Origin of the sequence: Streptomyces sp. TSRI0281, from assembly GCF_001905125.1 — a bacterium.
Taxonomy (GTDB): domain Bacteria; phylum Actinomycetota; class Actinomycetes; order Streptomycetales; family Streptomycetaceae; genus Streptomyces.
On the sequence record NZ_LWLE01000016.1, the window covers coordinates 56099 to 111734 of the forward strand.

General features: G+C 68.4%; 54 protein-coding genes and 7 pseudogenes (2 of these 61 cut by a window edge). 28 read left to right on the plus strand and 33 right to left on the minus strand.

All coding sequences use genetic code 11. The annotated features are described in order from the left end of the window. Positions 1-240: the beginning of a phosphatase PAP2 family protein gene (locus A6A29_RS22725; protein ID WP_073722398.1), read on the minus strand. 366 nt of this gene lie to the left of the window's left edge; only the first 240 of its 606 coding nucleotides appear in the window; its start codon is at positions 238-240; its stop codon lies off the left edge, out of view. Then, on the minus strand, positions 240-908 hold the full coding sequence (locus tag A6A29_RS22730) for a DedA family protein (RefSeq protein WP_073722399.1): 669 nt from the start codon (positions 906-908) through the stop codon (positions 240-242). Before A6A29_RS22730 ends, A6A29_RS22725 begins: the two co-directional genes overlap by 1 nt. 118 nt (positions 909-1026) lie before the next feature. Here A6A29_RS22730 and A6A29_RS22735 point away from each other — a divergent pair, with 118 nt between their 5' ends. Next, positions 1027-1401 (plus strand): BlaI/MecI/CopY family transcriptional regulator, encoded by a 375-nt coding sequence (locus A6A29_RS22735; RefSeq protein WP_073722400.1) that lies wholly within the window; start codon positions 1027-1029, stop codon positions 1399-1401. Then, positions 1398-2063, plus strand: coding sequence for a M48 family metalloprotease (locus tag A6A29_RS22740; protein ID WP_338012890.1), 666 nt, complete (start codon positions 1398-1400; stop codon positions 2061-2063). The genes A6A29_RS22735 and A6A29_RS22740 overlap by 4 nt, the downstream gene beginning before the upstream one ends. Positions 2064-2436: 373 nt before the next feature. Here A6A29_RS22740 and A6A29_RS46805 read toward each other — a convergent pair whose 3' ends face one another. The 3 genes from A6A29_RS46805 to A6A29_RS22755 form a co-directional block, all read right to left on the minus strand. Beyond that, positions 2437-3786, minus strand: coding sequence for a peptidoglycan-binding protein (locus A6A29_RS46805; protein ID WP_073722401.1), 1350 nt, complete (start codon positions 3784-3786; stop codon positions 2437-2439). Next, positions 3783-5444, minus strand: a complete 1662-nt coding sequence (locus tag A6A29_RS22750) for a hypothetical protein (protein WP_143197037.1) — start codon at positions 5442-5444, stop codon at positions 3783-3785. The genes A6A29_RS46805 and A6A29_RS22750 overlap by 4 nt, the downstream gene beginning before the upstream one ends. Before the next feature lie 87 nt (positions 5445-5531). Beyond that, positions 5532-6077, minus strand: a complete 546-nt coding sequence (locus A6A29_RS22755) for a hypothetical protein (RefSeq protein WP_143197038.1) — start codon at positions 6075-6077, stop codon at positions 5532-5534. A gap of 660 nt (positions 6078-6737) precedes the next feature. Between A6A29_RS22755 and A6A29_RS22760 the strand changes: the two genes are divergently transcribed. The 4 genes from A6A29_RS22760 (at position 6738) to A6A29_RS22775 (ending at position 10180) form a co-directional block, all read left to right on the plus strand. Beyond that, a complete protein-coding gene (locus A6A29_RS22760) occupies positions 6738-8147 on the plus strand; it encodes an MAC/perforin domain-containing protein (protein WP_158074445.1) in 1410 nt (469 codons plus the stop codon). A gap of 93 nt (positions 8148-8240) precedes the next feature. Further along, on the plus strand, positions 8241-8864 hold the full coding sequence (locus A6A29_RS22765) for a hypothetical protein (RefSeq protein WP_073722405.1): 624 nt from the start codon (positions 8241-8243) through the stop codon (positions 8862-8864). Between the two features lie 170 nt (positions 8865-9034). Beyond that, entirely contained in the window at positions 9035-9766 is a 732-nt protein-coding gene (locus tag A6A29_RS22770) for a hypothetical protein (protein WP_143197039.1), read from the plus strand. A 195-nt stretch (positions 9767-9961) separates the two neighbouring features. Continuing rightward, positions 9962-10180, plus strand: coding sequence for a hypothetical protein (locus A6A29_RS22775; RefSeq protein ID WP_241838617.1), 219 nt, complete (start codon positions 9962-9964; stop codon positions 10178-10180). A gap of 41 nt (positions 10181-10221) precedes the next feature. Here the strand turns inward: A6A29_RS22775 and A6A29_RS22780 are convergent. Next, positions 10222-10440: pseudogene (locus A6A29_RS22780) on the minus strand (class I SAM-dependent methyltransferase); the annotation flags it as partial. 85 nt (positions 10441-10525) lie between these two features. Continuing rightward, positions 10526-10768, minus strand: coding sequence for a hypothetical protein (locus A6A29_RS22785; protein WP_198953140.1), 243 nt, complete (start codon positions 10766-10768; stop codon positions 10526-10528). A 381-nt stretch (positions 10769-11149) separates the two neighbouring features. On the opposite strand from A6A29_RS22785, the gene A6A29_RS47585 reads away from it, so the two are divergent. The 4 genes and pseudogenes from A6A29_RS47585 to A6A29_RS22795 all read left to right on the plus strand — a co-directional run. Further along, positions 11150-11278 (plus strand): hypothetical protein, encoded by a 129-nt coding sequence (locus tag A6A29_RS47585; protein WP_274535821.1) that lies wholly within the window; start codon positions 11150-11152, stop codon positions 11276-11278. A gap of 137 nt (positions 11279-11415) precedes the next feature. Continuing rightward, the gene (locus A6A29_RS44895; protein ID WP_143197040.1) at positions 11416-12321 is read left to right on the plus strand and encodes a hypothetical protein; all 906 of its coding nucleotides are present in this window, start codon (positions 11416-11418) and stop codon (positions 12319-12321) included. Positions 12322-12529: 208 nt separating this feature from the next. Further along, positions 12530-12946: a hypothetical protein gene (locus A6A29_RS22790; RefSeq protein ID WP_073722471.1), complete on the plus strand. Its 417-nt coding sequence runs from the start codon at positions 12530-12532 to the stop codon at positions 12944-12946. A gap of 174 nt (positions 12947-13120) precedes the next feature. Continuing rightward, positions 13121-13573 (plus strand): annotated as a pseudogene (locus A6A29_RS22795) (ATP-dependent DNA ligase); the annotation flags it as partial. A gap of 1198 nt (positions 13574-14771) precedes the next feature. Here A6A29_RS22795 and A6A29_RS44185 read toward each other — a convergent pair. The 7 genes from A6A29_RS44185 to A6A29_RS22835 all read right to left on the minus strand — a co-directional run bounded on the left by A6A29_RS44185 (position 14772) and on the right by A6A29_RS22835 (position 21343). Beyond that, positions 14772-15101: a hypothetical protein gene (locus A6A29_RS44185; RefSeq protein ID WP_143197041.1), complete on the minus strand. Its 330-nt coding sequence runs from the start codon at positions 15099-15101 to the stop codon at positions 14772-14774. 229 nt (positions 15102-15330) lie between these two features. Continuing rightward, positions 15331-15642 carry a transposase domain-containing protein gene (locus tag A6A29_RS48145; RefSeq protein WP_073722409.1) on the minus strand — a complete coding sequence of 104 codons (312 nt, stop codon included), beginning with the start codon at positions 15640-15642 and terminating at the stop codon, positions 15331-15333. Between the two features lie 307 nt (positions 15643-15949). Beyond that, positions 15950-16495: a hypothetical protein gene (locus A6A29_RS22815; protein ID WP_143197042.1), complete on the minus strand. Its 546-nt coding sequence runs from the start codon at positions 16493-16495 to the stop codon at positions 15950-15952. A 999-nt stretch (positions 16496-17494) separates the two neighbouring features. Next, on the minus strand, positions 17495-17794 hold the full coding sequence (locus A6A29_RS45365; protein ID WP_158074446.1) for a hypothetical protein: 300 nt from the start codon (positions 17792-17794) through the stop codon (positions 17495-17497). A gap of 195 nt (positions 17795-17989) precedes the next feature. Next, positions 17990-18370, minus strand: coding sequence for a helicase associated domain-containing protein (locus tag A6A29_RS22825; protein ID WP_143197043.1), 381 nt, complete (start codon positions 18368-18370; stop codon positions 17990-17992). 449 nt (positions 18371-18819) lie between these two features. Next, positions 18820-19545 carry a DUF981 domain-containing protein gene (locus A6A29_RS22830; RefSeq protein WP_073722412.1) on the minus strand — a complete coding sequence of 242 codons (726 nt, stop codon included), beginning with the start codon at positions 19543-19545 and terminating at the stop codon, positions 18820-18822. A 511-nt stretch (positions 19546-20056) separates the two neighbouring features. Then, positions 20057-21343 carry a hypothetical protein gene (locus A6A29_RS22835; protein ID WP_073722413.1) on the minus strand — a complete coding sequence of 429 codons (1287 nt, stop codon included), beginning with the start codon at positions 21341-21343 and terminating at the stop codon, positions 20057-20059. Positions 21344-21521: 178 nt separating this feature from the next. Between A6A29_RS22835 and A6A29_RS45370 the strand changes: the two genes are divergently transcribed. Further along, the gene (locus tag A6A29_RS45370) at positions 21522-21674 is read left to right on the plus strand and encodes a hypothetical protein (RefSeq protein WP_158074447.1); all 153 of its coding nucleotides are present in this window, start codon (positions 21522-21524) and stop codon (positions 21672-21674) included. Between the two features lie 965 nt (positions 21675-22639). Here A6A29_RS45370 and A6A29_RS22845 read toward each other — a convergent pair. Beyond that, positions 22640-22846, minus strand: coding sequence for a hydrophobin family protein (locus A6A29_RS22845; RefSeq protein ID WP_073722415.1), 207 nt, complete (start codon positions 22844-22846; stop codon positions 22640-22642). 879 nt (positions 22847-23725) lie between these two features. Between A6A29_RS22845 and A6A29_RS22850 the strand changes: the two genes are divergently transcribed. Beyond that, entirely contained in the window at positions 23726-25111 is a 1386-nt protein-coding gene (locus A6A29_RS22850) for an NPCBM/NEW2 domain-containing protein (RefSeq protein WP_073722416.1), read from the plus strand. A gap of 495 nt (positions 25112-25606) precedes the next feature. Here A6A29_RS22850 and A6A29_RS45375 read toward each other — a convergent pair whose 3' ends face one another. From A6A29_RS45375 to A6A29_RS47590, 3 genes and pseudogenes are all read right to left on the minus strand, one after another. Further along, complete coding sequence (locus A6A29_RS45375) at positions 25607-25747, minus strand: hypothetical protein (protein ID WP_158074448.1); 141 nt, start codon at positions 25745-25747, stop codon at positions 25607-25609. Between the two features lie 201 nt (positions 25748-25948). After that, positions 25949-27177, minus strand: a pseudogene (locus tag A6A29_RS22855) (IS110 family transposase). 648 nt (positions 27178-27825) lie between these two features. After that, a complete protein-coding gene (locus A6A29_RS47590) occupies positions 27826-27954 on the minus strand; it encodes a hypothetical protein (RefSeq protein WP_274535822.1) in 129 nt (42 codons plus the stop codon). 365 nt (positions 27955-28319) lie between these two features. On the opposite strand from A6A29_RS47590, the gene A6A29_RS22860 reads away from it, so the two are divergent. After that, positions 28320-28718 (plus strand): ASCH domain-containing protein, encoded by a 399-nt coding sequence (locus tag A6A29_RS22860; protein ID WP_073722417.1) that lies wholly within the window; start codon positions 28320-28322, stop codon positions 28716-28718. Between the two features lie 150 nt (positions 28719-28868). After that, positions 28869-29045: pseudogene (locus tag A6A29_RS46810) on the plus strand (MerR family transcriptional regulator); the annotation flags it as partial. A gap of 1323 nt (positions 29046-30368) precedes the next feature. On the opposite strand, the gene A6A29_RS22870 reads toward A6A29_RS46810, so the two are convergent. Then, the gene (locus A6A29_RS22870; protein WP_143197044.1) at positions 30369-30755 is read right to left on the minus strand and encodes a hypothetical protein; all 387 of its coding nucleotides are present in this window, start codon (positions 30753-30755) and stop codon (positions 30369-30371) included. Between the two features lie 285 nt (positions 30756-31040). Between A6A29_RS22870 and A6A29_RS22875 the strand changes: the two genes are divergently transcribed. Then, a complete protein-coding gene (locus tag A6A29_RS22875) occupies positions 31041-31406 on the plus strand; it encodes a hypothetical protein (RefSeq protein ID WP_073722419.1) in 366 nt (121 codons plus the stop codon). Here A6A29_RS22875 and A6A29_RS43260 read toward each other — a convergent pair. Then, a complete protein-coding gene (locus A6A29_RS43260; RefSeq protein WP_158074449.1) occupies positions 31393-31761 on the minus strand; it encodes a transposase in 369 nt (122 codons plus the stop codon). The genes A6A29_RS22875 and A6A29_RS43260 overlap by 14 nt on opposite strands. Positions 31762-32535: 774 nt before the next feature. Between A6A29_RS43260 and A6A29_RS22890 the strand changes: the two genes are divergently transcribed. After that, positions 32536-32934, plus strand: coding sequence for a hypothetical protein (locus A6A29_RS22890; RefSeq protein WP_073722422.1), 399 nt, complete (start codon positions 32536-32538; stop codon positions 32932-32934). Between the two features lie 95 nt (positions 32935-33029). Here A6A29_RS22890 and A6A29_RS46815 read toward each other — a convergent pair. From A6A29_RS46815 to A6A29_RS22900, 3 genes and pseudogenes are all read right to left on the minus strand, one after another. After that, positions 33030-33476 (minus strand): annotated as a pseudogene (locus A6A29_RS46815) (recombinase family protein); the annotation flags it as partial. Between the two features lie 99 nt (positions 33477-33575). Next, positions 33576-33887: a zinc finger domain-containing protein gene (locus A6A29_RS48150; RefSeq protein WP_443333360.1), complete on the minus strand. Its 312-nt coding sequence runs from the start codon at positions 33885-33887 to the stop codon at positions 33576-33578. Continuing rightward, positions 33884-34915, minus strand: coding sequence for an SAM-dependent methyltransferase (locus A6A29_RS22900; RefSeq protein WP_073722423.1), 1032 nt, complete (start codon positions 34913-34915; stop codon positions 33884-33886). The genes A6A29_RS48150 and A6A29_RS22900 overlap by 4 nt, the downstream gene beginning before the upstream one ends. Before the next feature lie 337 nt (positions 34916-35252). On the opposite strand from A6A29_RS22900, the gene A6A29_RS22905 reads away from it, so the two are divergent. From A6A29_RS22905 to A6A29_RS22915, 3 genes are all read left to right on the plus strand, one after another. Next, the gene (locus tag A6A29_RS22905; RefSeq protein WP_073722424.1) at positions 35253-35567 is read left to right on the plus strand and encodes an acyl carrier protein; all 315 of its coding nucleotides are present in this window, start codon (positions 35253-35255) and stop codon (positions 35565-35567) included. Positions 35568-35634: 67 nt separating this feature from the next. Further along, positions 35635-36654: an acyl-ACP desaturase gene (locus A6A29_RS22910; protein WP_073722425.1), complete on the plus strand. Its 1020-nt coding sequence runs from the start codon at positions 35635-35637 to the stop codon at positions 36652-36654. Then, on the plus strand, positions 36651-37880 hold the full coding sequence (locus tag A6A29_RS22915; protein WP_073722426.1) for a beta-ketoacyl-[acyl-carrier-protein] synthase family protein: 1230 nt from the start codon (positions 36651-36653) through the stop codon (positions 37878-37880). Before A6A29_RS22910 ends, A6A29_RS22915 begins: the two co-directional genes overlap by 4 nt. A gap of 133 nt (positions 37881-38013) precedes the next feature. Here A6A29_RS22915 and A6A29_RS22920 read toward each other — a convergent pair whose 3' ends face one another. Next, the gene (locus A6A29_RS22920) at positions 38014-39837 is read right to left on the minus strand and encodes an acyl-CoA dehydrogenase family protein (RefSeq protein WP_241838615.1); all 1824 of its coding nucleotides are present in this window, start codon (positions 39835-39837) and stop codon (positions 38014-38016) included. A 192-nt stretch (positions 39838-40029) separates the two neighbouring features. Between A6A29_RS22920 and A6A29_RS22925 the strand changes: the two genes are divergently transcribed. Next, on the plus strand, positions 40030-41190 hold the full coding sequence (locus A6A29_RS22925) for a hypothetical protein (protein WP_143197045.1): 1161 nt from the start codon (positions 40030-40032) through the stop codon (positions 41188-41190). Between the two features lie 68 nt (positions 41191-41258). Here A6A29_RS22925 and A6A29_RS22930 read toward each other — a convergent pair whose 3' ends face one another. Beyond that, positions 41259-42263 (minus strand): terpene synthase family protein, encoded by a 1005-nt coding sequence (locus tag A6A29_RS22930; protein WP_073722428.1) that lies wholly within the window; start codon positions 42261-42263, stop codon positions 41259-41261. Positions 42264-43112: 849 nt separating this feature from the next. On the opposite strand from A6A29_RS22930, the gene A6A29_RS22935 reads away from it, so the two are divergent. The 3 genes from A6A29_RS22935 (at position 43113) to A6A29_RS22945 (ending at position 44682) form a co-directional block, all read left to right on the plus strand. Continuing rightward, on the plus strand, positions 43113-43313 hold the full coding sequence (locus tag A6A29_RS22935) for a hypothetical protein (RefSeq protein WP_073722429.1): 201 nt from the start codon (positions 43113-43115) through the stop codon (positions 43311-43313). Positions 43314-43512: 199 nt separating this feature from the next. Next, a complete protein-coding gene (locus tag A6A29_RS22940) occupies positions 43513-43854 on the plus strand; it encodes a hypothetical protein (RefSeq protein WP_073722431.1) in 342 nt (113 codons plus the stop codon). Between the two features lie 279 nt (positions 43855-44133). Then, positions 44134-44682, plus strand: a complete 549-nt coding sequence (locus tag A6A29_RS22945) for a GNAT family N-acetyltransferase (protein ID WP_073722433.1) — start codon at positions 44134-44136, stop codon at positions 44680-44682. Positions 44683-44836: 154 nt separating this feature from the next. Here the strand turns inward: A6A29_RS22945 and A6A29_RS48155 are convergent, their stop codons facing one another. The 4 genes from A6A29_RS48155 to A6A29_RS22965 form a co-directional block, all read right to left on the minus strand. Beyond that, on the minus strand, positions 44837-45280 hold the full coding sequence (locus A6A29_RS48155) for a TauD/TfdA family dioxygenase (protein WP_107468291.1): 444 nt from the start codon (positions 45278-45280) through the stop codon (positions 44837-44839). A gap of 339 nt (positions 45281-45619) precedes the next feature. After that, on the minus strand, positions 45620-45814 hold the full coding sequence (locus A6A29_RS22955; protein ID WP_073722437.1) for a serine hydrolase: 195 nt from the start codon (positions 45812-45814) through the stop codon (positions 45620-45622). Between the two features lie 204 nt (positions 45815-46018). Then, positions 46019-47122 carry a sensor histidine kinase gene (locus A6A29_RS22960; RefSeq protein ID WP_073722439.1) on the minus strand — a complete coding sequence of 368 codons (1104 nt, stop codon included), beginning with the start codon at positions 47120-47122 and terminating at the stop codon, positions 46019-46021. 65 nt (positions 47123-47187) lie between these two features. After that, positions 47188-47883, minus strand: coding sequence for a response regulator (locus tag A6A29_RS22965; protein ID WP_385730436.1), 696 nt, complete (start codon positions 47881-47883; stop codon positions 47188-47190). Positions 47884-48088: 205 nt separating this feature from the next. On the opposite strand from A6A29_RS22965, the gene A6A29_RS22970 reads away from it, so the two are divergent. The 4 genes and pseudogenes from A6A29_RS22970 (at position 48089) to A6A29_RS45380 (ending at position 51500) form a co-directional block, all read left to right on the plus strand. Then, positions 48089-49618: a S41 family peptidase gene (locus A6A29_RS22970; protein ID WP_073722441.1), complete on the plus strand. Its 1530-nt coding sequence runs from the start codon at positions 48089-48091 to the stop codon at positions 49616-49618. Between the two features lie 105 nt (positions 49619-49723). After that, a pseudogene (locus tag A6A29_RS22975) lies at positions 49724-49990 on the plus strand (IS6 family transposase); the annotation flags it as partial. Between the two features lie 185 nt (positions 49991-50175). Continuing rightward, on the plus strand, positions 50176-50814 hold the full coding sequence (locus A6A29_RS22980) for a hypothetical protein (RefSeq protein ID WP_073722443.1): 639 nt from the start codon (positions 50176-50178) through the stop codon (positions 50812-50814). Between the two features lie 515 nt (positions 50815-51329). After that, on the plus strand, positions 51330-51500 hold the full coding sequence (locus A6A29_RS45380; RefSeq protein WP_158074451.1) for a hypothetical protein: 171 nt from the start codon (positions 51330-51332) through the stop codon (positions 51498-51500). Positions 51501-51709: 209 nt separating this feature from the next. Here the strand turns inward: A6A29_RS45380 and A6A29_RS22990 are convergent, their stop codons facing one another. Beyond that, positions 51710-52429 (minus strand): hypothetical protein, encoded by a 720-nt coding sequence (locus A6A29_RS22990; protein WP_073722447.1) that lies wholly within the window; start codon positions 52427-52429, stop codon positions 51710-51712. 298 nt (positions 52430-52727) lie between these two features. Here A6A29_RS22990 and A6A29_RS22995 point away from each other — a divergent pair. Beyond that, a pseudogene (locus A6A29_RS22995) lies at positions 52728-53552 on the plus strand (ATP-dependent DNA ligase). A 398-nt stretch (positions 53553-53950) separates the two neighbouring features. Here the strand turns inward: A6A29_RS22995 and A6A29_RS23000 are convergent. From A6A29_RS23000 to A6A29_RS23005, 3 genes are all read right to left on the minus strand, one after another. Next, positions 53951-54352 (minus strand): ML domain-containing protein, encoded by a 402-nt coding sequence (locus tag A6A29_RS23000; protein ID WP_338012891.1) that lies wholly within the window; start codon positions 54350-54352, stop codon positions 53951-53953. A 1005-nt stretch (positions 54353-55357) separates the two neighbouring features. Further along, positions 55358-55492, minus strand: a complete 135-nt coding sequence (locus A6A29_RS47595; RefSeq protein ID WP_274535823.1) for a hypothetical protein — start codon at positions 55490-55492, stop codon at positions 55358-55360. Continuing rightward, on the minus strand, positions 55489-55636 hold the 3' end of the coding sequence (locus A6A29_RS23005) for a pentapeptide repeat-containing protein (RefSeq protein ID WP_073722451.1). It continues 389 nt past the right edge of the window; only the last 148 of its 537 coding nucleotides appear in the window; its start codon lies beyond the right edge, outside the window; the stop codon is at positions 55489-55491. Before A6A29_RS23005 ends, A6A29_RS47595 begins: the two co-directional genes overlap by 4 nt.

A 55636-nucleotide genomic window follows, 5' to 3' on the forward strand; every position in this document is an offset into this window, starting at 1 on the left:
GTCGACGCCGAAGGCGAGGACGGTGACCAGGGGGACGGCGAGGGCGGTGACGGCCGCCGGGGTGCCCGCGCGGCGGGCCTGCCACCACGCGACGAGCATGAGCAGCGCGAAGATGCCCAGCCCGTAGGCCGACCAGCCGGTGATCAGGCTGTCGACCCAGGCGGGGGACCGGTGGGCAAGGTCGACGATGTCGAGGTAGACGGGGCCGTCGATGGCCGTGCCGTCGTACGGGGGAGTCATCAAGCGGATCCGTTCTGGTGCTTGCCGTGCCGCCGGGAGCGGAGCAGTTCGATCGCCAAAGGCAGCAGGGACACCGCGACGATCAGGGCGACGATCGGCAGCAGGTACCGGTCGACATTGGGGATGGAGGAGCCGAGCGCGTAGCCGGCCAGCACCAGACCGACCGTCCAGACCAGGCCGCCGGCCACCTGCCACAGGGTGAAAACCCGTGCCGGAATGTTCAGCGCCCCGGCCAGCGGGTTCAGGACCGTGCGCACCACCGGGACGAAGCGGGCCAACACGATCGCCTTGGCATGCCCGTACCGCTCCAGCAGCTCCTCGGCGCGCCCGGCACCTTCGCGCAGGCGCTTGGACCTGCTCCGGGACAGGACCGCTCCGCCGGCCCGGCGCCCGATCAGGTATCCGACCTGGGCGCCTGCCAGCGCGCCGGCCGCCGAAGCCGCAAGGACCCAGGGAAGGGACAGGGCCGCAGTCTTGTCAGCGGTGCCCGCGCACAGCAGGCCCGCGGTGAAGAGGAGGGAGTCGCCGGGCAGGAAGAAGCCGATCAGCAGCCCCGTCTCGGCGAACATCGCCACCGCGATACCCAGGACACCGAACGTCGCCAGCAGTGACTGGGCATCGAGCAGGTTGACCGCGAGTGGAGCTGCGGCGAGGACGGATACGGCCATGATGGGGGTGGCCTCTCACTGGATGCGGGGAGGGGGCAGCCGGATGCAACGACCTGTCGACTACAATCATGTAGACGGTCTACTGAACTGTAGACGATCGGGAGCTGAGGGGAACGTAATGGCCGAGGGCGGTGCCGAGCGCAGAGGAGCGGGAGAGCTGGAGGCGGGCGTACTCGCGGTGCTGTGGGCCGCGGACGGCCCCCGGACCGCCGGGCAGGTGCAGCGCGGTCTGACGGTGGAGCTGGCCCGCACGACGGTGACGACGATCCTGTCCCGCCTCTTCGAGAAGGGGACGGTCGGCCGGGAACGCTCCGGCCGCGGATTCGCGTACTTCCCCGTCCAGGATGCCCACGGCCTGACCGCCCGGCGCATGCACCACGAACTCGACAAGGACACCGACCGCCAGACCGTGCTGGCCCGGTTCGTCTCCGACCTGGAACCCGAGGACGAACGCATACTGCGCGACCTCCTGGAGGACGGTGGCGGGCGGTGATCGGCGCGCTGCTCGTGCCGCTGCTGATGCCGTTCGCAGCGCCGGCGCTCACGCGCTGGGCCGGTCCGCGCCTTCGGCCGACGGCCGCACTGTGGACGCTGACCGCGACCGCGTGCGCGCTGGCGGGCGGCTGGCTCGCCGCGCTCGGCGGCCTGCTCCTCGCCGGCGCGCTCAGCGTGTCGGCCCTGGCCCCCCTCGGCCACCTGATCCACCCCCTGGACATCGCGCCAGCCGTGGTCACGTATCCAGCGGCCGCACTCGCCGTCGGCGCGCTCGCCCTGTGCGCCTGCGCCGTGACCCGGTCGGCACTGCGTCAGTTCCGCCAGTACCGCACCGCGCACGCGCAGCTGCGAAACGCGTCCACCGCGGGAGACCTCAACGTCCTGGACCGGCCCGACGCCGATGCCTACGCGCTGCCCGGGAACCCGGGGCGCATCGTGGTGACCTCCGGCATGCTGCGCGCCTTGGACGGACCCGAGCGCGAGGTTCTGTTCGCCCACGAACGGGCCCACCTCGCCGACCGCCACCACTACTTTCTCGCCGCAGCCGATCTCGCCAGCCGCTGCCATCCCGCCACGAACGCACTGCGCGACGCCATCGGCCTTGCGTCGAACGCGTCGCCGACGAAGCCGCCGCTACCGAGGTCGGCGACCGCACCCTGACGGCCCGCGCCATCGGCCGCGCAGCCCTCGCCGGAACTACCGGCAGGGCCGGCCGCCCCTCCTTCACCGCGGGAGCCTCGGGCGGCCCCGTACCTCAGCGCGTAAAAGCCCTGCTCCGGCCAGCGGCCACCCGTCACTGGCCGGCCGTCACGGCGGCTTGCCTGCTGCTCGTCTGCTCGGCCGCGACGGTCACGGGAGCCGCCACCGGGCTCATGGGCCTGCATCACCACGTGGAGATCGCCCAGGGCGAGGCTCTGAACGACTGACCGGGCGTCGGTCTCGTTTCGGTTGGGTACGGCGAGGCCGGAGGGCGATCAGCCCCGCTGGTGTCCCCCGGGAACCACCGGTGGCGAAAGAGCTGTGCCGTGCCCGCTCACAGAACCTGCGGAACCTGCAGACGGTCCCAACTCTCCTGGCCCGGCTGACCGTCGGCGCCGTCACCCGAGAAGCCCAGGTTCAGCTGCCACGCACGATACGACGCGACGTCTCCGTCACCCCATACATCCTTGTCGAAGACGTCGGTGTACTGATCACAGCCCACGGCGACCAGACGGTCGTGCATCGCCGCGATGACCGGGCTCCGGCGCCCCGGGAAGAAGAACTGGTCGCCCGGGAACGGCTGGAAGTGGGCCGGAGTCGGAGCGGGTACGGCTGGATCACCGACCGGTGGGATCGTGGGCAGGACGTTGGCGAGGACGCCGATGGCCTGCATGCCGGACCAGCCGAGTGTGCCGGAGGTGTCCGCGACGAGGACCGGTCCGAGATTCTCCGTGTCGGCCGGCGGTCGGACCGGGCTGTCGACGGCGACGTTCCGCACGAGCAGCAAGGCGTAAGGGAGCGCGCATGCCGTTCCCTCTGGAGGCGACGACAGGAGGCCACCGGCGGTACGGCCGGGAATGAACCAGTTGGGATCCGACAGCAGGATGTCGTCCCACCACGGTTTTCCGGACGCCAGACGCGTGAGCGACACCAGGGTGTATTCGTACTCGACGTTCACCTGGGGGGCGGCCTGCTGTGGGCCGATCACCGCCAGGGGGTCACCCTGCTTGACGCTGGAGCCTTCCGAGGCGGTGATCTCGAGGAGAGTGCCGGATGCGGGGCACGGGATCTCGGTGTCGCCCTCCGCCGAGGACACCTCCAACAGGGGCTCGTCGGCCTCGGCGGATTCGCCGACCGCTCGGAGCCAATGAGTGACGGTGACCTCCTGATCGCCGTCCCCGAGACCCGGCAAACGCAGGACCGTGTTGTCCGGGTCCAGCGCGTCGGGCCTCGGCCGCGTCGGAGCGCTGCTGGCGGTCTGCCAGGACGGCGCGGTGGGCAGTGGCCAGTTCGACGGCTCGGAGCCGAGCGGCTCATCCAGGGCGACCTGCTCCAGTAGCGCTCTGCCCGCCAGGATTCTCTTGGTGAGTTGCTTTCCGGCGAGACTGTCCGCGTCCAGCACCTGTGCGCTGGTCACGATGGTGGAATAGAGCGCGGTCGCGCTCCTACCACCCGGTGGGACCGTCTTCACGGTCTGTCCGGGGCGTAGGACGAGTGGGGTGTCGAAGGTTGCCAGCCACTGCCCGAGTCTCAGCTGGTTCACCGTGCCGTGCTGCACGATCTGGTCGTCCACGGGGAGGCCGGGGAAGAACGCCGCTGCCTTGTCGGGCGTGAGGACACCGAACGCCTCGGTGAGGTCGGCCATCAGTGCTTCTCCGGCCTCCTTGAATCCACGGCCGGTCATGCCGGGGGCGACGCGGGAATGATCCTCGCGATCCAACCGAGGATCTGTGTTCCGTGGATGCTCAGCGTTCCACCGCTGGCGCTGGACTGGAAGCTCCAGCTGGAACTGCCGTCGTCATTGCTGAACTGGCTGCCGTCGGTGCTCGAGTCCTGGTGGTTGTAGGTGACGCCGAGTCCGAACGCCCCTGCGGAGCCGCCGAAGTGGGTCCCGGACGACTCGGCATGACTACTGGCGCTGGCAGCGAAATTGGTCGCGAAGCTCGAGAAGTGCCCCCAGTCGTCGCAGGTGATCGAGATGTTCCGCGCGACGAGCATCTGCACAGGCAGGCCCGGCATCCAATTCTTGTTGTTGTCGGTCGTGTTCGTTCCGTCGCTGAGGAAGTTCGTGGGCCGGTCCTTGATGTGCCAGCCGCTGGCGATCCGGAAGATCTCGTCGTAGAGCCACGGCCGGTCGATCGATGCGAGGAAGAATTCACCCGAGATACTGGCGCTGCTCGACCGGTCCCAGTCGGTGGAGCCGCCGGAGGATCCTGTGCTGAACCCTTGGGCGGAATTCTCGCTCGAGTACCCGAAGTCGGCCGTGCCGCTGAACGGTCCGTACACGATGCCGACACCGCCGGTATCCGACTGACTGGACGAGTGGTAGTAGGAACTCGAGAAGTCGTTGAACTGGCTGCTCGAACCGGAGTCGTAGGTGGAGTCCGACACCGAGATCTGCATCACGCCGAAGTCTTCGTCGTTCGACAGACACCAGGACGGCGGGTCGATGCTGGTGTAGGCGAACTGGCCGACCTGGGCGGAGGTTTCACCGAACAGCTCCCAACGCTTGTGGACCGCTTCGACCGCGGATGTGACGATGTCCCGGCCCTGCGCGTCAAGGAACGCCTCCGCGTCCGCGTACGACATGTCGCCCGCGGACAGGTCCACCGCGTTACGGTCCGTTTCGGCGTCCTGGATCTGCTGGTCGAACACCTTGCCCTGGCTGAGCGGCCATGCCGCGGCCGCAGCGGGGTCTCCCATCGCCGTGACGAACGCCGCGGCCTTGGCGCCGATCAGATTGATGACGTTGCCACGTGCCTGCCGGTAGTCACGGAATCCCTGCGTCGGCACCCCGGGCCGGACGTAGAGAATACCCATGGCCTTCTTGATCGCATCGAGCTGGCTCTGAGGCAGCGGCGGGGGCGGATCGGCGAACGTTGCGGGAGCGATCAGGCTCCACGCGTCGGCGATCGTGCCCAGGCCGTAGCTGGCGATCGGGGTACCGAGCAGCAGATTCTGGTTGGCCAGATGGGCGGTGTTGACCGCGGAGTTGACCGCCTGCGCGGCGTGCGGGTCAGGTGGCGGCAGCGGTTGCGGCTTGCTCGACGGCTTGGCGTCGGGGGCCGCGGCGGCAGGTTCCGGGGGCTTTGTCACCTCAGGCACCTTGATTTCGCCGCCGGAGGCCATCAATGAGTAGACGTCGCCGCCTTCGGGAGTCCAGGGATTCTCGTACCTCTTCGGGTCGACGGGCAGTCCGGGTGACTGGTGCAGGAACACCATGTCCTTGTTCGCCTCAAGAGAGGAGCTGATGGCGGCGCCCATCTGGTCGAGCGCCGACAGAAGCGCCTTCTGGACCGCTCCCAGGCCTTCGATCGTTGACATGTGATCCATTCCCTTCATCGCGAAAAAGAGTCATCAGGATTCGGGCTCTACGCCTTCCACAGGGTCGTTGACGACCGGATTGTGTCTCCGGCGGAAGCCTGCGGCTCAGGCATCCACAAGGAAGTCGCGGTAGCAGGCGTAGACGCTCGCGTCGTCGGTGCGAGCGTTCAGGATCAGGTTCCACAGGCCGACGTGCACCTCGCCCGCGGCGGCTTGGTGCACTACGCCGTTGAGGAAGTCGATGTGGCGGCGGATGACTTCGTCGAAGGTCAACGCCGCGTTGCGGAAGTTGTCGTCATCCAACTCCTCCGCGAAGCCCGAGCCTTCGAGCTCCGGGCGCACGTGTCCTGCCACCATGGCCACGAAATCGTCGAACGAGACACCCTCGGGAAGCCCACCCGCTGTCTGTTGAACGTTGAAAAAATCATGACTGATGTAGTCATCGCGGTTTGATTCGTCGAGTACATGGTTGAAGATCTGACGGCTACGCTCCGCCGCACCACCGTCACCGTCTACGCCGTCGAGCACACTGAGTGCGCGTTGCGCTCTGTCTTGCCATGACATGATTCCACCTCGGGATGATTGCTCGTCAGCTTCATTCGAACCCGGATTGATCTCAGGATCGAAATGCGAGAATGAACGCTTTGCCATCCTCGAAAGGTGAGAGTGAGACCCATTGCGGGGTAGCCGTAGGCCTGTCCATGCAAGAGGGTCCTCGTCGCGCGCATCGCGCGCTTCCGTATCTCCGGAAAGCGTGATTGTTCTTGCTTCCGGCGGCCCGATCGACTTCCGACGGCCCCATCGCTTCAGCGATGACCCGTCCCGTCCATGAGTGGCATCCGGGCTACGCGTTCATTATCGGGTGCGAAGGGACCGTGTGCCACCGGAGGGAGGCAGCCACCGCGTCCTGAATCGTCGTCACCAACCGGATCTCCCCGGGGCGGGCGTCGGCTAAGGGTGCGGTTGCCGTCGCGGACGCGTCCAGGTGCTCGCGGGTGTTAGCCGGCGGCTGTCCCGCTGACGCGACGGCTGTGCCGCTGACGCACGGGACGCTCCACGACGGGTCAACGGTTATCCGGTGCCACAGGGAACAGCGCTTGAGGTGCAGCACGCGCCATCACGGCACACAATGGAAAACGGGGTGGGTGAAATACCGGGCGTTTGATGGAGTGTTGCCCACCGCTCGGTTGCTACCGCTCGGTTACTCACCGGTCGCCATCACCTGACAGGCCCCGCGGAGAATTCTTCCTCGAAGAATCCTGGCACAGCGCCACTGAGCGCGGACGGGGGGAATACGGAGAGGGAGGAATCGTGGTTCTCAAGCAAGAAGAGGTCCCGATGCGCAACGGGTTCGACATCGGTATCGGGGTCTCGATGGCCAGCGGCAGCCCGATGGCCCTGGGCGCGGTGGGCGAAGTCACTCCGCCGCAGCTCGGAACGGGTGAGACCGGCTCGTTCGTCTTCCGGCGCATCGAGACGACGGACGAACTCGAAACAGAGCTCGGAGTAGGAGCGGATGTCTCGGCCGGCATCGGCCTGTTCAGCGGATCCGCGTCGCTCGACTTTTCCAAGCGGTGCAAGGTTCAGGCGAGTTCCCTCACCGTACTGGTGTCGAACGTGCAGAAGTTTGCGTTTCAACAGATGGACTCACCGAGCCTGTCAGAACCAGCGGCGAAGCTGGTGAGCAACGGAAAGCCGCTTGCAGAGCAGTTCGGCGAATACTTCGTGCGCGGCATCAGCACGGGTGGGCGTTTCTTCGGTGTCGTGCGGATCGACACGAAGAGCGTGCAATCGAAGACGACGCTCAATACCTCATTGGAGGGGTCCTACGGGTTGCAGATGTCGGCCGAGGTCAAGGTCAGTGTCTCGGAAGCGATGAAGAACGCCGAGGCACAGGCCGAGGCATTCGTTCTCCACGATGGTGGCCGGATCACCACCGAACCACGGAGTGGAAATCCGGTCGACATGGTGAACGAGCTGTACCAGGCGATGGACGAGTGGGAGGCGAGCGTGCGCGGGGAACCGATCGCGTACACGGTGACGCTCGCGCCCTATGCCATCGCCCTGGGACCGACTCCACCGAACGCAGCCGATATCGAGAAGCAGCGACGGGTACTCATCCGCTGTGCGAAGCTGCGATCGCGGGCCATCGACATGCTCAACCTCGTGGAGTACGCACTCGACTTCCGGCATGTCGGCGAGTTCGAGTTCGCGCCGGACGGGCCCGATCTGCCGGCCCTGCAATCCGCACTGGCAAGTGATCTCGATGTCATCGAGGAAGCCGCGTCCTTCGCCATCGAGAACCTGAAGGAGGCACGGGACCCCGAGATCTTCATGCGGGACATCCAGGGGAAGCCGGACTTCCGGCTCACCACCTTTCCGGCGAACATGCCCAGACAAAAGGCCGTCACCACATCGCCGCCACCACCGAACGCGATGCCCAACCTTGTGGGTCAGCCATCGGATCCGGTTATCAGCCTCCTCTCGTGTATCAACCTGGAGGGTGTTGACCACTGCCTGGCATTCGTCGGTTCCAGATTGGAAGCGCTGACCATCAACCCCAGAGCTTTGGGAGATTTCTTCTTCCTGGTTCTCCGCAGTGGCGTCCAGCTCGATGTCCGGGGTGATGCCAGTCGATCGGGTTCCACCGTCACAGCGCAATTTCCGCCTCCTGGAGTTCCGGTGGAACCTCAGGCGGTCATGACGATCGAGCTGTCCTAGAGCGTGTCCCGTGGAGGCTCGCCATCGAGCCGAGCGCGGAACCGGACGACGCCCAACGGGGCGCCGGAAGAATCGAGGAGGAGGGCCGAGACGATGTCTGCAGAGTTCGACAAGATCGCGATATGGATGGAATTCTTCATCCCCACGCCGACCATCGAGGCATTGGGCGAATGCTTTCACGGCGACGGCCGGGACTTCAGTCCGGACCCCAATGAGCAGCGGTTCCGCGCACGGTCCGACATCGTCGTGACTGGGTTCCTCGCGGAGCAGCCGGGGGAGACGGACTTTCACCAGTGCGGCGAATCCCAGAAACTGGACTGCGCGACGGGCGAGGTACTGGCCACAGAGACGGCCAGCACCGATGCGATGTCGTTCCACCACTTCAGTGTCGGAAACACCTTTCCCGACCCCGAGGGCGGAGTGATCGACAACCCGAACGAGTTCTGTGTCAATTTCCTCTACGACGGAGCTGCCATCAACCCCCTGGCACCGCCCGGATCCCCCGCCGCAGACCTGACCGCCTTCTTCACGATTGATCCGGTCGGTCGTACGGTGTCCGTCCGGGGAGCGACCAACGCCTACCCCGACTACGAGGCTTACGCCAGTGTCGATGACGGCGAGCCCGTGGTCCTGTTTCAGCAGAAGCACTCGCTCGGCCCCGTCGAAGGCCTGCCCGGTCCTGCCGATCAGCCCTTCAGCGCGACCGTTTCCGTATAGGCGGCGGCCGAAGCATCGAAAGCGTCGCTACAGGCGCCTGTGCAGGCGTCCGTACAGCTGTCCGTACGGGCGTCCGCGGAGGCGGGGTTCCCGCTTGGAGGTGGATCCCTGTGTTGGTCCCCAGGATCGTCACCGCGCAGCTCCTGGAACGGTTCATCTTCAACTTCAGGATGCGCCCCGACAAGTTGAACGAACGGCTCCCCGCCACCTGGCTGCAGCCGCAGGTGTTCAACGGCTGGTCGGTGGCATCCTTCTGCGTTCTGGTCCTCGACGAGGTGACCCTGTGGCCGATTCCTGCGGTGGTCAATGTCCGCACCGTCTCCTGCGCATACCGCTGCGGAGCCGTCGATCTTTCCTCTTCGCAACCGGTCCCGACGGTTTATATCACGGACAGGAACACGGACCGTCCGCTGATCGCGACTGTTGCGCCCTTCGTCCTGAAGGACACGATTCCCCTCGTGAAGGCTGACGTGGCCCACTCCGAGGGCGTGACCGAGGTCAGCGTCAGTCACACCGACGGCCAGCGCCTGTTCTCGGCGCTCGTGCGTGCGGCGCCGAATCCGGGCGAGCTGGAGTCCGAAGTCTTCGATTCTCTCGAAGCCTTCGTCGCCTTCATCAAGGGAGGAGTGTCCAGTTGGACACCCTCGGTTCAGCAGGGAATGCTCGCCCGGGTTGATCTCGCCAAGGAGGACGTCGGATACGAGGCCCGTACGGCCGAAGTCGACTTCAGCGCACTCGAAAGCCTCTGGCGTGATGCCGAATTGACCCTCGACAGCGTGGTCCGGGCCTCCGGGGGCCGCTACCGCTGGACCTATCGAGGGCTGGCCAAGGCCGACCGTGAGGTGCGTTCGGACGCGCCCCCGGACCCGGGATACGCCACGGCCGATCTGTTTCCTTCCTGAACGGCCGGCTCACGGGGAGGTCACCGGCGAGGGCCGCGACCGTACCGAGACGGTCCGAGGCAACCTCCTGGTCCCACGTGGCCCACGCACTCGCTCCGTGACAAGCCGGCTCATGGGATGTGAGTCAAGGGGGTGTGGCTACCCCCCTTGACCGGGGGTAGCTGTACGGATCTTGAGCCGGGAGGGAAAAGACTCATGCTGCGCAAGCGCCCGGCCGCCGCAGTCCTGCTCGCCGCAACGCTCACGGGGGCGTTCGCCCCGGTGGCGGTTGCGCACCAACCCGACCCGGTACAACGGCAGGTGGATCGGCTCGTCGACCGGGGCGGGGTGCCGGGAGCCCTCGCGTACGACGGCAGGGCGACACGTACCGCCGGTGTCTCGGACGATTCCGCCTTGCTGTCCATCCACCGGTAGACCAGGCGGCAGGTGATGACCGCGTACGCCGGTTTCGGCAGCGCCGTGAGGTCGCTGGTGGTGATGTCTGCGCACCGCCACGCCGGACCGGGGGCGAGGCCTTCGTCGTGGGCGATGGCGAGTGCGACGGCGCTGGGGGAGATGTCGATGCCGGTGGTGCGGTATCCGAGCTCATGGTGAAGGCGGCGGGCCAGGGTGCCGTCGCCGCAGCCGATGTCGAGGGCCGGGCGTCCGCGGCCGGGGCCGAGGTATGCGTCCATCAGCCGGCTCTCGGGGCCGTCGAGCTGCCGGTAGCGACGACCTCCTAGAGCGGTTCCCAGTACGCGGCGGTCGCGGTCGTCGTCATCAGGCTCCTTCACGGGCGGGCGGCACGGCGGTGCGCGCGGGCGGGACGGGAATGTCCCGCAGCGCGCGGACAGGGGAGGCGAGCAGGAGGATCACGGGGACGATCTGGAGGACCGCTCCGACGGCGAGGGTGCCGCGTACGCCGAGGAAGAGGACCAGGGCGCCGGCGGCCGCGGCGGCGAGGGTGTAGGGAGCGCGACTCCATGAGCACTGGCTCCTTCGGAAGGTGATCATGAGCAGCATGGCCCGCCAGGCTCTGAGCGGTAGTCACTTCGGGTAGCGGGCTCCGCTTCTTGGGCAGCAAGCAGGTGTTTTCCACGTTCTCTTCTGGACGCTGGAGGGAAGGGGGTGAGCTTCAACGGTCTCTACGGTCGTCAGGTCGCTTGCGTTTCCTGCCCCGCTGTACAAGAAAAGAGCGGAGGACAGGTGACAGGTGATCTGTATCAGTGGCTCAACTGGCAAGCAGACCAATACTCGCCAACTGCATTCCTTGGGCAGTTCGCTGAGTCGGGCGCACTGGAATGGGCGCCCGGCCACCTTCGGTAGCGGGCGGCCCCATTGCGCATGCCGCGCAGGGCTGGTTACAGTCATCATCGGGCTCAACTTGAGCGATTGAGGGAGGTTATGCCCGAGATGAATAGTTCCGAGGAGCAGGAGACGGACCTCGTCTACATCGATGAGGCCGACCTGGCAGCGGTGCACGGCGGTGGTGTCGGTCACCACCAGACCCACGGGCACGCTACTGCGGACTGAAGGCTGTGGCGCGCGGGTAGTCCCTCGCGCGCCACTCTTTTCTGTTCGCTCCTTGTCCTTTGCTGTCACGCTGCTTGAGGCTTGTATTCGGATGTTTCCAAGCGTTTGAGAATGCGCCTACACAAGAAGACGAGGTTATGGCAGCTTCGCGCCCCGAAGGCAAGGCGAGCGAGTTTCACCTCGACGATGCGCGGTGGGGCGAGACGCCCGCCGTGGAGAAGCGGATCGACAGCTTTGGGCGAAATGACCTGACGCAGTACGGCTTCGAGTGGGAACGTGACGCTGTTCGTGTCCGCGTGCAAAGCGATTTGATGCCGCTGGATGAGCGTCTGCGTGTATCGAGTGGAGTGCGGCCGGCGAATGACCCGCGCTACCGGTCTCATGCCTCTGTGCCGATGTGGCCCTGGCGCACACTGGACGCTGCCGAACTGGAGACGCTGTGCGCGCCGCCCGGACAATGGGATATGCGCCGAATGGTTGGCGTCTGCCGTTTCCCTCCTTCGGTGCGCCGCGAACTCGTCCGTGTGGCACTCGCTTACGCGAATGCCTTCAACGCGGACGACGAACAGGGTGTTGACGTAGTCAATCGGGATGCAGCCGACCTTCTCGGAGAATATCTTCTGACGCGGGAAGGTTTCGGCCTAATTGGTTTGGCGGCTCGCGACCCAGGGCTTTTGACAGTTACTCCAAGGATAGAAACGGGTCTCCTCACAGGACTGCACGTTGACGGCTGGGACACTTTCAGGCCGGTTGGGCTGGCTACCAACCGTGTAGGGGTGAATCTAGGGAAAGGGTCGCGATCGCTTCTCTACGTGCCGTTCGCCGCCGATGCGTTGGGGCTGGCAGACCACGAAACGTTGGATCGGCGTATTCCCGGCTTCTTCACCGCATATCCGCAGTGCCCTGTCCTGCGGGTCCGCATTGACCCGGGAGAGGCGTACATCGCCCCCACTGAACTGGCTCTCCATGATGGAAATACCGAGGGAAACCAGGCGATCGATGTCTGCCTACACGCGCGAGGGCAGTTCGGAATCACTGAGTAGCTGCGGGTTTAGACATGGTGAAGGACGAGGACGGAGCGAAGAGCGGATGCTCCCCCGCTGCGGGCAGTGCGGTGCCCCCGACGCCGCATGCCGCGGCCGGGGCCGGATCCAGTGCACCACCTGCCAGGCCACAGGATCCCGCTCCTGCCCCGGCTGCGACGGCGACGGCACCGTGCAGCACCGGCGCTGCACGGGCACAGGCAGGACCGTGACCTGGACAGAAGGCGTCATCACCAGAACGCCCAGCACCGGCGAGGTCAAACTCCCCGCATACGGCGTGCCCTACCTCGCACGCCAACAGGTACGCGAACGCGGCACCTGGACCCCGACGGACCTCACCGACAACGACCCCCTGCGCGACCACCTCACCAAAGCGTTCGGACCGAGCCTGAAGACGCTGCTCCTCCCGTACGACCAGGAAATCGCACGTCACGCAGCAGCCCGATACATTCGGCTCGCACGAGTCGTCGTGGCAGAACACCCACAAAGGGTCTACTTCGTCTTTCCCGCCTCCGGGGGTCCGCACGTGCTGGTGCTTCCCTCGCAGAAGCGAACCTGGCAGATCACCGCGATCGTGCTCGGTGCACTCGTACTTCTCGCTCTGATCGCACGCCTCGTTCCCTGACCGAGGCACTGCAGGCCAGCGGGTGGTACGAGTCGCTGGGGATCGAGGGGATCGTCGCGAAGTGGGACGCCCCCTATCCCGCCGGCAGGCGTGGCTGGGTGAAGGTGAGGCACGCGGACACGGTCGAGGCCGTCGTCGCGTGGGTTCCCGCCTCCTCACCTCCAAGAATCCGGGAACCCGCGCGCTTCGGCGTGGGACATCATGGAGCACCCGGACCGCGGCCCCGTGACAGCGCTGCCGTACACCGAGAGGCGCGCCCTCCTTCTGGATGTCCTCGCTGCGGGCGGGCCGCCGATCCAGGCCGTGCCCGCGACGGATGACCGTACGGTCGCGCTGCACTGGTACGAGACGCTGCGCGATCAGGGCATCGAGGGGATTGTGGCCAAGCTGGACCGGGCGCCGTATCCGGCGGGCCGCCGGATACGGCGGGTGAAAATCAGGCACGCGGACACAGTCAACGCCCAGGTGGTCGGGTTCACCGGTCTGCGCCGCAGACCCCGGAATCTGGCGCTCGTGCTGGACGGCGAGAGCCGGCCCCGGCTGTCCGCCGCGCTGGTTGAGGAGATGTCTCAGCATGCGGCTGAAGTGATTTCAGGTGTCAGGAGCGTGTGCCGCCGAGGAAGGTAACGGTCTCGGCAAGCGGTGCGCGGTCGATATGGGCGATTCTTGCGGATGAGTTCTCGAAGCCGACCGACAGGCCGCCGAACAGGATCAGTTCTTCTGGGGGGCGTCACGACTTCGGCGACGGTTCGGTGGTACACCGACCAGGCCATTTGCGGGCAACTGTGCAGACCTTCGGACCGGAGCAGCAGCATCACAGTCTGCAGATGGCGCCGGCCGGCGGGGAGGCGACGGAGGTATGGGCGGCAATGGAGGCCGCGGCGGTGACGGTATCCTTCCAGGCGCCCACATGCCGGGCGCGGCCGGAAGCACGGGCGTAGCAGGCGGCCCCGGAGAGCTGGGCAGCAACGGATACGCCCTCATCACCTGGTAGTCGCCTGAAGAGCGGCGCGGCTGGGCCACGCCAACCCAGGCCCAGGACGACGACAACATCACCAACGGGACTGAGCCGAACGAGGGGTCAGCCGTTCACCGTTGAGGAGAATCTGGCCGCTCTTGCCGACCGCCCCGGACAGCGCGCTGCTGTCCGGGGCCAGTGGTACTTCGTCTCCGCACCGTCCTCCACCAGATCGCGTCGACCGACCGGTTCCACGCCGGCCCCAGACGGCTGACCTCCGCCTCCGGGAACAGCGGGACCTCGGCCGCGAGCGGCAGGGCGATCCGGGCTCGGCGGTGCAGCGGGGGCAGAGATGGCGAACGAAGGGCGGTAAGCAGCCCTGAAGCGGAGGCAGCACGACCGGAAGCAGCCTCCAACGGCCGGCTCGGATTACGTCCTGGCTTCACCTGCAGATGGAGGCGTCGCCCCTCTGAGCCATCGGGGGACACCTGGGCGGGTACCGAACGCTGTGCTGGCTGGGCACTGTCATCTGCCTGTTCACGCTGTAGCGGGCCCGAGCCGAATAACTTGGCGTATGGACGGGCGACACGCGCTGCGGACGGCACTGCCTGCATGGTCCACCCAGTGACCGTCGCATCGTCCCAGGTCAGCTATATCCGTTGTTCGACCTGAACGGATGAAGGAGATGCGGTCGGGATCCTGACCGGCTTGGTGTGCGGCCTGGTGCATCAGGTGCCGGACAGCGCGGTGGACGAGGAGGAAGCCGTAGAGTTCCTGCTCGGCTCCGTCAGGGTGTTGTGAACGCAGTACCAGGTGCGACCCGCCGAGGTGGGCCTTGAACTCGCCGAGGGTGGACTCGAACTCCCATCACTGGGCGTAAAGGGCTGCCAGTTCCGCGGCTGGGGCCAAGGACGGGTCGAGGATGGTGGTGAGGAGCCGGTAGGGACCCTCGTGGCCAGCGATGGTGTACTCCACCGCGCACCCGCACCCCACGACGAGTGCGGTGGATGTCGCTCCGATCGAAAATCTCGGTGAGGCAGGAGCCGTCCGGCAGTTGCTCACCACCGGCAGCACCAGGTCCTTGCGTACGCGCCACAACAGGTCCGCCCCGGTGGCTGTCCCCATGCACCACAGGTCCACGCCGTAGAAGCCGCGGTCGGCCAGGAGCAGCATCCCCGGCCTCAGGGATCCCAGCACCGCCCCGGGCCAGTGTCTGCTCTCCGGCGCGTAGACCTCCGACCGCGGCGTCGAAAACGACGTGGGTGCCGCATTCCACCAGGCCGATCATGCGCAACTGCGGGCGGCCAGCCTCAAGTTTGCCACGCCACGCCACGCCCCGCCCCGCCCGGAGCGGAACCGGGCGGGGCGAACGCTTCCATGCTCGCTTTCGTGTCCGGCAGGTCAAACGTGGTGCCATCGATCGCGGTCAGCCCCCCAGACGCCGTAGAAGGTCGTCCCCTGCGTGTCCGGTGCGGCGACCGGGACAGCACACGCGCGCGAACAGCCGCCGCAGAGGCGTCACACCCAGCCGGGACCTGGCTTTCCAGATCGCAGCCGTGCTCGGCACCACCCACGCCCCACGCCAACGCCGCTCGTCCTGCAGACCAGCTGTCAGCAGCCGGGCGACCTCCTCATAGCTCTGCCCCGAGAACAAACACATCGCCAGCACGAAACAGACCACCAACCGGGCCGGCAGCAACCGGTTCCGCAGTTGCATCCGGCCCGTCTCTACCAGCACCTCATCCGGGATGACTGTCCTGTATGTGCCGTCTACGCCGGTGGGCGCGGGGAGAGTGGGGAGAGTGGGCAGTGCCCCCGGCGACTGCGCCGGGGACGGTGGAGGTGGGTCGGGGGGTGGTGCGGGACCCGTACCTTTCTGAGCACGGGAGTGAACAGCGGGCTGCCGTACGTGGCCTGTCCCGTGATCGGGACGAATGCCGGAAGCCGGTGCTTCCGGTCGCGGCGGCGAGGCGGATCCTGCTGGTCCGGCCGCCCCCGGAACGTCCGAGCCGCCGCCTGCGGCCCTGCCACCCCGGCCACGGTTGCTAGTGGAGGACGGTGAGGGAGACGGGACCGTGGGTCTGGGTGATGCCCTGGGCGTTGAAGCAGCCCAGGGGGTTGGCGGGGAGGAGAGCGATGACGAGTTCGACGGTGGATCCGGCGAATTTGCCGGAGGTGATGGGGCCGGTGGCGACGATCACGGGGATTCCGCCGGGGCGCAGGTCGACGACGGAGGAGAAGGTGGCGTTGCTGACGGCGCCGGTGTTCCAGACGATGGAGCCCGTAGCGTCGAAGCCTCCGGTGAGGCAGCCGAGGTCGCCCTGTCCGGTGCCGCTGTAGCCGGAGACGGCGGTGATGGCGGGGTCGGTGCTCGTGCAGGGGCCGGCGCTGCCGGTGAAGGAGATGTTGGTGGGCTTGGGGGCGAGGGTGATGCCGGGCGTGTAGTTGACGGTGCCGGTGCCGACCGGGCAGGAGGCGTCGACGGCGAGGGCTGACCCTGCTGTTGTCCTGGCCGGTGCGGAGGGGGCGGCGGTTCCGGGGCCCGCGGAGGCCATGAGCAGGGCACTCGCGGCAAGGGACGCGGCGGTCATGGTGCGCAGGACCGCGGACGCGGTGGACCGTCGCCGTGTGGTTGGCCGGCCGCGGTTCGCTGAAAGAAGGTGCGGGTACGGGGACATGAGGGTTCCTCCGGTTTTCTGTGCGGCTCCGGGGACGCCGTGAAGAGCGGCGTCTGTGCGGAGTGATCCGGCACCGGTGCCCAGTGCTGCGGGGAATCACCCGGCGCGATGCTCTCGTACCTGGCTTGCCCGCCCTGGTGGACGGCGAAAGGCAATGTCCTGCGAACGAGTGACTTCTATGACCGGCAGTACTGCCCGAGCCGGACCAGACGGTGGCGGTGCAGGCTGGCCGAAACGGCGGCCCCGGCTATGCGCTGATCACCTGGTGACATCGGTCGGGGTCCGCTCATGGAGCGGGGCCCCGAACGGTGAAAAGCCACTGGGATCCTCAGCCGGCACGGACTCCCTCCCGTCTGCCGCCACCAGCACAGATCACCGCCAGTGACCGAAGACAGCAGCCCTCTCCCAGTGGCCGCAGACGCGGGGGGTCTGGTTTCGGCAGTCCGTGTTCTCGCCGCCGCGGAGAGATCCGCCGCAGTGACCACCCAGTCCAAGCTGCGATCTCTCGGGTTGGTGTCGGTGGTGGTGAGAGTCAGTGGCCGGGGTGGTGTTTGCGGGGCTTTGCTACTGGTCAGCTTGGTGGTTGATACCGTCTTTTCACTGATGTGACGAGAGATCGTGCTGTCACGAACGCCGGCCTGATCAACACCCACCGGGACCGCCACACGACCGCCCACGTCGCCACCCCCACGGGCATAGCAGTGCTCAACGCGCCCTCCGGACGGCCCTGTCCACCCATCACGACAAACACCGCTGCAGTACCAGCCGCGCGCCCGCGAGGGGAGATTCACCCGCCGGGACGACCCAGCGCACTCCCCGGGGACTGAGGATCCCGCCGCCCGCCGGGTCGATTTGTGTTCTCGTGTTCGGGTGGTGGGGGACGATGTCTTTGTGATCAACGGGGATGTCTCTTTACGTCTGGCGGCGAGGCGTGGCCGTCGTGTTGTTCAGCTCGGTGACGCGGCGGTGGGGTGGTGCGGGGAGGTGCCGGAGGATCCGGGTATTGCCGAGCTGGCCGATCTCTTCGAAGCGGTTGCTGCTGGTGTTCCTGCTCGGACCGGTGAGCCAGGGAACGTCGCCAGGACCTTTCTGACCGGTGCTGTGGAGGATTTGAGGGCGGCTGCCCGGCTCGGCGGCCTGCTTCCCGCAGTAACCGTGTGGCACTTGCACCGCGCCATGGAACAGGAACGCGCCGCCCGCCAGCACCTGCATCCACGGGCGCCAGCAGGATGAGCGGACGGTGCGCAGCCGTCTCGAATCCCTCCGGGCCGCCCGGCGACTTGACGGTCTGGACCGCCGGCCGTGAGTGTCCACACAGCACGAGGCCCCGGGCGCTACGCCCGGGGCCCCCTGTGTGACATGACGTGACGTCTGTCCGTCCGGTTCAACGACCGGCCATGGTCGGTGTTACGCCCATTCCACTCCGAGCTCGGCGAGGGCCTGGCGCTGTTCGGGGGTGAGCCGGTCGCGTCGGCTCTTCGTGTTACTGATGAACACCCCGAGTTTTACGACGTGCTCCTGGCCGTCGATGTCGACGGATTCCTCGTGCTTCCTCGGGACCGGCCGTTCGTGCCCTTCCCGCTGGAGGTACTGGGCGCGCGCGGCGACTCCCCGCCGGAACGGCGCCGACAACCCGCCCGCCCCCTTCGCCGTGCGTGCTGTCGCCGGGGCGGGTACGGGTTCGTCGGGTGTCACTCCGAGCCCGCCGAGTCGCTCCTGCTGCGCGGCAGTCAGCTGCGCCCAGGTGTGTGCCCTCCGCTGCTGTGCCGGCCGCTTCCCCCGGATCATCACCCTCGAAGAGCACACACCGGCCTGGACGTCGGGGAGGGATCCGCCGGCCTCGGTATCGGTGAGATCGCCCTCGCAGCAGGCGCGGTCGAAGAGCCGAAGCTCGTAGTGATCAAGAACCCCCCGCTCTGGCCGATCGGCGGCATGTTCCACTCCTGGCCGGCGCCCCCGGCCTGGCGGAAGGACCGCAGCGCGGCGAGCTTCGCTTACCATTCACAGAAGTCCCTGACCACCACTGCGACCGTGCCGCCGCAGACCGCCCCCGCCGGCGCGGAGTCCGGGCCGTATGGTCCGCACCGCGACACGACCGGTGTTACGCCTATCCCACCCAGGCTCCGCGACGCCTCCCCTGGACGTCGGCGATCCGGCGCATCGCGAGCCGTCGGGCAGGAGGCTGGTGAGGTCGACCCGGTACTGGTTCGCCTCCTCGCCGTCACAGCGGCAGGTACTCACATGGTGTTGACGATGAGGCCGATGTGGGTGAAGTAGTTGAGCCCGCCGAAGAGCAGGAAGGCGAGTCCGGCCAGCGCCCACACGACGCCGACGACCGGGACCATCCAGCTCCTGGGCCGGTGCAGCGCAAACGGGAACAGGAGCGCGCCGATCCCCACGAGGACGTAGAGCCCGGACATGAAGCTCGCTTCGAGCATCGGCCAGTCGGCGAACTCCCCGGAGATCGGCTCCTCAGGCGGTGCGGCGAAGAGCGTGTACTTCCACCCCGCGGCGGCGATGCCGAAGCAGGCGAGGCCGAGGCCGAAGACGAAGAGCGAGATAGGGGTGGCGACCCGGGCCGTACGGACGACGCGGTCGGTGCTGTCGGCGAGTTCGCTGCCGCGCTTCCAGAGGTAGAAGCACGCGGCGAGGAGGAAGACGCCGAAGGCGAGCGCCGGTTCGCCGAAGATGATGTTGTCGAACGGGAAGCCCTGCCCGGCGAGGGGCCAGGTCAGGGTCATATGGAGGCCCGTGGTGACGAGCGTGAAACCGAGTGCGCCGAAGGCCAGGACCCAGCCGTCGGGGGTGATGGTGCGGCCGGGCGTGAGGAGTTGACGCCCCAGGGCCACCACGAGCAGTAGCCCGGCGCCGGCCGCCACCGACATGATCGTGTTGTACGTCGGCATCCGCGTCCAGTCGATCTTCAGACCCGATGCCGCGAGAGGGGTGAGGTGGTGGATCATGTGCGGAGCATAGCGTCACAAATGACTCATTCCGGCATATATCCATGCTTCGAAACGCCGTGTGTACCGCATGACTTGCCGGACTGCGTGCTTGTCCGACAGCCGGCGCCCAGGAGTCGGCGATCACGCCTGGCAAAGCAAATCCAGCCGCGGTGGCACCAACGGATCCAGCTCTCACCGGGACCGGCCGCTCGCGTGAGCCGGCCTGCTCGTCGGTGTTCTGTCTCGGGCGTGAGAAGCCCCTCAGCTCCCCAAGCTGGGGTGTTGCAACGACCCATTGTCCAAGGTGAAGCAGGCGGCGATGCCCGCTTCGTGGCAGGCAGCGGCAATACTCCGGAGGACGTCATCGAGGACAACGGAGGCCCTAAGCCGGAGGGCGGCAGGGCCTCCCTTTCGGACCTTCAGTAGGCGGCTGCCTCTCCCGGTTTGCTGTTCGGCTCGCGGCCGGGGCGAAGCCCTGGCCGCAGGGGATGTCGCTTCGGTGGCATTCCGCGCGGCCAGTGGTTTCCGGCTACAGGTAGAGGGGGTGGAGCTGGCCGGTGCGGGCGACGTTGAGCCGCTCCTGTGTGCCGAGGCGGCTGAAGGCTCCGACGAGTCGGCCGTCGACCGCCCCGAGGGCCAGGTCGTACCGGTACGGCTGCGCCCGGTCGTCCAGGCTGATGCGGGGAGCGGGGCAGTATTCCTGCACCAGCCACCCTTGCGTGATCGCGCGGGAGACGGCCTCCTGCCACGTCCCCACGGTCATCACGTCCTTCCCGATCACCACTCCGCGTCCGCGGGTGTCGAGTGGGCGCTTGAGGACGTAGCGGTCCCGGCCGGCGCGGATCCGGTGCACTGTGGCGACGTCGCAGCGGGCGATGTTGCGTGACCACGGGGTGGCCGGGCGGACCAGGGCGTAGTCCTGGGCCGGGAACAGTCCGGCGAACCTCGGGTCGGACAGCACGGCCAGGCACAGCTTGTTGTCACCGATCACCCGGCCCCGCAACCCGTTCTGGACGAACAGAGTGCCCTCGCGCACCGCCCGCAGGTACGGCTGGATGTCACGGCTCATCCGGAGCAGATCCTGCATGCCGATCTTGGCGTAGGCATGGTGCACGGGTTCACCGTGCAGCAGCACACCTCGGGGTCCGGCCCGCAGTTCCCGCGGGTCACCGGCCAGAGCCCGTACACCGATCCGCCGCAGGCCGGTGAGGAACGCGTCGACATCGAGGCGGTTGGCCCCGTGAGGGCACAGCACGGCCACGGTGTCCGGACGGACACCGGTGTGCCGCTCGGCGAGATCCAGCAGCCACCGGCCCGCCCACTCGTGCGCGTCGGTGGGCAGCGGTGCCGGCAGCCGCAGACCATGCGCGGCCAGCAACGGACGCCATCCCGCCCTGCCGCGCCCGCTGCGGTACAGGCCGGCCGGGCAGTTGGCATTGGTCTCCAGCACCCGCAGCCCCCCTTCCATCTGCGGCAGCACATCCGCACGCAACAGGTGGACCCGGGTATCCCGGGCGTCACGGACCGCCTCGGCCAGCTCCCGCGGCACCCCGATCACCCGCCGCAGCTCCTCGTCAGCGCCGTGACAGGCCACCACCCTCTCGATCAGCCGGTGATACGCCGCCACGAAAGCACCCAGCCGCTGCCCCCAGCCCACATGCAGGCGCAAAGGAATCCCCTGCGGGCGCTGATCAAGACCGTCCTGCCGGTGCAGACGCCGGACCAGACACCGGCCCTCCGCAGTCCGCGCCACACACGCCACCTGGCCCACGAACCCCATGTCCACCACGGCGCCGGCATCCTGCTTCTCGCTCATGCCTGCTCCAACGACAATTCCCGCACCGAGGATGTGACGGCACCTCCACAGGGGCGTCTGTTGGGTGCCGGGCAGATGGCGACCCGGCCGCCCACGGGGCCGGGCGACGGCGTGGGGAGGAACGCCGGGCGGGGAATGGGAGGCCATACGCCCGGTCCGCGGGCACTTCGGGCGGAAGATGACCGACGTCCGCTGGAACACCGCCGGGAACTGTCCGAAGGCGACCGGCCGATGGCACCCGGACCTGTTTGAGGAGTGCGAGGGCCGGGGGGCGGTCAACGCGGAGCAGCAGGCCGTGAAGCCGAACGGCTGCGCGCGGAAGGAGAGGTGAACACGGAGCCGGACGGGCAGCGGCGTTGGACCGGTCCGCCCGTCGTCGGCTCCGTGCTCGTCGGGTGCGGACACTGGCCCGTACCTCGTACTGCGTGTGGTGCAGCGTCCGGGCCGGCTCGGGCCTGGCACCATCCGGGTGAGCGCCTACAGCCATGCGTAGCCATTCGTAGGGCAGGAAGTTGCGCCCGCGCGGGCGACAAGACTGGATGGCGAGCATGAGGCCGCATCCGACGGCCCGTCACCGAAGGAATCCGATGCGCATCCGCACGGCAGCAACAGCCCTCGTCCTGGCCACCATGGGCATTCTCGGCACAACCATCACCACCGCCACCGCCGACGAGATTGAAGTGACCACCGCCAACGGCTACGAGGAGTCGTCCATGCGGATGTGTGGCAACGGCGTTCTGGGCGTCCCTATGAACCTGCTGCCGGATTCCGAACAGCCCGTCAGCGACTGGACAGGTAAAGCCCACAGACACACGTCGTCCCCGGCTCGGGCCGGTCCGGACAGGGCGGGGACTGCACAGCACTCGTCGGCTACCGGCATGCGAGAGACGGCCGGTTATGTGCGGTGCAGCCCCCGCGCTCTGCCTCACGATCACTGCGGCCGCCCCCGAGAGGGTGGTGCTGCGGTCTGAACCGCCGGCGGTGAGTGTCCACAGAGCGCGAGACCCCGGGCGCCATCGTCCGGGGTCTCGCGGTGCACTGTGACTGCCGTAGCGGCCAGGGGTCCCGCGTCGGCGGGTCCGGTGCTGAGGGTGCGTAGCCCGGACGGCGTCGGCCAGGCGCTCGGCGGCGTGCACCGCTCGGGGCGCGGCGGGCGACAACTGCGGGTTGTCGAGGCGGGTCCTGCGCCCCAGCCGACGGCGGGTGGTCGCCGGGTGATTGTCGCCCCCGGGCCCGGTGCGGTTCTCGTACGTGTCCGAGTGCCCGCCCGCCGTCCGCCGTTGTGGGAGGGGACTCTCAGAGGGACAGGGACGTGGGGACGCAGCCGATGTTGACGAGTCCGTTGTTGGTGTTGCCCTGGCAGGTGACGGCGGTGCCTTCGCCGGGCCCGGGGCTGGTGTAGCTGCTCTCCAACTCGGTGTGGACGTCGGCGTGTGCGGCTCCGCCGAAGGCGATGGACAGGGCGGCAACCGCGGTGGCGCATGCCGCGAGGCGACTGGTCATCACAGGTGTTCCTCCTTCGGGCCGGCGGACCCTTTCGGTCTGTCGGCGTTACGGGCCGGGTGATCACGGCCCGGCGGGACAATGAGTCGGCGGAGCCCGGGATGCGACCCATGGGCCGAAGGTGGTCACCGGGCGGTTCTCGCCCCGGGGCCGGTCCGGTTCTCGCACGTGTACGTGTGACCGCGTGCTCCGTACGCCCGCGTCGGGCACCCGGATCGGGCGTCCGACGGGGGCCGTACCGGGTTTCCCAACAGGTCGCTCTTCAGGTTGCGTTCCGGATCGCTTTTCAGGCTCTCCAGCGGGTTGCGTGCACCGGGGTCCGGGATGCGGTGTACGCGCAGGCCGGGTGCCGGGTGCCGGGTGCCGGGTGCCGTGGGTCGGCGGGCGCCGGACGCCGGCACCTCTCCCCCACCGGAAGGAAGAGGCGCCTGTCCACCGTCCCGGCCGCGGTGGCCGTACGTCTCCGGGCGCCGCTGTACGTCACCGGGATGACGTACAGCGGTTGAGGACGACCGGGTCGGACAGGGTGTCGGCCGCCTGTTGGACCTAGACCTCCGGGAGGCTTTCCACGCCACCTTGGGGTGCCGGGCCGCCGTTGTCCGCCGACCGGCGGGCCGTACACCCGCATCACCGACGGTGGGTGGGGGCCCGGGGGCAGCGGCGGCTTTTTGGCCGACTCGTGCTGGACAGCAGCGCGAGTCGGCCAACCTCCTTTCTGGGGAGGGTGGTTGGCTCTACAGTGGCGGGGCTTTCCGCTGGTGGGCCACTGCGTCGGTGAAGCGTCTTTTGGGTCCGGACCGTGGTGGCAGAAGACACCGCGGCGGTGGGGGTGCGCACCAGCGGCTGACCGGGTCCGCGCCCCGTGAAGGGGGAGTACCAGTGACACACGGCCAGGACAGTGGGGACGGTGCTCTCTCGCGCCGGGAGGCACAGGAGAGGAAGGACCGGCTGAAGGCCGAGTTCGGCAGCCGGCTGCGGGTGCTGCTCGATCTGACGGGTCTGAGTTCGCGCGAGTTCGCCCTGCGCTATCCCGCGTACAAGGACTCCGCGATCCGCTTCACGTACCTGCCGGGCAAGAGCCTGCCGCCATGGGACTTTCTCCACGACCTGCTCACCGAGGTGTCCCGCCGCGCCGACGATCCGGCGGCCACGCAGCGCCGCACGGAGCTTTTCACCGCCTACCGCCAGGTCCTGGTCGACACCGGCGCCGACGTCCGCGGCAGCGACCAGAACTCCCTCCTGCTGCGCCTCCTGGACGGCGAGGAAGTGCTGCGACGGCTCGGTGCGGAGCTCGCGGAGGTCCGTGCGCGGGAGAACCAGCTCCGCCTGGACCTGGAGGAGGAGATCCGCCGGGCCCAGGCTTCGCCCGGTGTCGGCGGTCAGGACCGCCGGCACCAGCTGGAAGAGGAGACCCGGGCCCTGGCACAACGCCGGGACGCGCTCGTGCGCCGCCGCGGCGGCCTGATCACCGAGCTGGACGACTGCCGGGCGCGCCTGGCAGTCATCGAGGCGGCCGAGGGGTCCGGCGACCTGGTGCCGGTGGGATCCGGGGGTGGTGCCGGACTGCACCAGACGTCGGTGCTGCCCCCGCCTCCCGAGCTGCCCACGGTGTCGGAGCCGTCGAAATCCGGCGGCCGGCGCCCCCTCGTGCTGATCGGCGCTGCGGTCGCCGCGGTGCTTCTGGCGGGCGGCGGCGCCGTGGCCGGGATCTGGGCGACCGGTACGGAAGACGCGAACAACCGGGCCGCGTCGCCGAAACCCACCACCCCGTCGGCGTCGGCCACGCCTGGCACCACCGCATCCTCCACGCCCTCCCGCACGGCTTCCTCGGCCGGCGCGACGCCGGGTACGCCCGCGCCGGAGCAGCGCAGCTGGTCGCTGATCGAGGATCTGGTGCCGATGGACACCTACCCGGAGGGCACCAAGCGCTCGTTCACTGCTGGCGCCTTGACCGTCAATAATCGCGTATACCCCAAGACCCTGTACGCGTTCGAGGCCGAACGCACCTGGCAGCTCAGCCGCGAGTACTCGACGTTCACGGCCAGCGCCGGTGTCTCGGACAGCACGCCTTCCGGCGACGTCATCACCTTCACCGTGGAGGTCGACGGCGTCATCTTCAAAGAGTTCACGATGGCCCCCGGGGACACCGTGAAGAAGGTGACCATCGACGTCAGCGAAGCCTTCCGCGTCAAGCTCACCGCCCTGGAGTCCTTCAGCACCCATGAGGGCTACGGAGCGTGGATCGACCCCATCGTCACGAAGTAGCGGAGCCCCGGCGGTGTCCTGGCGGTCGACCAGGAGCACGACGTCGACCGGCCGGACCGGAAGTCCGGCACCGGTTGCTCAACAGGTCACGTTCCTGTTCGCCAAACGGGGGCGAGGAACAGGTTGCGTACCCCCGCGGTCCCGGTTCGTGTGTCCGCGCAGGCCGGGCGCCGTGGGTCAGCGGGCGCCGACACCTCCCCCCACCGGAGGGGGGAGGAGCTCTCCTCCGTCCCGGCGGGACGGCCGTGTACATCGTCCGCCGTGCTCCTGCGTACGGGTTCCGGCAGCAGGAGACCCCGGGCGTGGGGGCTCGGGGTCACCTGTGTGACATGACGTGACGTCTGTCCCGACCGGGTTCAACGACCGGCCAGGCCCGGTGTCACGCCCATTCGCCCCGGGTCCCGCGAGCAGGGGCTCCGTGCCCCGTGGGCGCCATACGTCCGGGCGGTGGCACCCGGGCGGCCCTGCGGGTGCCGCAGGGCAGCAGAGCATCCGTCAGGCCGCGTTCTCGTCCTCGTCCTGGGGCCACACGTCGTCCAGGAGGAGTTCGGCGCAGCTGCACGACTCGGGGTCGCCGAAGGTCGGGTACATGCAGTCCTCGTGGTGGTCCTGGTCGTCGTACACGGTCTCGATCACGCGGGTCCTCCTGGTGGGTGAAGCGGTGCGGTACTCCCGTACACCGCCCCGGTTCCCGAAGGCGGCGGATCCGGGCGGAGGACATCAGAGTTGAGGCCGGTGTGATTGGTGTGAGGCGCCGGAGGGTTCGCCGCACCGGACGGCGGCGACGGGTCCGGCTGCCCACAGACCCCTCTGCAGACACCTCAGGGTCCTAACTCGTCAAGCTGCCGCGGCAAGTCGGGCGGGGTAGGCGGTGGTTTCGTCAAACAAGGAGCCGTGCTGGAGGCAGTGGTAGAGCTGTCCGAGCATGCGGTTGAAAAGGTTGCGCTGGGCGGCGGCGTGCCAGTCTCCGTGGTCGTCGCGGCGGCGCCGGTAGTGGGCCTTGGCGCCGGGTGATGAAGTGAGGGCGGAGAAGGCCCAGAGGTAGCCGGCGTGGTTGAGCCGGTCGTTCTTGACCCAGCGGCGGGTGATGCTGGACTTCTTGCCGGAGGCCCTGGTGATGGGTGAGGCACCGGCGTATGCCTTCAGGCCGCGGGCGTCAGCGAACCGTGTTCGGTCGTCTCCGATCTCGGCAAGCACCCGGGCGCCGAGCTGGATGCCGAGGCCGGGGAAGCTGAGGATGATCTCAGCGTCCGGATGCTGAGGGAAAGCCTCTTCGACCGCCTCGGCGAGGCCATCGGCAGCGGTGCAGGCGGCTTCCAGCTGGACCAGGAGAGCGAGCATCTGCTTGCCGAGCGCATCTTCGACCAGCGGCGGCTGGTGAGTTCAGTCGGCGCGAAAGGCTTCGCGGAGCCGCTCGGCTTCAGCCTCGATGCCGCGCTTGCGGCCGGCCCGTTTCAGGGCCGCCTGGAGCTGGACGCGTGTCAGCCGCGCGGCCCGCGCCGGGGTCGGCGCGAGCTTCAGCACTTCGTGCGCCGCAGGGCGGCAGAGGCCGTTCTGCCACGGCTCGAAGGCGGCCAGAGCAGCTGGGTAGTACTCGCGGAGCAGGGAGCGAAGCTGGTTGGAGATCTGCTGGCGGTTCCAGGTCGCGTCCTGTTGAGCACGAGCCAGGACTGCGATCGCGCGGGCGAGGTCGCTGTCGTTCGGTAATGCCCGGTGGGCATGCATGTCGGTCCGCAGCACGTTGGCGAGGACCAGGGCGTCGCCCGGGTCGGACTTCTTGCGCGAGACGGAATCCGGTCGCGGTAGCGGGCGGCAGCCATCGGGTTGATCGCGAAGACCCGCCGTTTGCCGCTCCGCAGGACCGCCACCAGTAGGCCCCGGGACGTCTCGATCGCGACCGGGATCGGGGCCTCCTCGGTGTCGCCGTACTCGGCTAGCAGGTCAAGCGAGATTCTGTAGCCGGCCGCATCGTCCGTGATGTGCCGCTTGGCCAAGAGTTGGCCGCTGTCGTCGAGCAGGGCGACGTCGTGAGTGCGTTCCGCCCAGTCGATGCCGCAGCAGATCAAGATGCATCCCTCCCCTTGTTGCGTTTGTGCTGGTCACGAGCTCATGCGGAACCACACAGCGACCTAATCCAAGGACTCGGCCTCGTTGACCGGTCCGCCACCTCAGTAGCTGTTCGTGGCACCAGCTCGTCCCACGGGCCTCGGTCTATGCGGGAGCTCAGACGGCGCGGGCATGTTGAGAAGTCACCGTGCGACCGGCTCGCACTACGAACTCCAACGACTGATCGAGCAATTGGTGTTGACCCCCGGAGGCGCCGGACGCTGCCAGCCTGCAACTAGGCAAGATCGCCGTGAAGCTGATAGGCATCCGTCCGGCGCCCGCGGACGCCAACATCCCTCATCTCACCGTGGTGGGTTAACAAGGACGCCGGACGGTGCGCGATCTGCAGATGGGCACCAGGCCGGGTAAGTAGCAGGCATCCATCCGGCGCCCTTGCGGCCGCCACCCTCGGTATCGCGGTAGAGGCCGGAAGGCGCCGAGACGCGCTCGGTCTCACAAGAGTCCTCATTGGGAACGGGCTGTGAGTAGACGTCGTCTCGGCGCCCACCGGGCCTGCACCGCTTCGAACAGTCCGCTGGGTCACTCGTCCCTTCCGGACCGCCCTTACCTCCGGATTAGGTAAGTAGTAGGCGCCGCCAGCCCCGCACTCAGCGCCCCTTGTCCTCCAGGTCGGAGCACATTTCCGGGGTCCGACGCGCGAGCACCTCCACCTCGGCCTCCCGGCCCATGGGCCTGACCGGTACAACTGGCTGGGTGCGCACTTCGATCTGGCGCACCGCGCGGACCTTCCCGCCCTCGCCCAGCCCCGGACTGAGACATCTACCCCATGGGACACCTCAGCTGTTCCTAATCAACGGCCATTCTGTTCACCTCCGCCCGGCCGGGCGGCCCGATGCTCCTGCAGTCGCGGCGCGGCAGTGCGGACGCTGTCGTCTTTGACGCAAGGCGGTCACCTGTAGGACTGCTCCAGAGGGTGCGATCAGCATGGTCCGGACCGCGCTGACGTGCATGGCGTGGATGAGCACGTCATCGGCGGCATGCGCCAGTGAGAAGCCGTCTGAAGTTGAGGGGGGAAGGAATCATATGATCATGCGAATGCCCTCAGGGGCCGACAAACTGCTCTGAACGAGGTGGAGAGATCATGTGGCCGCGAGTCAACGGTATGCGCGCACTGGAACTGGGTACTCCCGGCGACATGCGGGCCGAGCTGAACTCTCTGGTCCTGGCCGGTAGTAAGACAGCCACGACCTGCCTGCTCGACGAGTACGCCGAAGAGGCCGAGGGGCTGGAGTACGTCGGTGAGCGGCAGGAGCTCCTGGACAACGACGGTCGATCGATCGCAACCCTTGAGTACACCGGCGTGGAGGTGAAGTCCTTCACGGAGGTGACGTGGCAGCACGCCGAGGCCGAGGGCGAGGGCGACGCGTCTCTTGAAGACTGGCGCGATGTGCACCGCCGCTTCTGGCACCGTTCGGGCACACCGGTCGAGGATCACACTGTTGTCGTCTGTCTGGCCTTCCGAGTTGTCGGGTGCTCCTGACCGAAAAAATCAACGGTCAGATGAGTACGGCGAGATAGCCCTTCAGCGGTGACGGCCGTGGAGCTCTCGCGGTACGGTGCGCGCGCGGGGTGAAGCCGAACGGAAAATCAACGTTCGCGTGGGCAGGCGGCAGCGCCGCTGCCATAGCGGGAGCAGCGACAGCGCCGCTGCTCCCGCTATCAGCTGCGCATCGCCGCCCGCGCCCGCGAACTCGTCGACCAGGGCACCGCCATCGAGTCGGCCTGCCGCATCGTCATCCTCGAAGACCAGCTTGAAGAAGCCCAGCGCATCAACGCCGAACACCACCGCAGTACCTCGAAGCCGTAGGCGCCGGCAGTGGCCTGAGAACCGCGGCCCCACCGGCAGAGTGCGGGCGTTGCCCAGGCGGTATTGCCGTGGGGCTGCTGTCAGATACTCGAGTCGTGCCCAGCGGACCGCCCGGCGGGCGGGAGACCCTGTCGTCCCGCGTCGCGCCGGGCGGCCTGGAGAGAAAGGGGCTGGGCGTTCCGTTCGAGGTGCGGGTGCGGGTGGCTCCCGGGGCGGGCGGTGTGACGGCGTTGTCCCGGGAGCCTCCGGGGCTGACGCCAAACAGGGACTGGGACCCGGACGCAGCCCGCCCATCCTCTGGTCCTTGGCGCGGGGTCGGGGCAGTGACGCGCGGGGGGACGGAAAGGGCGTCACCTCATCGGCCCGTGCCCCGGCGGCGACTTCGTCCGAAAGGGCGCTGCTGCGCAGGTGGGTGGGGTGGTTCTTCACTCAGATCATGGAGGACTTGATCTGGGTGATGTCGCTGGGACGCAGCGGGATCGCGTCGCCCGTGTGGAGCGGCTCGGGCTCACGGTGCTGCCACAGCCGGTAGAAGCGGCCCTCGACGTCGTTGAATCCGAGGTGCCGGTCACCGCGCGGGTTGCTCAGGTGGGCGGTGAAGGACAGATCGTTCGGGCCAGGCTGCCAGGGCTCTCCGGCTGGCTCAACACGTCCTCGTCCTGGGCGACATCTCGTCCTACAGTCCTGCCTCAGGCGATCTCTCCTCGTTCAGGTCCGCAACAACGCGTCCGGAGGCCGCGAAGTAGGACTGGTGCTGCCCGACACGTGGCGAACGTCGCGCGGGCGGGTGACCGCCGCCCGTGGCCCGCCGCGGGCACGGCGCAGCGTCTCATCCTCCCAGTGGGCCGGCTGAGAACCCGATCAGTCGGCGCCGGGCGTGGGACGGCGTCCCCGGCCGGTCCGGCCGAAGGAGGGCCTGGACCAACTGTGTGACCTCATGCCGGTAGCCGGGGTGCTTCCTTCATGAAGAATCCTGAGCTTCGAGACTCAGCCTTCACACCGATACCGGTGCTCGCTCCCCCGGGAGGGTCTGGGCCTCGGTTCCCTCGGGCCGCTGACGGCACAGATCGAGACCGCCGCCAGAGGTCGTTTTCTCGTTTCATACCCTGCCGAAAGCCGTTGATTTTATATCAATGGCAGATATCAGTCGGCTGGTTGCCTGCTACTGCTTGAGCCTGGGACCTTAATGAGAGGTGTATGCATTGCGCACGGGAGAAGGGCCGCTCTTTTGTGGGAGCGGCCCTCGTGCGTAGGCCGGGCCGTCGGCGGGACATGCCGGGCCTACGCACATCGAGTGACCTCGACGAGAAGACTTTGCGGCGCCTACAGAACGGCGATGGTGAAATTGCTGCTCGCGGGGTGGCCGTCCTTGAGCGTGATGACAGTGATGGCGTCCCGGCGGCTGTCGCACGCCCGGGTGGGCTCTCCGATGGTTGAGACGCTGGTGGTGCCAGGTCCGCCGTTGGCGAGGATCAGCGCGCTGGAGAGGTTGATGCCGGCGCTCGGATCGACGGTGACGCAGTACAGGCCTTCGGAGACCCGGTGGCTGTCGGTTACGTTCTTCTGCCTCTCCAGAGCACCATTGAAGTCGACCTCTGCGGCCGCCCTGGCGTTCGGGGCGATGATCTCGCCCGGCGCGGCGACGGCCTGGGGGATGAACACAGCAGACAGAGCAGCAGTTCCTGCAAGAACAGCAGCGAATCGACGCATGAGCTCACTCCTGGAATTGTTTCATAGCGCTGGTGCGCTCTACGGAGTTGATTATTCGCCAGTGAACTGAGCGGCACGTTGGTAGCGGGAATCGTTCACATATTCGCGAGGTCACTCGATTGATCTTGTGCCTGTCGGGGCGCCGACTGTCGGCGTCAGGTTGTTTCCCGCCGCTGACCGGGACGGTGATTCCGACCGCAGCTGCACCCCGGCCCGGCCTCGCCGGGCCGGGGTGCGCGCGGAGATGGTAATGGAACCACCGGACCGTTCGGCCGGCGCCCCAGCATGGCCAGCTCAGTCTGGATGTACGGCGTTGTCAGCAACATGTCCTCCACCTCCAGGATCGACTTCAACACCGACCTCTCCGATGTGGGGACCGTGGCCACCATCTTCACCGACAGCAACTACGGCGGCGACTGGCAGCACCTGCGGCCAGGCAGCTACAACCGCCTCGCCGACGCTGTTGTCGTCGGCGCTGTCGCCGTCGACGACAACACCCTCAGCTCTCTGCGCGTAGCCGCCGGATTCCGGTTCACTCGGTATCAGGACCCGAGCTTCGCCGGCCAGCAGTGGACCTTTACCGCGGACACCCCTTATGTCGGCGACGACGCCAACGATCAGGCATCCTCCATCGTCGTCACGCGGATCTGAGCGGCTTTGGTACGGTTCGTTGCTGATCCTTGGTGGCGGGTCTGTTGGAGGGGGAGTGCCTGGTCCACGGCGGTGACGATGGCTTCGAGGCTGGTGTGGGCTCGGCGGGGTGGTCCTCGTACTTCGCCGAGCGCCAGATGCGTTCGATGTCGTTGAGTTCGGGGCTGCGGGGCGGGAGGCAGAACAGCTTCACTCCGGTCTTCGCGAGCTGGTCGCGGCGGTCCTTGAGCGCTTTGGCCACGTGTGCGGAGGCGTTGTCCAGCACCACGGTGCAGGGCCGGGACCGGCGCCGAACGGGCAGGCGAGCACCGACACCGTCAAGGACAAGGCGTCGGCCCCAGCCGTGCGTGTCCATTCCCGGCTCCCTGAGCGACATCGGAGCGGGGATCGACGGCACTGCGTGGGGCGTCAACGCCGGCGGCAGCATCTACCGCTATACCGGGGACCAGCCCGGCTGACACATGTCTCCCCCGCACCGGGCCACCGACGACGTCCATATCCCCCAGCACGACACCCTCGTCTTCGGCAATCGCCGGGGCGCCCGGGTCGAGCTCGTTCCCGGCACGCGCCCGAAGCGGTCACCGAGTTTGCCGCCGAGGATCAGGCAGGCGAGCGGTCATACCGAGTTACCCCGGACCTGCCACCACTGGGCTGCGGACCCGCAGTCTCAGGACCATCCCGGCACCGCGTGCGTCAGCGCGACGACCTGGCGGGCCCCGTCGCGGGGCGGCCCGCCACGGCATCCTGACCGCCACGCGCATCCGCTGACGAGCACCGGCTGTGTGTGGCGGCTGCTGGCCATCGGGTGATGCTCCTGAGGTCGGGCGCTTCGTCTGGCGGGTGCGCGTTGCGGCTGGCCAGCATGGACGCGCGCCAGGCCCGGCATGCCTGGCGGTGCCGGTGTTCCGAGAGCGCATTGCGGATGCCCGTGGCGCTCCGTCGGCGGCGAGGCTGGGCGGTCGGTTCGCCCCGGCGTGCGCCGGTGAGTGAGCTGCTTCACGACCGAGCTTCCAGAGCCCCCTCGCGGGGCGGTTTCCCATGGAAAGTCCGTGATGAGGTTGAACACGCCAATAGCGTCGTTCGGGTCGCGGTCCAGGGAGGCCGTGGCGTTGACGTGAAGGGAAACTGCATGTTCAGCAGCGGAATGACCCGTGTCATGGCATGGACCGGCGCGGGGATCGGTGTGGTGGCAACCGTGCTGGCGGGGGTGGCCATCGCGGCTCCGGCCGCCAACAGCTCCCAGGCTCCGTACGTACAGGCCGGCGCGCTGGTCAACGCGGACGCCTCGATCGTGCACTCCAAGGGCGTCAAGTCGGTGACCGCCTCGGGCCACGTCTTCTGCGTCGAGATCGGCAACGAGGACGTCGACCTGTCCAGGGCCATCATCACTGCCACCCCCCGCGACACCGCGGGCTCCACCCTCCGGGTCATCCCGTCCAACTGCGCGGGCGGAAAGGGCATCACCGTCGCCACCTACAATCCCTCCGGCGGCGGAATGGCCAACGGGTTCTACATCGCGGTCCTTTGACCTGATCTCCGCACCAGAACCCGTGCGGCCCCGTTGCACGGCAACGGGGCCGCACGATGCGCGACGAGAAGCGGATCCGGTTCAGGCGGCGTCAGTCACGGGGTTGTGCTGGTCTTCTCGTCGTGCTGGCGGAGCATGCGCATGACGGTGGCCGGTGAGGGGCGGCGGTCCTTCTTCTTGCCGGTGGTGATGACGAGTCGGGCGGCCATGTCGCGCAGGCTCATGTCCTGGCCGCGCGGGTGGAGGGCCATGGACCGCACGTGGTCGTCGGCGACGGCTGTTCCGCCGGTGGTCCTGCCGCGTTTGCGAGCGGATTCGTGGCTTTCGAGGGTGCGGTCGCGGATGTACTCGCGTTTCATCCCGGACAGGGCCGCGAGCACGGTGAACACGATCCCTCCGGGGCCGTGGGAGCCCTGGCGTTCGCCGGTCAGGAACTCCAGGCCGACGTCGCTCGCCTTGAGGTCCCCGGCCAGGGCCGCCGGGTCGATGCCGCGGCCGAGCCGTTTGTGTTCGTGGACCACGAGGGTGACGCCGACCCCGGAGGCGCGCGCCTCGCGGGCAGGGCCGACCGCCTTGCCCGGCTCGGGCCGCTGGTGGCGCGGGTGGAGATCTTCTCGGCGAGCACCCGGGTCACACCCGCTTCAGCGAGGGAGCCGAGTGGGCAGTCCAGCGATCGGCGGGCGTTGGACGCCCGGGCGTACCCCAGGCATACGTGCCCCACGGGTTCGGCGCCGGCGGGCCGGGGCGGGTCGGTCCACGCGGAGCCCGGGCCGGCGCACGGCAGGTGTTGCCACCGCGAGGGCCTTGGCGAGTTGGGGCACCAGGCGGAGCCGGGCGGTGTGCTCCTGGATCGCGACCCTGGCCTTGGAGGTTCGGCACGGCGAGTCTGCCGGGGCCGCGCAGGAGGACATCGGGCAGTCGCACGCTTCCACGCGCGTGAAGTCGTCGCTCACACCCTGACCGTTTCATGGGTACGTTTCAATTGCGCTACGTCGGCACCGCCCCTCCGGAGTGCGCCGCGAAGCTCCCGCGATGGGTGAGACGGGAGGGGCTGCGTGACCTGTGGCCAGTTCGTATTTCGGGCGGGTAGGTGGAGGCGCTGGGGCCGTCGGCGCATGGTCATGCGGTAGAGCGTCACTTCTCCTCGCCGGAAGAGGATCTCGCAGGTTTTGAGATAGAGACGGTAGCGCTGATAGGTTTCCGGGCCCACCGCTTTCTCGGCTTGTTCCCGTGCGGCGAGGAGCCGCGTGGACCAGGCACGCAGGGTGCGGACGTAGTCCTGGGGGGCGCTGGTGAGGGCGGTAAGGGAGAAGAAGGCGTCGCATGCCGCCGCGATCTCTGTCAGGCGTGGCAGGGCCGAGGCGGGGAAGACGTCGCCGGCGAAGAACGCGCCGACCGGGCCGTCGGCGTCGATGCCGCCGTCGAAGGCGATGGTCTGCAGCGACAGCGTGCCGCCGGGGGCGAGCCAGCTGTGGCACGCGGCGAAGAAGCCGCTGTAAGCCTCTACGCGCTGCCCTGGGGTGAGGCCGGGGCCGGCGAAGGCTTCGAAGGCTTCGACCGAGACGATGGCGTCATAGACGGAGTCAGGGGTGTGAAACCGCCAGTCCTCAAGGCGTGCCTGAACCTGCGGCAGGGCAAGGGAGTTGACGTGGGCGAGCTGGGCGCGGCTGAGCGTCAGCCCGGTCATCTCGCCAGCGTGGTCCTCTTCCGCGGCGAGGGCGAGCAGGCCGCCCCATCCGCATCCGATGTCCAGCAGCCGGCCGCCCCGGGGGAGTGCCGCCTGGTCCAGGTGACGCCGCAGTTTGTTTCGTTGAGCTCGGGCCAGGGCCGCGACGTCACCGGGATCGGTATCACTGGTGATGCCGTCCCAGGCGGCGGCTGAGTAGGTCAAGGTGTCGTCGAGCCACAGTGAGTAGAAGTCGTTGCCGACGTCGTAGTGGAACTCGATGTCCTCGGCGCTCGCGCCCGTCGTCGTAGTCACGCTTTCCCTGTTCCTGGTGGTGGGTGAGAGGTCTCCGGCCGCGAGGGCTCCGCACGGCGGGCCGGGGGACGGGGCGCGTGCTGGGCTTCGCCCAGGGCGTGACGGCCGACGCCCGGACCCTCCGGGGCCCCTGGAACCTCGTAACCGTGTCAGCGGGCCGGGCAGGTGATCAAATCGCCTATCACCCACACGGAGCAGCGCGTGACCTCGCCCCGGCCCCGGGCCCTCGGCTGCCCGGCCACGGACGGGGCGGGGGTGGAGACGGGGCACGGCAGTGACTTTCCTGGCCGGGCGGGGTTGTCAGGCCACAGCCGCTTTCGAAGGTCAGAGAAGAGCCATGGCAGACATCACAGTGCAGGACTTCGACGAGGCCACACTGGCCGATCTGGTGCACGAGTACTTCCAGGTGCCGCGCGACCAGCTCCATGCGGTCGCGACACTCGACGAACTGGGCTTGGACTCCCTGGCCCTGATGGAACTGATGGTGGTCCTCGAAGAGCGAAGCGGAATGGAGCTCCTGGATCGGCTGAAGGACCTGTCGTTGGTGAGCACGCTGCGCGACGCGGCACAGGTGATCAAGGAAGCGGTCGATGCGTCCGCCCGCAAAGCCGTGGTCTCCCACCCGGCAGGGCTACCCAACCCAGCCGCGTGACGGCGAGAACACCCGCCCCCCGGCTTCCCCTCACGCGCCCGACCAGGAACGGCACCCCACCACAGCCATGACCAACCACCCCATCCCACCACCCCCCGTACGCGGCCACCTCGACCTGCTGCGCGAACTCGAACCGGCCGTCGCCCATCACCTCGACCGCCATCTCAAGGCAGCATCGGAGTGGTTTCCCCACCAGTACGTCCCCTGGAGCTCGGCCCACGACTTCGAGGGCCCCCTGGGCGGCGAACCCTGGAACAGCGGCCAGTCGCACCTGCCTCCCGCCGTACGGGACGCGCTGCTCGTCAACCTCCTCACCGAGGACAATCTGCCCAGCTACCACCACGAGATCGCCACCAGCTTCGGACGTGACAGCGCCTGGGGAACCTGGGTGCACCGCTGGACCGCCGAGGAAGGCCGCCACGCAGAAGCCCTGCGCGGCTACCTGCACGCCGTGCGCGGCCTGGACCCGGTGGAACTGGAGCGCGCCCGCATGGCACATGTCGGCGCCGGCTACCAGAGTCCCCACCCGTCCCTGGCCCACGGCCTCGCCTACGTCACCGTGCAGGAGCTGGCCACCCGCGAGGCGCACCGCAACACCGGCCACGCCTGCGACGAACCCCACGGCAGACGGCTGATGACCCGCATCGCCGCGGACGAGAACCTCCACATGGTCTTCTACCGGGCCTTGTGTGCCGACCTCCTCGACCTGGCCCCCGAAGAATTCACAACCGCGTTCGCCGACGTGGTCTGCGACTTCACGATGCCCGGCCACGGCATCCCCGGCTTCCAGGGACGGGCCGCGCGCATTGCCGCGGCCGGCATCTACGACCTCAGCGTTCACCACCACCATGTGCTCCTGCCGCTGCTGCGCACCCTGGGCGTCATGGAGCGAACCGGCCTGCGCCCCGAGGGGGAGGAGGCACTGGACCGTATCGGACGGCACCTGGAAGACCTGACCGACAAAGGAAAACGGCTCGCAAACCTCCAAGACCGGATGCGACAGCGCACACAACAGACCGCCCGATCAACAGGACTGGAAGCGCGCCCCCGCCCGGCCAGTGACAAAGAACTGGAAGTGCCCCGATGACAGGTCGCGGCGATGTCGTGGTCACCGGCCTAGGCCTGATCACCCCAGCCGGCCATGACGCCGACACCCTCTGGAAAACTATGTCCGCCGGACAGTCGCTGGCCCGGAGAGACCCCGACCTGGCAGGCCTGCCCGTCGACATCGCCTGCGCCGTCCCGGATCTCGACCCGGTCGCCGAACTCGGTATCCGCCTCGCCGGCCGGCTCGACCGCTTCGCACACCTGGGCCTGATTGCCGCACGCCGCGCCCTGCACGACGCCCACCTCGACCCCCGAACCGGACGCCCCCCACGCGTAGGCGTCGTCCTGGGAGTGGGGGCGAACAGCCTGCAGACCTACGTCAAGGAGTTCACCCGCCTCGGCGAAGGCCGGGCCACCAGCGTCTCCCCCCTGGGTCTGCCACGCAGTGTGCCCAACATGGTCGCCGGGGAGATCGCCATCGACACCGGGGCTTGCGGCCCGAACTTCACCGTCTCCAGCGCCTGCGCATCCGGCACCACCGCCATCGGCGTCGCCCGCGACCTCCTCCTGGGCGGCGCCTGCGACGTCGTCCTGACCGGCGGCGCCGAATCAGCCCGCTCACGCATGTCCGCCGCCAGCTTCGCGCAGATGCGGGCCCTGTCCACCCGCACCGAACACCCCGAAGGCGCCTGCCGGCCCTTCGACGCCGACCGCGACGGCTTCGTGCTCGGCGAGGGTGCAGCCGTCCTCGTCCTCGAACACCCCGACCACGCGCGAACCCGCGGCGTGACGATCCGCGCCCGGCTGGTCGGCTACGGAGCCTCGGCTGACGCCCACCACCCCACCTCACCCCACCCCCAAGGAGCGGGAAGCGAGCAAGCCATCCGGCAGGCCCTGGCCGACGCCGGCTGCACGGCCGCCGATGTCGGACACGTCAATGCCCACGGCACCGCCACCCGGGCCGGCGATGCCGCCGAGGCCCTGGCCCTGCTCCGCGTCTTCGACACAGCCCCGCCCCCGGTGACGGCGAACAAGAGCATCCTGGGCCACGCCCTGGGGGCCGCCGGCGCGATTGAGGCGGCACTGACCGTCCTGGCCCTGGAACGCCAGGAGATCCTCCCGACGGCCAACCTCACCCGCCAGGACGCCGGACGGGAAATGGACATCGTCACGACCCGCCCCCGGGCAGCTGCCATAGAGCTGGCCCTGTCCACATCCTGCGGATTCGGAGGACAGAACGCGGCCCTCCTGTTCGCCATCCCCTGAGTCAGGCACTCCCGCCCAATCGGCACGTCCCTTCAAGCAACGGGAAGCCGGTGGCGCCGCGCCCGCTCGGGGAGAGGCGGAAGGGGACAGCGCCCGGGCAAACCGCCCCGAGGACGGGCGGCCTCCCGGACACTCACGCCTGCCGGCGCCACGGGCGGTCCGCATCGTCGTAGGCCCCGATGTAGTCGGCTGCCGCCACCGGCATGCCCGCAAAGAACTCCTCCGGCACGGCGAACGCCTCCACCAGCGCGTCGGCCTGCTGTGCCAGTTCGGTCACCAGCCGCTCCACCAGCACCGGCACCTCATCGACCTGCTCACCGGTAATCAGCCCGTGACGCAGCAGGTCACCCCCGTGAGTTTCGACGGCGCGCAAGGTGAACAGCAGATGCACCCGACCCAGCAGCTCCCGCCCCGCACCGGCGGGAAGCCCGGCCACAGCACCGAAGAGCGCTTCGGCCGCCTGCCGGTGCGCATGCAGCTCCGCAGCACGCAGCGCCGGCCCCATCGCCCCGTTGCGCCGGGCCAGGGCCTGCGCCGGGGCCTTGCGCCTGCCCTCATACGCCCGGTCCAGCCAGATGCGCTCCACCGCGGCCAGCAACTCGTGCAGCCAGCTGGCGTCGCTCAGCGTGCGACCGGGCGAACCCGGCACCAGGTGCCCGGGACGGTGGCGTAGCAGGAGTTCCGCCGCGACCTGAGTCATGATCGCCTGATTGTCACCCTCGGCGGTGATCGCGCCCTCGGCGGCCATGAGCTGCTGGACGATGCCGTTGCTGACCAGAAGGCCCTGGGCGCCGCAGCGTTCACGGATCTGGGCGCCCACCTCGCGCCCCCGCCACGTGATCCACGCCTTGGCCGCCGACACGAACAGCTCAGCGTCCACTGCGCCGGGCCCGCTGTGATCCCCCAGACGCCGGGCGGCCTCGCGGTAAAGCATGTTCATCGCGTACACCGTCGCGATCGCCTCGACCAGAGGCCCATGATGGCTGCGCAACGCGAACACCGGCAGCCGTGAGGACTCCGTCAGCCCGGTGATGTGCCGCCTACGGCCGTAGCGGACAGCCAACACCAGCCCGGCTCGCGCGGTCCCCACCGTGCCGGCGCTCAGACAGATCCGCCCACTCGTGACCCGTCCGATCGACGTCAGCAGGCGACGACGCCGCTCGGGCACATCGCTGCGAAACTCACCCTGCTCACTGATCCTGCCGTGCGGGCCGGCCAGCATCGCCTCCCGCCCCACCCGCACCCCGTCAAACCAGGTCAGGCTGTGATCGAGCGGACTTCCCAGCCGTGCGGGCAGCCGCCGCACCCCAACACCGGGAAGGACACCGGCCGCGTCGGTGAGGGGCACCACAAAGAGAAAGACCCCCTGGTCGGCGCCGTCCACGATCAGACGCGCACCCACCAGACCCGTCTTCGCCCCGCCGACCGGGCTGGTATTGGGCATGAACTTCTGCGCCCCCGCGCTCGGGGTACGCAGAACGAAACTGTCCGTCCCGCGGTCGTAGACCGCGGTCGTCTCCACTGCGGCCGCATCGTTGCCGTGCGCCACCTCCGTCAGCAGGAACGTGCCCACCCGCCGCACCGAGGTGAAGTCGCCCACCTCCCGCATCCAGGTCCCGTCCGGCCCCAGGAGGCTGCCCAGGAACAGGTTGTAATGAATGGTGGTCACCGCTGCCAGCGTCGGATCGACGAACGACAGCCACTCATGCAGACAGGCCAGCCGCACCGGATCCCGCACCAGTTCCAGCGGGTCGCCGACAACATCACCCAGCAGCCGCAGCCGCTCATACACCCACCGCAGATGCTCCTCGGCCGATGGGCACGCAGGACGCCGGAACGCCTCACCGGACAACAACCGCCGCCACGGCTCATGCCAGCCCCCTCGGCCCTCGAACACCGCACGCCGAAGAACCTCCGACACATCCACCACCGGGACCACACCTGCCAACATGCTCATGCCCGCCCAACGAAGCCCACCTTCACATGGACACGCACAGCCCCCGCCACCCGAACCGGGCCCGGCACGTCCACAGTGCACGAAGGACACGCACGGTGAACCGAGCGGTTGAACCTTGGGCTACCTGGGCACGGCACGATGACGAAGCAGGCGATCAGACGCAGGCATTGGGAGAACCGGGGGAGTCGTGACGTGTCCGTGCACGAGAGGGAGCCATCACGGCAGATATCGGAGTTCTTACGGCTCGCTGCCGGGCGCGCCGCCGCCTACCTGAGCCGGTCCGTCGGGGACGGTGGGGTGCCGTCGGCAGAACTGTCACTCGATCCAGGGTTCGGGGAGAGCTTCTCCAGTGCCCGTGCGCGTGGAGTGCTGCGGGATCGTTTCGGCATCGACTCCGGCTTCGACCTGGCCGGTGAGGCGTTCTCGGCCATGGTGACTCTCATGCTCCAGCCGCTGCCCCAAGACTGTGCGGGCAAGGGGCTGGTGGCCCAGTTGGGCTCCCAGATTGAGGCGGTCCGATGGCGCCGGCGATACCGTTTCTTCCCCCACCGCAACGGCTTCCCGGCAGACACCGACTGCACAGGCATGGCGGTTGGCGCCTTGCACAGGCAGGGGCTGCTCTCTGCCGCAGACCTCGATGGATACGTACGTGACCTTCTCCGGGCCGCCGCCCCGACCGGCATAACCCCCGCCCACCGCCCCGGCGACGACGCGGCCCTCGTCCCGGGGGTTCCCCTCGTCTACTGGGAGGACGACGCCGAACCCGGCACCGGGCGCCGCGGGCGCAAACACGATGCGGTGGCCTGCGCGAACGCCCTCTACACTGTCCAGCTCTGCGAAAGCCGGGCCGCGGAGGCCGCGGAGTTCACCGACGCCTCGCACCGGTACCTCGCCGACCATCTGCTCTCCGGCCGCTACCTGGCCGGCACCCGCTACTACCCCTCCCCGGACGCATTCCGCTACGCCCTCTCCCGGCTCTGCGCACGATTCCCCACAAGTGCACGAGTGCTGTCCGACCCCCTGCACCGGGCATTCAGCGAACGTGAGGCGACCACCTCCGCCAGCACACCACCCGGTGATCCGGACAACGTCCTGGACGTGGCCCTCAGGACGCTGACCGCCGACAACCTCTCCCGCTCGGCCGGCCAGGCCGAACGAAGGCTGCTGCTCGCGCAGACACAGCGACGAGACGGTTCGTGGCCCGCCTGCCCCTACTACCGGATGGGCCGCTTCCCCGTCTACTTCGGGTCCCCCTACCTCACCACCGTCTTCGCGCTGAAAGCCCTCCAGACGCGCGAGAACTCCAGCCCCGACCATCAGGGCCGCCTGCCCGTCCATGAAGTCGCCCCCTGAAGCAGCCCAGCCTCCGTGTGAGGGGTTCAAAGCCGGGTCGGGTTCCAAGCCCGGGACAGGGAGGGCGGCTAGAAGAGCTGGTGGGGCGCGGTGGCTTCGCGGGAGTGACTCGTTGCAGCGGCGGTGTACCGGCGGGCCTGGTAGTGGTAATCGAAGCAGCCACGGACGAACTTCGCATAGCCGGCGGCGCAGTCCAGCGCGTCCGCGCCGTCTTGGCCGGTGATCGCGGCCGCGTCGAGTTGGACGGCGAGATCGCGCTCGGCGTCGAGTATGCGCTGGGCGCATTCGGCGATCAGGCCGTTGACCTCGTCCACGGCTTCCTGGAGCGGTGAGCCGTCGTGGTGCTGGACCAGGAGGACCGCGTTGTGGAAGGCCCCCGCATTCTTGTCCCGTTCCAGGGACCACAGGTCGTTGTGGAGCCCCACGTACCCGGCCGCGGCTTCCCGCAGTTCGCGAAAACTGGAGAAGTGCCGCACCGTCTCCGGGAGATCGACGCCCACCGCGATTTCGACCAGGTCGAGCCATGTGTACGCGGCGACGGAGACGCAACGTTGCCGCCGATACGCCGCCAGCGTCGGGACCCGCTCGGCCAGCTGGTCGACGAGCCCCTCGTAGTACGACCACAGGTAGGCCCTGATGTCGTCGCGGAGCATACGGCACCAGGCCGGTGACCTGCCCTCCACAAGGCGCTCCCACGTGCCGGCGAACGCCCGCGCCGATGCCGAGCCGCCGACTGGGGCTCCGTCGAGGACCGGGAGGAACGTGGCGAGGGCGCGCGCGCAGCGGGCGGGGTCCTGGCCGTCGGGGCCGTCGTCGAACTCGTCGTCGATGACGAAAGTCCACGTCGCCCACTGCACGAGCAGCTCCAGTGCATCCGGCGCGGCGTCTGGGTAGGCCAGCGCGGTGACCAGCGGGATCCGGGTGCGCTCAAGGGAGCGCCGCGACTGCGCGGAGCGGCAGATGGCGGACTCGTCGAGCCACGCATCGAGCGAGGTCTGCGCTCGTGCGAGATGGGGATTCGGCTCGTGCGCGGGAAAAGGAAGACGGACCTCCGGCATGCGGATGCCGTCCATCCGGGAAGGGAACGGCCCGTCAGCCGCTCCGCTGAGCAAAGCCGTGTCCACAGCTGTCTCGTCCCTCACCGATCATCCCCTCCCAAGGCCCCTCGGCCAGCGTACGGTGGCCAGATTGCCCGCGACCCGCGATCTGGACGGCCGCCAGCGACTTCCCCGGACGACCGGACCACTTCCCCGGGTAACTTTCGAACAGCACATGGGCCTGGATGCCGGGCAGGGTCCCGCCGGCCACGGTGTCGGCGAGGGCAGCGAGGCCCTGGTAGTGGCGGATGGGGCTGGGGCGGCGGGCTGCTGCGGGTCCGTCTCACCCGGGGCGGCCGCCGTACGCCGGGAGCGCCGGCGGATGACGTCGGGCAGGCTGCCCGGTCTGACGGCGTGCTCACGGAATCTGTCAACTTCCGTAGAGCCGAAGGCCGCGGCAGTACCACTGGAGCGCTAAGACGCGCGGGGGCCCGAGCTGCCCGGCTCCGCCGGCTGAGGAAGGGGTGACTGGGAGGATTCCTGGGGGGCCTCCCCGAAGCAGACACAAACAGTGTGGTCCGGGCCCAGGCAGGTGCCGCTCTCCGCGCCTTTCAGCTGGCACGCGAAATTGCATGCACCCTCGTCGGGGCACAGGGTTCCGGGAGCGCAGCGCGGAGCGTTCGATTGCGGGGACGCCGAGGCTCCGGTGGCTCCGCCGAGGGCCAGGACGATCGTGAGAGCGGCGACGGCTATGCGGACTCGCATGGGCTTTCCTCCTGATGGGGGTTGAATTCGTAGGCCAATCTCAGCGGGTTCGGGGTGCGGGTGCGCGCGGGACTGCTCCGTCCGTGGCCCACGGGCTTCGGCGTAGTCCCGTGATACCTGGTGTGTGATCGTCTGAGGCCGAGCCAGTGCGAGGGGCAGCTGACGCCCAGCCGGGGCGCCGTCGCCGGCAGGCACTGCCTTCTCGGGGCGACGGTCGGGGAATCCTGGTTCTGGCTCTCCCCCACCGGCTTCACGCTCCTGACCGCCCTCTACGCGGTGAAGGGCCTGCGCCTGTTCCGCGCCCGCCGCCCCGCAGCCTGACCCGCACGAAGCGCCCCAGCTGGACACTCATGCCGTCGCCCACTCCACTTCACCCCGAGTGCGGCCAGCTGCTCTGCTGCTCCGGGCTCAGCCCAGCGGGCCTTTGAGCCCGGGATGGCCCGGCATGCGACCGGGATTGGGCTGTTGCTTGCCGACAGTTTTGTGTTCTCGTGTTCGGGTGGTGGGGGACGATGTCTCTGTGATCAACGGGAATGTCTCTTTATGTCTGGCGGCGGGGCGTGGCCGTCGTGTTGCTCAGCTCGGTGACGCGGCGGCGGAGTGGGGCAGACAGGTGCCGGAGGATCCGGGTATTACCGAGCTGGCCGATCTCTTCGAAGCGGCTGCCTCTGCTGTTCCTGCTCGGCCCGGCGGGCCAGGGAACGTCGACAGGGCCTTTCTGGCCGGTGTGGTGGAGGATTTGAGGGCGGCTGCCCGGCTCGGCGGCCTGCTTCCCGCAGTAACCGTGTGGCACTTGCACCGCGCCATGGAACAGGAACGCGCCTTGCGCCAACACCTGCACCCCGGGGCGCCGGCGGGATGAGTGGAGGGTGCGCCGCCCGCCTCGATTCCCTCGATGCCGCCCGGCGCCTCGACGCTCTGAACCGCCGGCCGTGAGCGTCCAACACAGCAAGAGACCCCGGACGCTACGTCCCGGGGTCCCGCGGTGCACTGTGACGTGTCCGGCAAGGTTCAACGACCGGCCACGGCCCGGTGTCACGCCCATTCCGCCCCGAGCTCTCCGCGAGCACGTCGAGCGGCCATGTCCGCCGGGGCCGTAAAGCGGTGGACAGTTTTCCGGTGCTGGGCGAGCATCTCCGCGATGAACAACGAACCATTCTCCGTCCGTAAACGTGTCCGCTTCGTCGAGCTCAGCGCGAAGGCGCTGCGGGCGCTTGCCGACGGCGATCTTGCCGCCGGCAGCGCCGAGGCCGGGGTCGCCCTTGACGAGCACTTCGTCTGCGACCGGGCCCGCTGGATTTTCGGATATCGCGCGGACCAGCTCGCCGGGGACCCGTCTGTCGCGCCCTGGATCACGCGGGCCGCGGTGTCCGAGCCGGACGGGGCCGTCGTCGGTGACGCTGGGTTCCATGGGCCGCCGGACGAGGTCGGCATGGTCGAGGTGGGCTTCACCGTCGTGCCCGGGTATCGCCGCCAGGGCTATGCCCGCGCCATGCTGACGGCGCTGCTCGTCAGGGCCGCCGCCGAACCCGGTGTCAGGACCGTGCGGGCCCGTATCAGGTCCGACAACAGCGCCTCCCTGGCCACCATCACGGGCTTCGGTTTCACACCCGTCGGCGAGCAGGGGAACGAGCGCGACGGGCTCACGATCGTCTTCGAGGTCCCAGCAGACGTTGTTCAGGCCGAGTAGCGCTGCGGCCCAGGCGGCCATGGTGAGCGTCCGAATGGGCCGTGACATGAGACGGGCCGCACGGGTTGGGCGAGTTGTGAAGCCGACCTGGGCCCGAGCGGCCTGTTCCCATCCTGCCCTGACCGGCGTCTCACGCACACATATCGACGAGTAGCTACCAGAGCCTGCCAATGTGTGGGAAGCCGCGCGGCAGTCCGCGCTCCGCGAGGCCCGGGGCGGGAGCACCGGCTGGCGGAGGGTGTCGGCCGAAAGCCCAAGCCGGTCTTCCTCTGATTCCGTGAGGCAGCTCGCCGGTGCCGGCAGGGCTATCAGGTGACCGGTCGGAGCACCGACACGCCCACCGCCGGGCCCGCCGCGCGGGCCGGCCGGTGTGGGTGCGTCGTGGGTCTCGCTTCGGCCCTTCCCCGTCCGACCGCGGGCCGGGAAGCGTGCCCCGCTCCGGTTCTGCGAGCCAGTAGCGCGTGAGGTGCCGATGCGGATCACTGTAGGCGGACCGTCCGTGGACGAGACGCTGATTGTCCCAGAGCAGGATCGCACCCTCGGCAAACAGGATGGAGGTCTTGTTCAGACGAAAGAACTCCACGATCTGATCGGCCAGTTCGGCCTCTTACACGCCCAGTGCCCCCGATCGGGAACTCTCCTCGTCGACCACCGGGGCATACGACCCCGTCCTGAGCAAGTTGTAGCTCATGCGGATGATCGAGCGCCCGGCCGTGGAGTCGACGACGGGACGACGGATACTGGAACCGCCGAGCTCCTCGTGGTCGTAGGAAAGCCACTCGCGCGCACATCGTGCAGCGAGAGACCTCGTCCAGAGACGCGGTGAAGGTGCGCAGACCGGCCAGTTCCGTATGCCCACCGCCGCACGCCGCCTGGACACGACAATGAAGCACCACCTGTCGAGGAGGCACCCGACACCCTGCACCGTCCTGTCAGGTCAGTGTCGATGGAGTGTTGTGAGGGCGGTGTAGGCGGGCTGGAGGATTTTGCTGCCGCGGCGGTACTTGGTGTTGGACAGGGCGAGCAGGGCGCTGCGGTGCTGGGGGTTGAGGCCGATGAAGGCGTGGAAGCCGCAAGTGGCGCCGGAGTGGTGGTACAGGAGAGTGCCGTCGGGCGGGGGCGGATGTTCCATATGAGTGCCAGGCCGCGGCCGCCCCGGTGAGGGAGCTGCAGCCGGGGCTGAAGGACGTCACCAAGGAGGGAAGCCGAACAGCAGCGCGGGACGACCGTCACCCCCGCGATCAGTGGAATGTTCCAATGCGGCTACTTGCGTTCGGTCAATTCGCGCCAATTTACCGAAAAGGCACTCTGTTGCCGCCGTTCTCGGTCGCGGTGCCTATTCCGCCTGGCGCGGCAGCCGCAGACGTAGCTCGTAGCCGCCGTCGGCGGTGGGGCCCGATTCGAGCGTGCCGCGCAGGATATCGGCTCGCTCGCGCAGACCCATGAGTCCGTGGTGCGAGCCGGGCAGAGGGAGCGCTGGCCGGGGCGCGGAGGTATTGGTCACGGTGACGCCGAGGCCGTCCTGGTCGTGCCACAGCAGGATGGCCGCCGTGGCGCCAGGGGCATGTTTGCGGACGTTGGTGAGGGCTTCCTGGACGGTTCGGTAGAGGGTGCGCTGAACCGTGGCGGGGAGGCCGGCGGGAAGGCCGCCCTCCAGACAGGCCTCGATGCCGCTGCCTTCGACCAGCCGGTGCAGGTCGGCCAGGGTGGGCTGCGGGGTGAGCTCGGTGACGGTGCCGCCGGAGAGCCGCAGCAGAGTCACCATGTGCCGCAGTTCGTCCAAGGTGCTGACGCTCAGCTCCCGGATCGTTCGCGCGGCCTCCTGCGCTTGCCTCTCCCTGGCGGACACTTGCAGTGCACCCGCCCGTACGGCGATGAGACTTACCTGGTGGGAGACCACATCGTGCATCTCGCGGGAGAGCTGAGCCCGCTCGCGCGCGAGCACCTGCTCGGCGTGCAGGCGGCGCTCGTGGTCTCGGGACTCCTCGACTTCGGCCAGACGCAGGGCGACGTCTCCGCGGGCCTGGACGAGCTGGCCCAGGAAGACGGGGGCGGCGGCCGTGGCAAGCAGATAGACGAAGTCGACGAACGTCCGGGCCGCGCCGTCCTCTGCGTATTCGGCCAGCGGCCAGGGCGTGGCGTTGGCCGCGGCGGAGGCCAGAGCGCAGACGGTCAGCAGGAGCCGGCTACGCGCTCGCCCGGCCAGCGTGTAGAGGGTGACGAAGGGAATCAGCGTGAGTGAGAAGAACAGGGTGGCGGGCAGGCCCAGCACGAACAGAGCCGGTGGGTAGCGCCGTCGAACGACGAGGGCGGAGCACGCGAGCGCACCGTATGCCACCTCCAGGGGGCTGCCGCCATCCAAGTTGAACCACAGATCAAGGGCTGCGAGACAGACGAGCGCGGCGTCGGTCAACGGCGCGGGTACGCGAAGCGAACGCATCGCTCGCACTCGGGCAGGCCGTCTGCCCTTGGGCAGGAGAACCCGTGCAGCTCCTGCCGTCCGTCTCACCGGCGAGGTCCGGGCAGAGGCCCTTGCACGGACCTCCGCCAGGCCGACCCGGCACGCAGAAGTCCGGCCCGCTGAGCAAGCAGCGCCGCCTGGACCCGTCCAGCCACTTGCAGCTTGGTCAGGATCGCGCTGACATGGTCCTTGACCGTGCTCGCGCTGAGGTGGACGCGGGCACCGATGTCGGCGTTCGACAGGCCTTCGGCGACCAGAAGGAGCACTTCGCGTTCGCGGTCGGTCAGCAGAAGCAGGCGCGGCATGTCTTCGTCGGTGCTGCTCTCCTTGGGCATTGCATGGACGATGGCGCTGGATGCTTTGGGGGAAAGTACGACGCCGCCCGCTGCGAGCGTGCGGACCAGCTGGCCGAGCTGCTCGGGTTCGGTGTCCTTGAGGATGAAGCCGGCTGCCCCGGAGCGCAGCGCTTTCATGACGTACTCGTCGGAATCGAACGTGGTCAGCATGGCGACTACTGGCGGTTCGGCCATGGAGCGGATCTCCCGCAGAACGGCGAGTCCATCGGTATCGGGCATGCGGATGTCGAGCAGGACGACATCTGGCCTCGCCCGGCGCATCGTGTCCACCGCCTGGCCACCACCGCAGGTGGCGACGACCTCGATGCCGCCTACCGCATTCAGGATGAGCTCGAACCCGGACCGGATCAGGGCTTCGTCGTCCACCACCAGTACCCGGATCACCTGTACCTCCTCTCGCTGCCGCTGCCGCTGCCGCTGCCGCTGCCGCTGCGGATCGGCGCGGACAAGGACAGAGACGGAACCCATCGCCGCACCTGCCGCGCGTGCGCCCGACCGCCACCCGGCGGGTCGAGGCCCACCGACCGGCGGGGTCGCCCCCAGCTTCCGGCGGATGGCGATCGCCCCGCGCAGCCAGCAGCTTAGACGGATGAACAGGAACGCACATACGGCCGGTACCCCCAGGGGCGCCAAATGGTTCGCGGGCAGCGCCCGCAGGGGACTCATCGTGACTGCTGCCGCACTGGCCGTCATGCTTACGGCCTGCGTCATGGACGGCGGCGGTGGCTCCGCCCACCCATGGCCGAGCGACATCGACGGCACGTGGCAGAGCGCCGGATACGGCACCGTCTACGTGATCAAGCAGAACAAGCACAGCGGTGTGCGGGAGCTTTCCGTCTACGAGAATTCCGGCACGAGCTGTGTCAAGGGCGATGCCATGACGGCACTCGGCGGCGAGCGTGACAGCGGAGGCGCGGTGTCCTTCGGCGAGGACGGTGACCGCGAACTGACCGTCCGCAGGCAGGGTGGCCACCTGCTCGTTCAGGAATTCGGCTCGGTCGGTCACATCAGGATGAACCGCCTGACGGCGCTCCCGCACTGCCCGTCCGAGACACCGAACGACGGCCCCGCCCGTCGTCTGAAGACCTTGGACGCGTTCTGGCAGAACCTGTCGGAGCACTACCCTCCTTACGCGCACCGACGCCTCGATCTGCGTGACCGGGAACGTGACCACGCGACCCTGAAAGGCAACAACACCGACCGCACGCTGGAAGCTCTGCTGCGACGTACCGTCCGCAAGCTGGGTGACATGCACACAGGCATCACCTGGGAGGGCGAGAGCAGCTACGGACTGCGGCCAGGCACCCGCGATTCGGCCGATCTGACCGACGCCGATATCGAAGCCGCACGGTCCGCCATCAAAGTCCGGCTGGGAGCCGAACTGCGGCCGGTCATCGAGGGAAAGGTGGAGTACGCGACCGGCTTGCCGGGCGGAACAGGCTACCTGCGGATCACTCAACTCGAGGAGCTCGACGGCGAGGAAAGCAGCTACGACGACGACCTCGCGCGGTTCAAACGTGCCCTGGATACAGTATTCACCCAGGGCGCGAGGGATCACTGGCGCGGCCTGATTCTCGATCTGAGGCTCAACGACGGCGGACACGACGCACTCGGGCAGGAACTTGCATCCCGTCTGACCAGGCATCCACATGTGGCGTTCAAGAAGCGCGCCCGCGATCTCAGCGCCCCCAGCGGATTCACCCCGTACGAGACGGTGAACGTCAGACCCAGCAGATACCCGGGCTTCCACGGGCGGCTCGCGCTGCTGGTCAGCGACCTGACCGTCAGCGCCGGCGAGACGACAGCGATGACCCTGCTGAACCGCAGCCCGGCACCCACACTGATCGGCCGCGACACACAGGGCATCTTCTCCGACCAGCTGTCACGAACCCTGCCCGGAGGCCCGTCACTTGACCTCAGCAACGAGGACTACCGCAACTCCGCCGGGCAGAGTTTCGAAGGCCGTGGTCTTCCCGTCGACGCCCGGTTCCGTACGCCTGTCTTCACGTCCGCCGAGCTCGAAGACGGCTGTGACTCCGCCCTTGCCATGGCCCTCGACGACCTCGGGCACAGGAAGGCCGGCACAACACCTCGGTGCCCCACGAAGAGCGGCGGATAGGTCTGGTTGTTGATGCGATCTCGTCAAGGACACCGTCGGCCTGAAGGTACGGCTACTCGGCGCTGTCACGTTGGCTGGTTGAGTGGGATGATCTTCGGGTTGATCATGCTGGAGAGGGTTGTCCGTGGGGGACGGTCGCCGTCGTACAAGGGCCATCGGTGCCCGGTCGAGGTGATCTCCCACTGTGTGTGGCTGTACTTCCGGTTTCCGCTGTCCTTCCGTGAGGTGGAGGAGCTGATGCTCGAGCGCGGTGTCGTCGTCTCGCATGAGACGGTCCGCCGCTGGTGTGCCAAGTTCGGGCAGTGCTACGCCAGCGCGCTGCGCCGCCGGCAGCCCCGGCCGGGCGACAAGTGGCATCCGGACGAGGTCTTGAAACGGCTGAAGGAGCCACACACCATCCGAGCCGTGCCGTTCCCGTCACGCACCTGTGCCGTGCCTGTGGCGAGCCTGTGTCATTCCCGCCTCAGCCTGATATGGGCGTCTCAGCGCGCCTCGCTGACGCTCCGTCGAACGTTCCGGCTGTCGCATGGGCAGCCCTCACTGCCGGTTAGGATAAAATGACACACAAGGGACGCATCGTCTTCGTGGTTGCCCTCACTACCCTGGGGCTCGGGCTCACGGCCTGCAACGGCGAGGACTCGGCAACGACACAGGAATCGCCTTCGGCCTCCGCCCCGGAGTCGTCCGACCCGAGCAGCAAGAGCCCGTCCGCGGGCACCGGCGACGACGCTGCCGCTCCGGCCGGTGATGTCGCCGCACCGGGCACGAAGGTCAAGATCGGTGACCGAGCGGTCCTGCCGTTCACGTACGGGACCGACAAGAAGGGCACCATCGCCGTGACTGTCACGGCGATCGAGAAGGGGGCCGAGGCCGACATGGCCGCCTTCGGCGACAAGGCGAAGGGAATGACGCCCTACTACATCCGGATGAAGGTGGAGAACGTCGGTGGCACCGACCTGTCGTACGCGTCACTGAAACTGCGCGGAAAGCTGGATGGCAGCGGCTCCACGGGCGTAGTTCTGATCGGCGACCTCCCGGGCAAGTGCGACAGCGAATCGGCACCCCGCGACTTCACCACCAAGGGCGCGTCGTACGAGACCTGCTCGCTCAGCGCCACGAAGACCGATCCCATCGCGGCTGCCTCGTTCGAGGAGGGTGACGCGTACCGCGACAGCCCGGTCCTCTGGACCAGCTGACCACCCGTTCCCGTGTCCGCGCGCCGGGCATCTCGTCCTTGACGGAATGCCCGGCCGGAGTCCGGCCCGCGCTCTACAGCTTTCCGGCGAGCAGCACCGTGCGGTGGCCGCCCAGCCTGAGGCCGACCTCACCGGTGAAATCGGACGTGAGTTCCGCCCAGCCCCAGAACGTGAACCCGAGGTGCCCGCACGTAGTAGTCGTCCTCCCAGCTCCACCGGTCGATCCCGGGCGGCAGGGCGCAGGACGGGCCGTGCACGAATCCTTCGCCCCTTCCTCGGCCCAGTCCTGGAACCGCCCCTCAGGGGTCCCAGGCGGACTCGATGGGCTCCCACACCTCGTCGCCCCCTGACCCTCCCCGCCGTAGCCGCGCTCCTGTGCGCGCTCCACGACCTCGACGACCTCGCAGCTATGGGCCTGCACCCCACCCGGCACACCACCCGCGTCAGCGCAGCCACCACCGGCACCACCCCCGTCACCCTGGAACTGTCCGACACATCCGACCGGGGGAACTGACGTGGCCGCCCGCCGACTGCGCCTGCTTCTCCGCCACCTGACCCTGCGCACCCTGGGAAACACCGCACTCCTCCAGCAGCACCCCCACCACCAGGCCCACCGGCCGCCCTGCGCACCCCGCTGCACCGAACAGATGCCGTGCGTGCCCCGGCCCCGCACGGGCGAGGAGTAGGCCGCCCGGACTGCCTGCCGCGCCGCTGTACTTCCGGGATCGCAGGATCGGGGTGTGGAGTCCCCGATCAAGGTGGCGCTGGCCAACGCGGTGCCGGTACGGCCCGCAGGCGACGGCTGGTTCTACGAGCCGAAGTTCGACATCCACAGAATGGTGCTGCGCCGCAGAGGAGGACAGTGTGGTGCTGCACGCGAGGTCCGGGCGGGTCGTCACCAGAAGGTCCACACCACCCAAGTGATGACGGCCAGGAGAACTCCGGCAGCCATCAAGGGCAGACCCCAGCGCCTCCGACGGGCGAAAGAACCGGAGTAGCTCGCGTGGTTACTCAGGGCACTGGGGCCGTCGGCCCCCTGTGAACCCGCGGTTTGCCCCACGATGGTTACCATCGGGCCCTCCCTTGGAGACCATGTCCATTCTCCGGTCTCCAGCCGGGCGCCTTCCCGCAGTCCTCCGCCGCCGTCCCGGCGCCATCGGATTCCTCCGGCATCGGTGAACTCGACGTTCAACTGCATCGGTGACCTTGTGGCGGTCTGTGCCTGCTGCTGGGGGAGAGGAAAGGACCGGGAGCTGGACGATGGGATGCTTCCCGAGATACTCACGACCCGGGCGTCGGCGATCTGCGCGCCAAGGTCCAGAACAGGTTGGTTGCTCAGGTTGGTAACCAAGAGTTCAGCAGTCTGCAGGCCCTCGGCGAGAGCGGAAGACCTCATGACGACGCGAATATCGATCACGGACGCTTGGGCAAGAATTTCTGCTCGATCGAGGTCCGCCTGCCGGGCCGCCATCTGCCGTTCAAGGATTTCCAGACGGCGCTCCTTCGCTTCGAGTACTGCGGCCAGACGCACTTGGTGCCGGTGGGCAAGGAAACTTACCGTCAGCGCTCCGAAGGCGATCAGTGCGGTGACGATGATGCCGATGGCTTCGATCACGAGAACACTCTGGCGATTCCATCCGTCGTAGTCAGCCGGTCTCGTGAATCAAAGCCAGTCCAGAGCCAGAACGAGCCGGTCACTGCGGCGTCGCGCCACGCTGTGCGACCATGCCGCGCGTCCGCAGGCACCCGCAATCGGGCCCGGCCGGGACCACGGCGCACCGCGCTGCACCCGCGGGCCGGGGCCGGTAGGCGGTTGGGCCGCACGGACCGTCCGCCGCGCCGCTGTACTTCCGGGGTCGCAGGATCGGGGTGTGGAGTTCCCGATCAGGGTGGCGCTGGCCAGGGCGGTGCCGGTGCTGCCGCGCGGGCCGGGCTGGTGGTACGAGCCGAAGTTCGACGGCCACCGGATGGTGCTGCGCCGCACGGAGGACAGTGTGGTGCTGTACGCGAGGTCCGGACGGATCGTCACCAGCCACTGGATGGACCTCGCGACCGCCGGCATGCACGCCCTGGCCCCGGGGACGGTCCTGGACGGCGAAGCCGTCATCTGGAAAGACGGCCGCCTCGACTTCAGTGCGGTCCAGTCCCGTGCCGCCTCCACCCTGTCCCGCGCCCGTACCCTTGCCGCGTAGTACCCCGCCTCCTACATGGTCTGGGACGTCCTGCACCACCCCGCCCACGGCGATATCACCGCCCGCCCCTACACCGCCCGCCGCGCCCTCCTGGCCGAGCTCCTGGAGGGTGTCGGTCCGCCGGTTCAGGTGGTGCCGTCGAGCGGCGACTACGAGGTGGCACGAGCGTGGTACGAGTCGTTTCGGTCGCTGAGGATCGAGGGGATCGTCGCGAAGCGGGATGCCCCCTATCCCGCCGGCAGGCGTGGCTGGGTGAAGGTGGGACACGCCGACACGGTCGAGGCCGCGGTCGTGGGGTTCACCGGTCCACGGGCCCGGCCCCGGCGTCTGGCTCTGGCCCCGGTAGGGGAGGGCGGGGTGCGGCTGTCGGCACGTCTCGCCGCGGGGCTGGCCGCGCGGATCGGCCGGGAGCTCGCCGGAGCGGGCGAGACCGGTGGGGGAGTGGTCGAGGGGGAGGCATACACCGGCCTGGCTGCGGCTCTCGTGGTCGAGGTTCTCGCCGGGGCGGGCCGCCACGGCGTCCTGACCGTCACGCGTATCCGCTGACGCGCCGGCCACGGGTGACCTGTTGCAGCGATGGTTGAGCGATTCTCACCGAACATTGAGTGCGGGCCGCGTCCCTGTGCCGGGACACGTCAGTTGCCACCTGGACACGCTTGTTGTCACCGCGGGCGCGAGCCAGGTCGGGGCTGTGCCGCTCGATGATCTCTTCGTGAGCGGCCAGGCCGAGTGTTTGGCAGTGGCCGCCGAGGGCGACTTGAATCGGGGAGGGTTTGCCAGCCACTCGGCGCAGGGGCAACGCCCCTGCTTCGTCAACGAGCGGTTCGAGGGTGCCGGTCGCGGCCGACTTCCTGGCCAAGGACCTCGACAAGGGTCAGGCTCGGCACAGCAGGTCTCAAGGTGCTCCTGGTCACGGGCAGGCCGTCACCGGGAGCACCGTGTGCTCAGCTCGCGGCCCGCGAGTCGAAGTCGACCATGAGGTCGAGGTCGGCCAGGCAATGGTCGTCAACGGTGAACAACAGAACCTGCACGTCGATCCTGCCCCGCGAGGTCTCCTTGGGGAGATCCATGGTGAGGGTCAGCTCGACCGCGCCGCGCGCGATGGGCCCCTCGCCGGGGCCCGGGACAGCGGTCAGGCTCCAGTCGGACGTGTCCCCCCTCAGCTTCTTCAACAGGTCGTACTGCTTTTCGAACGGCTTGGCCATGTCGGGCTTGACCCAGACCTTGACGTAGGCGCCGTCAACGATCTTCCCCGCGGACATCGCCCTGATGACGGCCTTCAACGTGCTGCCTGGTGCCGGAGGGTCCGGCGTCATGGTGATGCTCTCGATGTGAAACGGACCCAGCCGCGGGACCTTGTTCCTGTAACCCCAAAATAGTCATGTACATATCGTAGCGTCACGACTCCTCAGCGTGAGCGCAGAGTTTCGCGCAATGATCCGCTTCGGAAGCGGCGCTGGCCCCATGGCGACTGACGTGCAGACGCCCCTCCACACGGTGGAAGCTACGGGTGGCGGGGTGCCGCCTCCGGAGGTACCTACCGACCTGGCCGGGGCGGCGGTCAGACCAGGGCGACATCGTCGTCCGCAGGTCTCATGCGCCCGCGCGCGACGTCACCCCTCATGGCCACCAGGGAACCGACCGCCGAGAGATCTCGGGCGGGGATCTTCGAAACCGGTGACGGCAAGACCGGCCATGCTCCGCATGGTGACAACAACGATGGCCAAACGGTGCCAACCAGCCTGTCCCAGCACGGCAAACATGCAGGTCACGCTCAATAGACGGTGACAACTGGCGTGTCTCGGCACAGTTCCAGGTCAGAAGCCTGCCCAGCTCTCAGCTCGCGTGGCCGCGTGCCAGCTGACGCGCGGCGGGAATCGCCACACTCGTCTCTTCCGCCGATCAGTACAGCGCTCTGACCAGCGCGCTTAACCATCGGTGAGAAAGAGCGTTTCTGGTTGCGCAACGGGTTGCGTGCACGGGGGTGCGGGGTGTTCGCGCAGGCCGGGTGCCGTGGGTCAGCGGGTGCCGGGCGCCGACACCTCTCCCCCCGCCGGAGGGGAGAGGTGTCTGTCCGCCGGCCCGGCCGTGGTGGCCGTGTACGTCTCCGGCGCCGTTGTACGTCACCGAGATGACGTACAACGGCGAGGACCAGGAGCACGGGCACGGCATCGGTCTGCAAGAGACCCCGGGCGGGAGGGCCCGGGATCTCCGTGTGACATGACGTGACGTCTGTCCCGACCGGGTCAACGACCGGCCACGCCCGGTGTCACGCCCCGTGGGCGCCGTACGTCCGGGCGGTGGCACCCGCGGGCGGCCCTGCGGTTTGCCGCAGGGCCCCAGAGCATCCGTCAGGCGGCGTCCTCGTCCTGGGGCCACACCTCGTCCAGGAGGAGTTCGGCGCAGCTGCACGATTCCGGGTCGGCGAAGGTCGGGTACATGCAGTCCTCATGGTGGTCCTGGCTGTCGTACAGGATCTCGGTCACGCGGGTCCTCCTGTTGGGCGCAGGTTCGCGTCGCGCAGGTCCGCGCTGCTCAGGTACACGCCGCGCAGGTCTGCCTTGTCCAGAGCTGCCTCGAAGTCGCCGAGGGTGAGGGTGATGTGGGGGAGCTTGGCGCCATGGAGGTCG

What these genes read in the sequence shown, in the direction of transcription:
- A6A29_RS22730 (WP_073722399.1), bottom strand. Translation starts at nt 908, where the DNA reads ATGGCCGTATCCGTCCTCGCCGCAGCTCCACTCGCGGTCAACCTGCTC.
- A6A29_RS22735 (WP_073722400.1), top strand. Translation starts at nt 1,027, where the DNA reads ATGGCCGAGGGCGGTGCCGAGCGCAGAGGAGCGGGAGAGCTGGAGGCG.
- A6A29_RS46805 (WP_073722401.1), bottom strand. Translation starts at nt 3,786, where the DNA reads ATGACCGGCCGTGGATTCAAGGAGGCCGGAGAAGCACTGATGGCCGAC.
- A6A29_RS22750 (WP_143197037.1), bottom strand. Translation starts at nt 5,444, where the DNA reads ATGAAGGGAATGGATCACATGTCAACGATCGAAGGCCTGGGAGCGGTC.
- A6A29_RS22755 (WP_143197038.1), bottom strand. Translation starts at nt 6,077, where the DNA reads ATGGCAAAGCGTTCATTCTCGCATTTCGATCCTGAGATCAATCCGGGT.
- A6A29_RS22765 (WP_073722405.1), top strand. Translation starts at nt 8,241, where the DNA reads ATGTCTGCAGAGTTCGACAAGATCGCGATATGGATGGAATTCTTCATC.
- A6A29_RS22770 (WP_143197039.1), top strand. Translation starts at nt 9,035, where the DNA reads ATGCGCCCCGACAAGTTGAACGAACGGCTCCCCGCCACCTGGCTGCAG.
- A6A29_RS22775 (WP_241838617.1), top strand. Translation starts at nt 9,962, where the DNA reads ATGCTGCGCAAGCGCCCGGCCGCCGCAGTCCTGCTCGCCGCAACGCTC.
- A6A29_RS22785 (WP_198953140.1), bottom strand. Translation starts at nt 10,768, where the DNA reads ATGCTGCTCATGATCACCTTCCGAAGGAGCCAGTGCTCATGGAGTCGC.
- A6A29_RS47585 (WP_274535821.1), top strand. Translation starts at nt 11,150, where the DNA reads ATGCCCGAGATGAATAGTTCCGAGGAGCAGGAGACGGACCTCGTCTAC.
- A6A29_RS44895 (WP_143197040.1), top strand. Translation starts at nt 11,416, where the DNA reads ATGGCAGCTTCGCGCCCCGAAGGCAAGGCGAGCGAGTTTCACCTCGAC.
- A6A29_RS22815 (WP_143197042.1), bottom strand. Translation starts at nt 16,495, where the DNA reads ATGACCGCCGCGTCCCTTGCCGCGAGTGCCCTGCTCATGGCCTCCGCG.
- A6A29_RS45365 (WP_158074446.1), bottom strand. Translation starts at nt 17,794, where the DNA reads ATGCAGGTGCTGGCGGGCGGCGCGTTCCTGTTCCATGGCGCGGTGCAA.
- A6A29_RS22825 (WP_143197043.1), bottom strand. Translation starts at nt 18,370, where the DNA reads ATGATCCGGGGGAAGCGGCCGGCACAGCAGCGGAGGGCACACACCTGG.
- A6A29_RS22830 (WP_073722412.1), bottom strand. Translation starts at nt 19,545, where the DNA reads ATGATCCACCACCTCACCCCTCTCGCGGCATCGGGTCTGAAGATCGAC.
- A6A29_RS22835 (WP_073722413.1), bottom strand. Translation starts at nt 21,343, where the DNA reads ATGAGCGAGAAGCAGGATGCCGGCGCCGTGGTGGACATGGGGTTCGTG.
- A6A29_RS45370 (WP_158074447.1), top strand. Translation starts at nt 21,522, where the DNA reads ATGACCGACGTCCGCTGGAACACCGCCGGGAACTGTCCGAAGGCGACC.
- A6A29_RS22845 (WP_073722415.1), bottom strand. Translation starts at nt 22,846, where the DNA reads ATGACCAGTCGCCTCGCGGCATGCGCCACCGCGGTTGCCGCCCTGTCC.
- A6A29_RS22860 (WP_073722417.1), top strand. Translation starts at nt 28,320, where the DNA reads ATGTGGCCGCGAGTCAACGGTATGCGCGCACTGGAACTGGGTACTCCC.
- A6A29_RS22870 (WP_143197044.1), bottom strand. Translation starts at nt 30,755, where the DNA reads ATGCGTCGATTCGCTGCTGTTCTTGCAGGAACTGCTGCTCTGTCTGCT.
- A6A29_RS22875 (WP_073722419.1), top strand. Translation starts at nt 31,041, where the DNA reads ATGGCCAGCTCAGTCTGGATGTACGGCGTTGTCAGCAACATGTCCTCC.
- A6A29_RS43260 (WP_158074449.1), bottom strand. Translation starts at nt 31,761, where the DNA reads ATGGACACGCACGGCTGGGGCCGACGCCTTGTCCTTGACGGTGTCGGT.
- A6A29_RS22890 (WP_073722422.1), top strand. Translation starts at nt 32,536, where the DNA reads ATGTTCAGCAGCGGAATGACCCGTGTCATGGCATGGACCGGCGCGGGG.
- A6A29_RS22905 (WP_073722424.1), top strand. Translation starts at nt 35,253, where the DNA reads ATGGCAGACATCACAGTGCAGGACTTCGACGAGGCCACACTGGCCGAT.
- A6A29_RS22910 (WP_073722425.1), top strand. Translation starts at nt 35,635, where the DNA reads ATGACCAACCACCCCATCCCACCACCCCCCGTACGCGGCCACCTCGAC.
- A6A29_RS22915 (WP_073722426.1), top strand. Translation starts at nt 36,651, where the DNA reads ATGACAGGTCGCGGCGATGTCGTGGTCACCGGCCTAGGCCTGATCACC.
- A6A29_RS22920 (WP_241838615.1), bottom strand. Translation starts at nt 39,837, where the DNA reads ATGAGCATGTTGGCAGGTGTGGTCCCGGTGGTGGATGTGTCGGAGGTT.
- A6A29_RS22930 (WP_073722428.1), bottom strand. Translation starts at nt 42,263, where the DNA reads ATGGACGGCATCCGCATGCCGGAGGTCCGTCTTCCTTTTCCCGCGCAC.
- A6A29_RS22945 (WP_073722433.1), top strand. Translation starts at nt 44,134, where the DNA reads ATGAACAACGAACCATTCTCCGTCCGTAAACGTGTCCGCTTCGTCGAG.
- A6A29_RS22955 (WP_073722437.1), bottom strand. Translation starts at nt 45,814, where the DNA reads ATGGAACATCCGCCCCCGCCCGACGGCACTCTCCTGTACCACCACTCC.
- A6A29_RS22960 (WP_073722439.1), bottom strand. Translation starts at nt 47,122, where the DNA reads ATGCGTTCGCTTCGCGTACCCGCGCCGTTGACCGACGCCGCGCTCGTC.
- A6A29_RS22970 (WP_073722441.1), top strand. Translation starts at nt 48,089, where the DNA reads ATGAACAGGAACGCACATACGGCCGGTACCCCCAGGGGCGCCAAATGG.
- A6A29_RS22980 (WP_073722443.1), top strand. Translation starts at nt 50,176, where the DNA reads ATGACACACAAGGGACGCATCGTCTTCGTGGTTGCCCTCACTACCCTG.